Source organism: Streptomyces sp. NPDC007856 (assembly GCF_042868225.1).
Classification (GTDB): Bacteria; Actinomycetota; Actinomycetes; order Streptomycetales; family Streptomycetaceae; genus Streptomyces.
Genome location: NZ_JBIAEC010000029.1, coordinates 1 through 57671 on the forward strand (window position 1 = coordinate 1; position 57671 = coordinate 57671).

At 73.5% G+C, this 57671-nt stretch carries 5 protein-coding genes and 1 pseudogene (1 of these 6 running past the window's edge); all 6 read left to right on the plus strand.

Going from position 1 to position 57671, the window contains the following annotated elements:
• A partial coding sequence (locus ACFYOH_RS40275) for an SDR family NAD(P)-dependent oxidoreductase (protein WP_388636222.1) occupies window positions 1–6380 on the plus strand: 6380 nt, incomplete at its 5' end.
• Window positions 6381–6454: 74 nt separating this feature from the next.
• Window positions 6455–11392, plus strand: a pseudogene (locus ACFYOH_RS40280) (type I polyketide synthase); the annotation flags it as partial.
• A 310-nt stretch (window positions 11393–11702) separates the two neighbouring features.
• Window positions 11703–27185, plus strand: coding sequence for a type I polyketide synthase (locus tag ACFYOH_RS40285; protein WP_388636224.1), 15483 nt, complete (start codon window positions 11703–11705; stop codon window positions 27183–27185).
• 73 nt (window positions 27186–27258) lie between these two features.
• The gene (locus ACFYOH_RS40290) at window positions 27259–43353 is read left to right on the plus strand and encodes an SDR family NAD(P)-dependent oxidoreductase (protein ID WP_388636230.1); all 16095 of its coding nucleotides are present in this window, start codon (window positions 27259–27261) and stop codon (window positions 43351–43353) included.
• A gap of 16 nt (window positions 43354–43369) precedes the next feature.
• Window positions 43370–52927, plus strand: a complete 9558-nt coding sequence (locus tag ACFYOH_RS40295) for a type I polyketide synthase (protein WP_388636226.1) — start codon at window positions 43370–43372, stop codon at window positions 52925–52927.
• 65 nt (window positions 52928–52992) lie between these two features.
• The coding region annotated (locus ACFYOH_RS40300; RefSeq protein ID WP_388636228.1) for an SDR family NAD(P)-dependent oxidoreductase crosses the window boundary (this coding region is incomplete at its 3' end): on the plus strand, window positions 52993–57671 show 4679 of its 15848 nt. The annotated region continues 11169 nt past the right edge of the window.

Sequence of the window (57671 nt, forward strand, 5' to 3'; positions counted from 1 at the left end):
TCGACGCGCTCGCCGAGCAGCGGCGCGCCGACGGACTGCCCGCCACCTCGATCGCCTGGGGCCCCTGGGCCGAAGGCGGCATGGCCGCCGACGAGACCCTCGCGCAGCGGATGCGGGCCGGCGGCGTACCGCCGATGACCACCTCGGCCGCGATCGACGCGCTGCAGCACGCACTGGACTCGCACGACACGGTGGTGGCCGTTGCGGACGTCGACTGGCAGCGGTTCGCACCAGGCTTCACCGCCGTGCGCCGAAGCCCCCTGCTGGCGGAACTCCCCGAAGTACGCGGGGCCCTGGCACCCGCCGAATCCGCCGCCGATTCCGGCACGGACAAGGTCCCCGCGTCCTCCCTCGCACAGCGCATGTCCCGTCTCCCCGAGACGGAGCAGCGGCGCCTGCTGCTGGATCTGGTACGTGAGACCGTCGCGGCCGTGCTCGGCCACGCCGGTCCCGAGACCGTCGGCGCCAACCGCGCGTTCAAGGAGCTCGGCTTCGACTCGCTGACGGCGGTCGAGCTTCGCAACCGCCTGGGGGCCGCAGGAGAGCTGCCGCTGCCCGCCACGCTGATCTACGACTACCCGACTCCGTCCGCGCTGGCCGATCACCTGTGGACCGAACTGCTCGGCACGCAGGCGGTGTCCGGCGGCCCGGTGTCGCGGTCGGCGGAGGCGACGGACGACCCGATCGCGATCGTCGGCATGAGCTGCCGCTTCCCTGGTGGCGTACGGTCGCCGGAAGACCTCTGGCAGCTCCTCGCCTCCGGGCGGGACGCGATCTCCGGCTTCCCCACCGACCGCGGCTGGGACCTCGACTCGCTGTACGGCTCCCGGTCGGACGCGCTGCCCACCACCGGCTCTCCCGCTTCCGGTACGACGAACACGTCGTACGCGCATGAGGGCGGCTTCCTCTACGACGCGGCCGAGTTCGACCCGGCGTTCTTCGGGATCAGCCCGCGCGAGGCGCTCGCCATGGACCCGCAGCAGCGGCTGCTGCTGGAGACGTCGTGGGAGGCGTTCGAGCGCGCCGGAATCGATCCGTCGTCCGTACGCGGCAGCCAGGCGGGCGTGTTCATCGGGACCAACGGTCAGGACTACCTGTCCCTGGTCCTCAACTCGCCCGAGGCCACCGACGGCTTCATGAGCACCGGCAACTCGGCCAGCGTCGTCTCCGGGCGTCTCGCCTACACCTTCGGTGTCGAAGGGCCTGCCGTGACGGTGGACACGGCCTGCTCCTCGTCGCTGGTCGCCCTGCACCTCGCCGCCCAGGCGCTGCGCAGTGGTGAGTGCGATCTGGCGCTGGCCGGCGGTGTGACCGTGATGTCGACACCCGGCGCGTTCATCGAGTTCAGCCGGCAGCGTGGTCTTGCTGCCGACGGCCGGGTGAAGGCGTTCGCGGCGGGTGCGGACGGCACCGGCTGGGGTGAGGGCGTGGGCATGCTGCTGGTCGAGCGGCTGTCCGATGCCCGCCGTAACGGTCACCCGGTGCTGGCGGTGGTCCGCGGCTCGGCGGTGAACCAGGATGGTGCGAGCAATGGTCTGACGGCGCCGAACGGTCCGTCGCAGCAGCGGGTGATCCGGCAGGCGCTGGCGAGTGCCGGGCTGTCCGCCGCCGATGTCGACGCGGTGGAGGCGCACGGTACGGGTACGACGCTGGGTGACCCGATCGAGGCGCAGGCACTGCTGGCCACCTACGGCAAGGAGCGGGCCGAGGACACGCCGTTGTGGCTGGGCTCGATCAAGTCGAACATCGGTCACACGCAGGCCGCGGCCGGTGTGGCCGGTGTGATCAAGATGGTGCTGGCGATGCGGCACGGTGTGCTGCCGCGGACCCTGCACGTGGACGAGCCGACCCCGCACGTGGACTGGTCGGCGGGCGCGGTGGAGTTGCTGACGGAGGCGCGGGAGTGGCCGGAGACCGGCCGCCCTCGCCGGGCGGGCGTGTCGTCCTTCGGTGTGAGTGGCACCAACGCCCACACCGTGCTCGAGCAGCCACCGGCAGAAGATGCGGACCGGACGGAGACCCTTCCGTACCAGGCCGCACCGTTGAGCACCATGTGGGTTCTCTCCGCCAAGTCCGACGGGGCGCTGCGGGCTCAGGCCGAGCGCCTGTGGGCGCGGATCGCCTCAGACGGCGATGCGAGGCCGGCAGATGTCGCCTATTCGCTGGCCACCTCGCGGGCCGCGCTGGAGCGACGGGCGGCGGTGGTCGGTGGGGACCGCGACGTCCTGCTGGCCGGGCTCGCCGCACTGGCGGCGGGGGAGCCGGGGTCGCAGGTGGTCCGGGGAACGGTCGGTGAGGGCCGCACGGCGTTCCTGTTCACCGGGCAGGGCAGCCAGCGGCTGGGGATGGGCCGGGAGCTGTACGACGCCTATCCCGTGTTCGCCCGGACGCTGGACGAGGTCTTCGCTCGGTTCGAACTGCCGTTGCGTGAGGCGGTGTTCGGCGATGAGTCCGGAGTTCTGGACCGGACGGCTTATACGCAGCCCGCGTTGTTCGCGGTGGAGGTGGCGCTGTTCCGGCTCCTCGAATCATGGGGTATCAAGGCGGACTTCGTCTCCGGTCACTCGATCGGTGAGATCGCGGCGGCGCATTGTGCGGGTGTGCTGTCGCTGGAGGACGCGTGCACGCTGGTCGCCGCGCGTGGCCGGCTGATGCAGGAGCTGCCGTCCGGTGGTGCGATGGTGGCGGTGCAGGCGACCGAGGACGAGGTCACCCCGTATCTGACCGACCGGGTGAGCATCGCCGCCGTCAACGGCCCGGCCTCCGTGGTCGTGGCCGGTGACGAGGACGTCGTACTGGAGATCGCGGCCCGCTTCGAGGAGCAGGGGCGCAAGACCCGTCGCCTGACGGTCAGTCACGCGTTCCACTCGCCGCACATGGACGGCATGCTGGACGCCTTCCGCAAGGTCGCCGAGGGCTTGTCGTACGAGGCCCCTGGCATCCCGGTCGTCTCCAATCTCACCGGCACGATCGCAATCCCGGAGGAGATCACCAACCCTGACTTCTGGGTCCGTCACGTCCGTGCAGCGGTCCGCTTCCACGACGGCATCCGCGCCCTGGAAGCCCAGGACGTCACCACGTTCATCGAGCTCGGCCCGGACGGTGTGCTCTCGGCGATGGGCCAGGACTGCGTCACCGGCGAGGACCATGCGTTCGTACCGGTGCTCCGCGCGGGCCGTCCGGAGCCGGAAACCCTGACCACGGCCCTCGCGCACGCCCACACCCGGGGCATCGCGGTGGACTGGCAGGCCTACTACGCCGGCACCGGCGCCCGACGCGTCGACCTGCCCACCTACGCCTTCCAGCGTCGGCACTACTGGGTCGACGTCTTCACCGGCTCCGACGACGTGACGTCCGTCGGCATCGGCTCGGCGGACCATCCGTTGCTGGGTGCCGCCGTGGAGCTGCCCGACTCGGACGGTTGCCTGTTCACGGGGCGGCTGTCGTTGCAGACACATCCCTGGCTGGCCGATCACACGGTCATGGGGCAAGTGGTGTTGCCCGCCTCGGCGTTCGTGGAGCTGGCGATCCACGCCGGCGACCAGGTCGGCTGCCCGGTGCCGGTCGAGCTGGACGTGCACACGCCGCTGGTGCTGCCGGAGCACGGCGGCGTCCAACTGCGGGTGCAGGTCGGCGAGTCCGGACCTGACGACGGCACGAGGGACCGGTCGGACCGCCGCACCTTGACGGTGTACTCGCGGCCCGAGCGGGCGACTTCCGGTGCCGGTGCCGGTGACGGCATTCGGCCGGACCTCCCGTGGACCCGCAACGCGAGCGCCACGCTCACCGCTGCCCCGGGTGCCGGAGACAGCCTCCCCGGCGCGGCCGACTTGGCGGTCTGGCCGCCGGCCGGTGCCGAAGCGGTGCCGGTCGACACGCTGTACGAGGCGTCGGCTGCCGCGGGGGTCGTGCACGGCGCATCCTTCCGGACGCTGCAGCAGGTGTGGGTGCGCGACGGAGTGGTCTTCGCCGAGGTGCGACTCGCTCCGGACCACGAGGAGGGCGACCGGGGGGAAGGCGGCCAGCGAGGAATCGCTGAGCGGTTCACCCTGCCTCCCGCGCTGCTCGACGCGGCGCTCCTGGCGGCTCACCGGTGTGCTCCGGGCGGTGTCAGGGCGGGTGATCTGGCCCTCGCCTGGCGGGAGGTGGTGCTGCACGCCCCGGCTCCCTCCGTGCTGCGGGTGCGGGTCGGTTCCGCGGGCGACGGTTCCGTGGCCTTGACCGCGACGGATTCCGCCGGTGCCCCGGTGGTGACGGCACAGTCCGTGGTCCTGCGCTCCTTCACCGCCGAGCAGGTGGCCGCCACCGTAGCGGCGATGGGCGACCGCAGTGCCCACCACGACTCGCTGTTCCGCCTCGAGTGGCTGCGCATGCCCGTCGCATCCGTCGCCGGATCCGAGAGCGGCGGCTACGCCGTCATCGGCGCACTGGACGACGCAGGAGTGACGGCGTCGCTCATGTCGGCGGGCATCCGGGCCGAGGTCTTCGACGACGTGTCGTCGCTGGAGACGGCCGTCGGCGCGGGCCGTGCTGTTCCGGACGTGATCCTGCTGCCGTGCGTATCCGGACCGCGCGCCGCTCACGGCGAGCACGGCGGGCACGGCGACGGCGGTGACGGCCACCACGGCGACAGGTCCCGCTTGGCCGCGCAGGTCGGTGCTTCCGTCACCCGGGTACTCGGCGCCCTGCAGTCCTGGCTGGCCGGTGACCGCTTCGCCGGCACTCGGCTGGTGGTCCTCACCGCCGGCGCGGTCGTCACCGGCCCGGGAGAGGACGTCGCGGACCTGGCGCACGCGGCGGTGTGGGGCCTGGTGCGGTCCGCGCAGTCGGAGAACCCCGACCGGATCGTCCTGCTCGACACCGACGGGACCGATGCCTCCTACGGCGCTCTTGCGGGGGCCGTCATGTCCGGGGAGCCGGAACTCGTCCTGCGGTCCGGTTCCGCGTACGTGCCGCGCCTTGCCCGTACGGCGCGGGTCGTCGAGCGGACGGCTCCGGCGTTCGATCCTGAGGGGACCGTCCTGATCACCGGGGCCACCGGTGGGCTGGGGCGGCTGCTCGCACGGCATCTGGCGGCGGAGCACGGGGCCCGCCGTCTGCTGCTGGTCAGCCGGAGCGGACCCGCCGCGGAGGGCATGGCCGAACTCCGGGAGGAACTCGGCCGGTGGGGGACACAGGTCACGGTGGCGGCCTGCGACGTGGCCGACCGCGCGGCGCTCGCCGAACTCCTCGCGACGGTGCCGGCGGAGCATCCGCTGACGGCCGTCGTGCACACCGCGGCCGTACTGGACGACGGTGTCGTCGACAAGCTCACGCCCGAGCGTGTCGCCCGGGTGCTGCGGGCGAAGGTCGACGCGGCGCTCAATCTGCACGACCTGACCCAGGACCTGGATCTGTCGGCGTTCGTGTTGTTCTCGGCGGCGGCCGGCACGCTCGGCGCCGCCGGGCAGGCCAACTACGCGGCGGCCAACGTATTCCTCGACGCGCTGGCCCGCCACCGCCGCGCCCGCGGACTGACCGCTCTGTCCCTGGTGTGGGGCATGTGGGCCGAGGAACGCGGCATGGCGGGCAGGCTGGCCGCCGCCGACCGCTCCCGTGCGGCACTCGGAGGCGTACTGCCGCTGTCGGCGGACCAGGGACTCGCCCTGTTCGACGCCGCCTGCCAGGCGAGCACCGCGTCCGGCGAGGCCGTCCTGGTGCCGCTCGGGCTCGACTTCGGTACCTTGCGCGCCGCCGCGGTGAGCGGCGACCTCCTGCCGATGTTCCGCGGCCTGGTGCGCACGACGGTCCGCCGCCGCTCCGGCGCCGGCCACACCGGCGGCGGAGACGGCGCCGAGGGACTCGCGCAGCGGCTGGCGCGGCTGTCGGCGGCCGAGCGGGAACAGACGGTGCTCGATCTGGTACGCGGGCAAGTGGCCGCCGTCCTGGGGCACACCTCGCACGACGAGGTGGGCGCCGGACAGGCGTTCCGCGAACTGGGCTTCGACTCCCTGACCGCGGTCGAACTGCGCAACCGGCTCGCCACGGCGACGGGGCTGCGCCTGCAGGCCACGCTCGTCTACGACTATCCGACACCGGCCGCACTCGCGCAGCACCTGCTCGGGCAGGTCGCGCCCGAGGCGGCCGAGCCGGAGGTGTCCGTGCTGGACGAGCTGAACCGGCTGGAGAACGCGTTCTCTTCGCCGGCGACCGACGGCCTGGCGGCGCTGATGGCGGACGACGCGGCACACGCCCGGGTCGCGGTACGCCTGCAGTCGCTTCTGGCGCAGTGGAACGACGCACGCCGTGGCCAGGGCGGCGGTGAGACCACGGCGGTCCTCGAAGACGCCAGCGACGACGAGCTGTTCGACTTCATCGACAAGCGGTTCGGCGCGAGCTGAAGCCATGAGCCGGCCATCGCATCGCACCCACCACCGCCACGATCTCGACGACCATCCGAATAGGTGAAGCGCCCATGGCGAACGAAGCAAAGCTCCGCGAATACCTCAAGAAAGTCACGACGGATCTCGACGAGGCGTACGGGCGGCTGCGGGACATCGAGGACCGGGCCCGGGAGCCCATCGCCATTGTGGCGATGAGCTGTCGTTTCCCGGGTGATGTGCGGTCGCCGGAGGATCTGTGGCGGTTGCTGGTCTCGGGTGGGGATGCGTTGTCCGGGTTCCCGGTGGACCGGGGTTGGGACGTGGAGGGGCTGTACGATCCGGATCCGGACGCGCAGGGGACGTCGTACACGCGTGAGGGTGGTTTCCTGCGGGAGGCGACGCGTTTCGATCCGGGGTTCTTCGGGATCTCGCCGCGTGAGGCGCTGGCGATGGATCCGCAGCAGCGGCTGCTGCTGGAGACGTCGTGGGAGGCGTTCGAGCGGGCGGGGATCGACCCGGGGACCCTGCGCGGCAGCCAGGCCGGTGTCTTCGTCGGCGTCAACGGCTCCGACTACCTCTCCGCCCTGCTGGAAGCCGACGACGACTTCGCCGGCCACCTGGGGACCGGCAACGCCGCCAGTGTGATGTCCGGACGTATCTCCTACACGTTCGGGCTGGAGGGTCCGGCGGTGACGGTGGACACCGCGTGCTCGGCCTCGCTCGTCGCCCTCCACCTGGCGGTGCAGGCGCTGCGCAACGGCGAGTGCTCGCTCGCGCTCGCCGGCGGCGCCCATGTGATGGCCACGCCCGGCCTGTTCGTGGAGTTCAGCCGGCAGCGCGGACTGTCCGCGGACGGCCGCTGCAAGGCGTTCTCCGCCGACGCCGACGGCTTTGGTCCGGCTGAGGGCGTGGGCATGCTGCTGGTGGAGCGGCTGTCGGACGCCCGGCGCAACGGCCACCCGGTGCTGGCGGTGGTGCGCGGCAGCGCCGTCAACCAGGACGGTGCGAGCAACGGCCTGACGGCGCCGAACGGTCCGTCGCAGCAGCGGGTGATCCGGCAGGCGCTGGCCAACGCTCGGCTGTCGGCCGACCAGGTCGACGCGGTGGAGGCGCACGGCACGGGTACGAGCCTGGGCGACCCGATCGAGGCGCAGGCGCTGCTGGCCACCTACGGCCAGGGGCGGGCGGAGGACCGTCCGCTGCTGCTGGGCTCGGTGAAGTCCAACATCGGGCATACGCAGGCCGCCGCGGGTGTGGCGGGTGTGATGAAGATGGTGCTGGCGATGCGGCACGGTGTGCTCCCGCCGAGCCTGCACATCAGCGAGCCGACCCCGCACGTCGACTGGTCCACCGGAGCCGTCGAGCTGCTCACCCGGCCCACCGACTGGCCGCAGACCGGTCACGCTCGGCGGGCCGGTGTGTCCGCGTTCGGTTTCAGTGGGACGAATGCGCATGTGGTGGTGGAGCAGGCGCCGGTGGAGGAGGGGTTGGAGCCGGGGTCGGGGTCGGTGGGGGAGCCGGGTCTGGTGGCTGGTGGGTGTGTGGTGTGGGCGTTGTCGGGCAGGAGTGCGGCGGCGTTGCGGGAGCAGGCGGGGCGGTTGCTGGCGTGGGTGGATGCGCATGAGGGTGTGCGTCCGGTGGATGTGGGTGTGTCGCTGGCGGTGGGCCGTGCGGGTCTGGAGCATCGTGCGGTGGTGGTGGGTGGTGAGGCTTCGCGGTTGCGTGCGGGGCTTGCTGCCGTGCAGGCGGGTTCGGTGGCGCCGGGTGTGGTGCAGGGGGTGAGTGCGGGGGGCAAGACGGTGTTCGTCTTCCCCGGACAGGGTTCGCAGTGGGCGGGCATGGCTGCGCAGCTTCTGGACGCTTCACCCGTGTTCGCTGCCCGGATCGGTGAGTGCGCGGCGGCGCTGGAGTCGTTCACGGACTGGTCGTTGGTGGATGTGTTGCGGCAGGTGCCGGGTGCGCCGTCGCTGGAGCGGGTGGATGTGGTCCAGCCCGCCCTGTTCGCGGTGATGGTGTCGCTGGCGGAGGTGTGGCGGTCGGCGGGTGTGGAGCCCGCTGCCGTGCTTGGCCATTCGCAGGGGGAGATCGCCGCCGCGTGTGTGGCGGGCGTCTTGAGTCTTGAGGATGCGGCGCGGGTGGTGGCGTTGCGCAGTCAGGCGATCGGCCGGGTTTTGGCCGGGCGTGGCGGGATGGTGTCGGTGGCGCTGCCGGTGGCGGTGGTGCGGGAGAGGATCGCCGTCTGGGGTGAGGAGCGGGTGTCGGTGGCGGCGGTGAACGGGCCGTCGTCGGTGGTGGTCTCGGGTGAGCCGCGGGCGCTGGAGGAGTTGCTGGCCGCCTGTGAGGCGGAAGGGGTGCGGGCCCGCAGGGTGCCGGTGGACTACGCGTCGCATTCCGCGCAGGTGGATTTGCTGCGTGAGGAGTTGCTGCGGCTGTTGGGCGGGATTGAGCCGCGGCCCGCGCGGGTGCCGTTCCTTTCCACGGTCTCCGGCCGGTGGGTGGAGGGTCCCGAGCTCGCGGCGGAGTACTGGTTCGACAACTTGCGTCGCACGGTGGAACTCGACGGTGCCGTAAGGGTGCTGGTGGAGCAGGGTTTCGGTGCGTTCGTGGAGTGCAGTGCGCATCCGGTGCTGGCGATGGGTGTGCAGGAGAGCGTCGAGGACGCGGGCCGGCAGGCCGCCGTGGTGGGGACGCTGCGCCGGGACGAGGGGGGAGTGGAGCGTTTCCTGGTGTCGTTGGGTGAGGCGTTCGTGCAGGGTGTGTCGGTGGACTGGAAGGCGGTGTTCGCCGGGACCGGTGCCCGCCGGGTCGACCTGCCCACCTACGCCTTCCAACACCAGAACTACTGGCCCGAGCCCGCTGCCCGTGCGGCACTGCCCGCATCGCCGACGGACCGTACGGACGCCTTGTTCTGGGAGGCGGTGGAGCGGGAGGACTGGGAGACGCTGGCCGCCGAGCTGGCGGTCGACGGGGACCAGCGGCTGAGCGAGGTGCTGCCCGCGCTGTCGTCCTGGCGGCGGCAGAGCCGTGAGACGTCGACCCTCGACGGATGGCGGTACCGCGTCGTCTGGAAACCACTGCCCGACAGCTCGACGGCCCCACGCCTCTCCGGAACCTGGCTGCTGCTGACGTCCCCGGACAGCCAGGGATCACTGGCGACCGGCATGACCCAGGCCCTCACCGAACGAGGCGCTGAAGTACAGCAGTTGGTGGTCAAGTCCGCCGACCGGGAAACGCTGGCCGCCCTGCTGCGCGAGGAGCTCGGCGAGGGGGAGCCCGTCAGCGGGGTGCTGTCGCTGCTCGCCCTGGACGCCGGGCAGCCCCTGCACAGCTCCCTCGCCCTGGTCCAGGCCCTCGGCGACGCGGAGGTCACGGCACCCCTGTGGTGCGCCACCCGCGGCGCGGTCTCCGTCAGCCCCTCCGAGCGGCTGGAGAACCCGGAGCAGGCGCTGGTCTGGGGCCTGGGCCGGGTGGCATCGATGGAGCACGGTGAGCGGTGGGGCGGTCTGCTCGACCTGCCGTCCGCGGCCGGTGACGAGGCCGACGAACGGTCGCTGAAGCGTCTGGCGGACGTGCTCGCGGCGGCCGGTGACGAGGACCAGCTCGCGCTGCGGCCCGCGGGAGTGTTCGTACGACGGCTGGTGCGGGCTCCGCTGGACCGCACCCCGGCGGTCCGTGACTGGCGGCCCGGGGGGACGGTGCTGGTCACCGGTGGTACCGGCGCGCTGGGCGCGCATGTGGCCCGGTGGCTGGCCCGCAAGGGTGCCGGGCATCTGCTGCTCACCAGCCGCAGTGGCCCCGACGCCCCCGGCGCCGGCGAACTGCGTGAGGAACTCACCGCCCTGGGCACGGAAGTGACCGTCGCGGCCTGCGACGTCGCCGACCGCACCGCCCTCGGTGAACTGCTCGCCGCGATACCGGAGGACCGGCCGCTGACGGCCGTGGTGCACACCGCGGCCGTACTGGACGACGGTGTCATCGAGGCGCTCACGCCGGACCAGCTGGACCGGGTGCTGCGGGTCAAGGGGGAGGCGACCCGGCATCTGCACGAACTGACCAGGGACCTGGACCTGTCGGCGTTCGTGCTGTTCTCCTCCTTCGCCGCCACCTTCGGCGCCCCCGGCCAGGGCAACCAGGCACCGGGCAACGCCTTCCTGGAGGCACTGGCCGAGCAGCGGCGGGCGGAGGGACTGACGGCCACCACGCTTGCCTGGGGACCCTGGGGCGACGGCAGTGCGGTCGCCGGCCCGGTGGGCGACCGTATGCGCCGGCACGGCATCCTGGAGATGGCGCCCGACCTCGCCGTCACGGCCCTGGGCCACGCCCTCGATCGGGACGAGACGGCACTGACCGTCATCGACATGGAGTGGAAGCGCTTCGCGCTCGCCTTCACCGCGGACCGGTCGCGTCCCCTGCTGGACGACCTGCCGGAGGCCCGGGAAGTCATCGAGAACGCACAACCCGACCACGCGGACGACCCCACGGGTGCGGTACCGCTCACCAAGCAGCTCGCGGGCCTGTCGGCCACCGAGCAGGAACGCCTGCTGCTGGACCTGGTGCGCGGCGCCGTCGCCGCCGTACTGGGGCATGCCGGCATCGACGCGGTGGAGGCCAACCGGGCCTTCAAGGAACTCGGCTTCGACTCGCTCACCGCAGTCGAACTGCGCAACCGGCTCGGCGCCGCGACCGGGCTGAAACTGCCGCCCACCCTGATCTTCGACCACCCGACGCCGTCCGCGGTGGCCGGATACCTGCGCGGCGGGGTGGTGCCGGAGGCGGACGGCGGCGCACCGGTGCTGGAAGAGCTCGACCGGCTTGAGTCGCTGCTCGCCGGCGCCAGCCCGGACAGCGTGACCAGGGCCCGTATCACCATGCGTCTGCAGTCGCTGCTGGGGAAGTGGAACGGCACCGACGCGCCGGCCGCCGAGGCCCCGTCCGCGCAGGGCGGTGGCATCAATGACGTGTCACAGCTTGAGGCGGCGAGCGACGAAGAACTCATCGCGTTCATCAACGAGGGCCTCGGCAGGGCCTGACTCGCCTTTCACCAAGTATGGCCCGTGAGCATTGACGGATTTCCTCGGTGTCCGTCAGACTTCTCGGTCGAGAACCGCGGTGAAATTGATCCCGCGGTTCTTTTCCCGACCCTTCCGCGGGCCGGGACCTCATGCCCTCCCCCCTGTTCACCCCCGGTCGCTCAGGGGTGGGTAGGGGGCGGTCAGGGGTTGTCGAGGACATTTGGGCGACCATAGCCTGCCCACGAGAAGCGGGTTGAATCACTTCTCGGTCCGATTTATTTCTGGTTCCTTTTTCCGATGCCGTCTGCCGTAAATGGGTTGCGTTTAAATGGCGAATGAAGAGACGCTGCGGGACTACCTCAAGCTGGTGACGGCGGATCTGCATCAGACCCGTCAGCGCCTGCGTGAGGCCGAGGCGAAGAACCAGGACCCCATCGCCGTCGTGGCGATGAGCTGCCGCTACCCCGGCGGGGTCACCTCTCCCGAGGACCTGTGGCAGCTGGTGACCGACGAAGTGGACGTCGTCACGGAGTTTCCCGCCGACCGCGGCTGGGACCTCGACACCGTCTACCACCCCGACCCCGAGCACCCGGGCACCAGCTACGTCAAGCAGGGCGGGTTCGTCCGCGACATCGCCGGGTTCGACCCCAGCCCCTTCGGCATCAGTCCGCGTGAGGCGCTGTCCATGGACCCCCAGCAGCGGCTGCTGCTGGAGACGTCGTGGGAGGCGTTCGAACGCGCCGGCATCGACCCGACGACCCTGCGCGGCAAGCAGGTCGGCGTGTTCGTCGGCACCAGCAGCCACGACTACCTGACCGCGCTGCTGAGCTCGTCCGAGGATCTCGAGGGCTACCTGGGCACCGGCAACGCCGCCAGCGTCGCCTCCGGCCGGCTGTCGTACGCCTTCGGGCTCGAGGGGCCCGCCCTCACCGTCGACACCGCCTGCTCCTCGTCGCTGGTCGCCCTGCACCTGGCCGTCCAGGCGCTGCGCAACGGCGAGTGCTCGATGGCGCTGGCCGGCGGCGCGACCCTGATGTCGGCGCCGGGCACCTTCATCGACTACAGCAAGCAGCGCGGCCTGGCCATGGACGGCCGCTGCAAGGCCTTCTCCTCCGCGGCCGACGGCTTCTGCCTCGCCGAGGGCGTGGGCATCCTGCTGGTCGAACGGCTCTCCGACGCCCGTCGCAAGGGGCATCCGGTGCTGGCCGTGGTTCGCGGCACCGCTGTCAACCAGGACGGTGCCAGCAACGGACTCACGGCACCCAACGGCCCGTCCCAGCAGCGGGTCATCCTGCAGGCCCTGGCCAACGCACGGCTCACCCCGCAGGAGGTCGACGCCGTCGAGGCGCACGGCACCGGCACCGCACTCGGCGACCCGATCGAGGCCCAGGCCCTGATTGCCACCTACGGCCAGGACCGGCCGCAGGACCAGCCACTCTGGCTCGGCTCGCTGAAGACCAACATCGGGCACGCGCAGGCCGCCGCCGGCGTCGCCGGCGTCATCAAGTCGGTCATGGCACTGCGCAACGGTGTGCTGCCCAGGACGCTCCACCTGAACGAGCCGACGCCGCATGTCGACTGGTCCGCGGGCGAGGTGTCGCTGCTGTCCGAGGCGCGGGAGTGGCCGCGCACCGACCGCCCGCGGCGCATCGGCGTGTCGTCGTTCGGCATGAGCGGCACCAACGCCCACACCATTCTGGAAGAGGCCGAGGAGACCACCGGGACCGCGGCGCCGGCCGCCGATGGGGCGGGGCGCCTGCCGCACGTACCGGTGGTGCTGTCCGGCAAGGACGAGGCGGCGCTGCGCGCTCAGGCCGGCCGGCTCCGCGCTCACCTGGCAACCCGGCCGGAAGTGCCTCTCACCGACATCGCCTACTCCCAGGCCGTCAGCCGCCCCGCGCTCGACCGCCGGGCCGTGCTCGTCGCGAGCGACCGCGAGGAACTGCTGACCGGCCTCACCGCGCTGGCCGCCGGAGAGATGACGAGCGCATCGGAAGCGGCCACCGAGGGCAAGGTGGCGTTCCTGTTCTCGGGTCAGGGCAGCCAGCGCGCGGGCATGGGCCGTGAGCTGTACGAGACGTATCCGGCGTTCGCCGAGGCCCTGGACCAGGTCTTCGCGCGGTTCGAACTTCCCCTGCGCGACGCGACGTTCGGCGACGGCACCCAGCTGCTCGACCGGACGGCGTACACGCAGCCCGCGTTGTTCGCTGTGGAGGTGGCGCTGTTCCGGCTCCTCGAATCGTGGGGTATCAGGCCGGACTTCGTCTCCGGTCACTCGATCGGTGAGATCGCGGCGGCGCATTGCGCGGGTGTGCTGTCGCTGGAGGACGCGTGCACGCTGGTCGCTGCGCGTGGCCGTTTGATGCAGGAGCTGCCGTCCGGTGGTGCGATGGTGGCGGTGCAGGCGAGCGAGGACGAGGTCACCCCGTACCTGACGGACGCCGTGAGCATCGCGGCCGTCAACGGCCCCGCCTCCGTGGTGGTCGCCGGTGACGAGGACGCCGTACTGGACATAGCCGCCGCCTTCGAGGCGCAGGGCCGGAAGACGAAGCGCCTGACGGTCAGTCACGCGTTCCACTCGCCGCACATGGACGGCATGCTGGAGGCCTTCCGCCGGGTTGCCGAGGGCTTGTCGTACGAGGCCCCGCGCATCCCGCTCGTCTCCAACCTCACGGGCACGATCGTGGCCCGCGACGAGGTGTGCTCGCCGGAGTTCTGGGTGCGGCACGTGCGCGAGGCGGTCCGCTTCCTCGACGGCATGCGGTACCTGGAAGGGCAGGACGTCACCGTCTACCTGGAGCTCGGGCCGGGCGGTGTGCTGACCGCCATGGCACAGGACTGCGTGACGCGCGAGGGCGCCGCCTTCGCCCCCACCCTGCGCAAGGACCGCCCCGAGCCGCAGGCGCTGGCGACCGCCGCCGCACGGCTGCACGCCCGCGGTGTCGCGGTCGACTGGGAGGCCTTCTTCTCCGGCACCGGTGCCCGGCGCGTCGACCTGCCCACGTATGCCTTCCGGCGTCAGGTGTACTGGCCACGTGACCCGTTCTCCCAGCCGGAGGCCCTCTCGGCCGAGGCCCTCGACGCGGTGAGCGCGCGGTTCTGGGAGGTCGTGGACAGCGAGGACCTCGCGGCGCTCACGCAAACCCTCGGGGTCGACGCCGGCCAGCCGCTCAGCGACGTCCTGCCCGTGCTGTCCGCCTGGCACCGGCGCAATCGCGACCGCAACACGGTCGACAGCTGGCGCTACCGCGTGACCTGGCAGCCCTTGACACAGACCGTGCACCGGCCGCTGACCGGCACCTGGCTGCTGGTCACGCCCGCCGGGCTCGCCGACGACGCCTGGGTGAGCGCGGCCGGACGCATGCTCGCCGACAGCGGTGTGACCGTACGGCACTGCGCGCTCGACACCGCGGCCGACGACCGTTCGGCGGTCGCCGAGCGGATCCGCGCCGCACTCGACGGCGGCACCGCGGACGTCAGCGGCGTGCTGTCCCTGCTCGCTTTCGACGAGCGGCCGCACGCCACCCACGAGGCGGTGCCGACGGGCCTGGCGGCGACCACCGCGCTCGTACAGGCCCTCGGCGACGCGGGCGTCGAGGGGCCGCTGTGGTGCGTCACCCGGACAGCGGTCAGCGTGGGCCGCTCCGACCTGCTGCGCAGCCCGGGCCAGGCACACGTGTGGGGGCTGGGCCGGTCGGCCGCCCAGGAGTACCCGGAGCGGTGGGGCGGACTGATCGACCTGCCGGAGACGCCCGACGAGCGCGCGCTCGCCCGGCTCGCCGACATCCTCGGTGGCATGGGCACCCCGGCGAACCCGGGCGGCTTCGGCGACGAGGACCAGCTCGCCGTACGCTCTCAGGGCATCTTCGTACGCCGCCTCGCCCGCGCCGGGCAGACGGACCCGGCCGACACGACGGCGCACCCCTGGCCCCGCACCGGAACCACCCTGATCACCGGCGGAACCGGCGCGCTCGGCGCCCGGGTCGCCCGACGGCTGGCCCGCAACGGCGCCGCACACCTGTTGCTGGTCGGCCGCCGCGGCGCGAACGCTCCCGGTGCCGCCGAACTGCGTGCCGAACTCACCGCACTGGGTGCCGAGGTGACCGTCGCGGCCTGCGACGTCGCCGACCGCGCCGCCCTGGCACGGCTGCTGGCCACGGTTCCCGAGCGGCACCCGCTGACCGCCGTCGTACACGCCGCAGGTGTGCTCGACGACGGAGTGCTGGACGGCCAGAGCCCGCAGCGGCTCGCCACCGTCCTGCGGCCCAAGTCGGCCGCCGCGACGGTGCTGCACGAGCTGACCCGCGACCTCGACCTGTCCGCGTTCGTGCTCTTCTCCTCGTTCGCGGGCACCTTCGGCGGTGCCGGCCAGGGCAACTACGCCGCGGCCAACGCCTGCCTCGACGCGCTGGCGGAACACCGCAGGGCCCAGGGCCTGCCCGCCACCGTGCTCGCCTGGGGCGCCTGGGCCGAGGCCGGCATGGCCACCGACCAGGTGGTGTCCCAGCGGCTCCGCCAGGCCGGGCTGGCACCGATGGACCCCGAGCTGGCACTCACCGCACTCGACAAGGCGCTCGCGCTCGACGAGACGTTCTCGCTCGTCGCCGACATCGACTGGGCGCGGCTCGCACCCGGACTCACCGCCGTGCGCTCCAACCCGTTCATCACCGGCCTGCCCGAGGCACGGCGCGCCCTGGAAGGTGTCGCCGGCACCGACGGCGCCTCGGGTGACCCGTCGTCCTTCCGGCGCCGCCTCACGGACGCATCGGAAGGCGAACGGGAGCGGCTCGTCCTGGACTTCGTCCGCACCCAGGTCGCGGCCGTCCTCAACCACCCCGGGCCGGAAGCCGTCGAGCCCGGACGCGCCTTCCGCGACCTCGGCTTCGACTCGCTGACCGCCGTCGAGATCCGCAACCTGCTGGGGTCGCTCACCGGGCTGCGGCTGCCCGCGACCCTCGTGTTCGACCACCCCAACGCGCTCGCCCTGGCCGACTTCCTGCGCGGCGCCCTGCTCGGCGCGCCTGCCCCGGACACCACGGGACCGGCCCGCCGCACCTCCGCCGACGACGCCGACGACCCCATCGCCATCGTGGCGATGAGCTGCCGCTTCCCCGGCGGAGTGCGCGCCCCCGAAGACCTGTGGGAACTGCTGGCGGCCGGGCAGGACGCGATCACCGGCTTCCCGGCCGACCGCGGCTGGGACGTCGACGCCCTCCACGACCCGGAGGGCCGGGGCGAGAACACCACCTACGTACGCGACGGCGGATTCCTCGCCGGCGCCGCCGAGTTCGACCCGGCGTTCTTCGGTATCTCGCCGCGTGAGGCGCTGGCGATGGACCCGCAGCAGCGGCTGCTCCTGGAAACCTCCTGGGAAGCCTTTGAGCGGGCCGGGATCGACCCGACGACGCTGCGCCGAGAGCGCGTCGGCGTCTTCGCCGGCACCAACGGGCAGGACTACCTGTCCCTGATGCTGGCCGCCCCTGAGGGCGTCGAGGGCTTCCTCGGCACCGGCAACGCCGCCAGCGTCCTGTCCGGCCGCGTCTCCTACGTCCTCGGCCTCGAAGGCCCCGCGGTCACCGTCGACACTGCATGCTCCTCCTCGCTCGTCGCGCTGCACTGGGCGATCCAGGCGCTGCGCGCCGGGGAGTGCACCATGGCGCTGGCCGGCGGTGTCACGGTGATGTCCACTCCCGCGTCGTTCGTCGACTTCAGCCGGCAGCGCGGCCTGGCCGCCGACGGACGCATCAAGGCGTTCGCCGCCGCCGCGGACGGCACCGGCTGGGGCGAGGGCGTGGGCGTGCTGCTCGTCGAGCGGCTGTCCGACGCCCGCCGCAACGGCCACCCCGTCCTCGCCCTGGTCCGCGGCAGCGCCATCAACCAGGACGGCGCCAGCAACGGCCTGACCGCACCCAACGGCCCCTCCCAGCAGCGCGTCATCCGGCAGGCCCTGGCGAGTGCCGGGCTGTCCGCCGCCGACGTCGACGCGGTCGAGGCCCACGGCACCGGTACGACGCTCGGCGACCCGATCGAGGCCCAGGCGCTGCTCGCCACCTACGGGCAGGAGCGCCCGGACGGACGGCCGTTGTGGCTGGGCTCCGTCAAGTCCAACCTGGGCCACACCCAGGCCGCGGCCGGCGTGGCCGGGATCATCAAGATGGTCATGGCGATGCGGCACGGCGTCCTGCCGCCGACCCTGCACGTGGACGAGCCGACCCCGCACGTCGACTGGGCGAGCGGCGCGGTCGCCCTCCTCACGGACTCCCAGGAGTGGACGCCGGTCGAGGGCCGTCCCCGGCGGGCCGGTATCTCCTCGTTCGGCATCAGCGGCACCAACGCGCACACCATCCTCGAGCAGGCCCCCGAGGCAGCCGCGGACGAGAGCGCGGTCCGCCCGGCACGACCGGTCGCGGCGGCGCCGCTGCTGCTCTCCGCGAAGACCACGGACGGCCTGCGCGACCAGGCCGGACGCCTGCGCTCCCACCTGTCCCGCCACCCCTCGCTCGACCTCGCGGACGTGGCGTTCTCGCTCGCCACCGGACGCTCCCACTTCGAGCGCCGCGCCGCACTGATCACCGCTGACCGCGACAGGCTCCTGGCGGAGCTGGAGACCCTGGCCCAGGGACAGGCCACTGCCGCACTGGTCGAGGGCACCCCCGTCGCCGGGAAGCCGGCGTTCCTGTTCACCGGGCAGGGCAGCCAGCGGCCGGGCATGGGCCAGGAGCTGTACGAGGCGTACCCGGTCTTCGCGGAGGCACTGGACGGCGCCTGCGCCTACCTCGACCGGGACCTGCAACGGCCGCTCCTGGACGTCATGTTCGGCGACGGCACCGAGCTGCTCGACCGGACGGCGTACACGCAGCCCGCGTTGTTCGCGGTGGAGGTGGCGCTGTTCCGGCTGCTGGAATCGTGGGGTATCAGGCCGGACTTCGTCTCCGGTCACTCGATCGGTGAGATCGCGGCCGCTCACTGTGCGGGTGTGCTGTCGCTGGAGGACGCGTGCACGCTGGTGGCTGCGCGTGGCCGGCTGATGCAGGAGCTGCCGTCCGGTGGTGCGATGGTGGCGGTGCAGGCGACCGAGGACGAGGTCACCCCGTACCTGACCGACCGGGTGAGCATTGCCGCGGTCAACGGCCCCGCTTCGGTGGTTGTCGCGGGTGACGAGGACGCCGTACTGGACATTGCCGCTTCCTTCGAGGAGCAGGGGCGCAAGACGAAGCGCCTGACGGTCAGCCATGCGTTCCACTCCCCGCACATGGACGGCATGCTGGAGGCCTTCCGTCAGGTCGCCGAGGGCTTGTCGTACGAGGCCCCGCGGATCCCGGTCGTCTCGAACCTCACCGGCGCTCTCGCGACCGCCGAGGAGATCACCAGCCCCGAGTTCTGGGTCCGCCATGTCCGTGAGGCGGTCCGTTTCCACGACGGAGTCCGGGAGCTGGAGGCCCAGAACGTCAGCACGTTCATCGAGCTCGGCCCGGACGGTGTGCTCTCGGCGATGGGCCAGGACTGCGTCACCGGCGAGGACCATGCGTTCGTACCGGTGCTCCGCGCGGGCCGTCCGGAGCCGGAAACCCTGACCACGGCCCTCGCGCACGCCCACACCCGGGGCATCGCGGTGGACTGGCAGGCCTACTACGCCGGCACCGGCGCCCGACGCGTCGACCTGCCCACCTACGCCTTCCAGCACCAGCGCTACTGGCCCCAGTTGCCCGCCTACCTGGCGGGTGACGTCGCCGCCATCGGACTGGAGGAGACGGGACATCCCCTGCTGGGTGCCTGCGCGGAGCTGCCCGACTCGGACGGGCTGCTGCTCACCGGGCGGCTGTCGCTGCACAGCCACCCGTGGCTCGCGGACCACGCGGTCGGCGGTTCGGTCCTACTGCCCGGCACCGCCTTCCTGGAGCTGGCGCTGCACGCGGGCGACCAGGCCGGCTGCGCCTACCTGGAGGAGCTGACGCTGGAGGCGCCGCTGATCCTGCCGGAACACGGCGGGCTTCAGCTGCGGCTGGTGGTCGGCGCGGCCGACAGCGCGGGGCGCCGGCCGCTCGCCCTGCACTCACGGACCGAGGACGCGCCCGCCGAGGAGCCGTGGACCCGGCACGCCGGCGGTGTGCTGGCTTCGGGCGGCCGGCCGGCGGCCTCCTTCGACCTGGCTGTCTGGCCGCCCGCCGGTGCCACCGAGGTGGACGTCGCGGGCCGCTACGAGCAGCTCGGCGCCATCGGCTTCGCCTACGGGCCCGCTTTCCAGGGGCTGCGCAGGGTCTGGCGGCGGGACGGCGAGCTCTTCGCCGAGGTGAGTCTGGCGGGCGACGCCGAGGCGGAGGCGGGCCGGTTCGGCCTGCACCCCGCGCTGCTCGACTCCGCCCTGCACGCCATCGGACTCGACGGACTGGGCGCCTCCGACGGACGGGGCAGGCTGCCGTTCGCATGGACGGGAGTGTCGCTGCACGCCGGCGGCGCCGCCGCGGTCCGCGTCCGGCTCGTCGCGGCGGGCGCCGAGGCGGTCCGGCTGGAGATCGCCGACGTGACCGGCGTGCCCGTCGCCGCCGTCGAGGCACTCGGGCTCCGTCCGGTCTCGGACGATGCGCTCCGCCAGGCCCGCGGCACCTACCACGAGGCGCTGTTCCGGCACGAGTGGACCCCGCTGCCCGCCGCGCCGACGACCGCGGGCGACACCGCCGGACGGTGGGCGGTGCTCGGCACGGACGGCGAGGCGGCCGGACGAGTACCGGGCGGTCTCCGCGCCGATGCGTACCCGGACCTGGCCGCGCTGACGGCCGCCGTGGACGCCGGCGCCCAGGTCCCGGACGTGGTCCTGCTGCCCTGCTCGCCGGCCGGCGACCCGACCGAGGACGGGGTGCGCCGGGCCGCGGTCGCGGCCCTCGACGCCGCCCAGGCGTGGCTCGCGGACGAGCGGTTCGCCGCGTCCCGGCTCGTCTTCGTCACACGTGGGACGGTGGCCGCCGAGCCCGGCGAGACGGTGGACGACCCGGCGCACGCCGCGCTGTGGGGTCTGATCCGCTCCGCGCAGACCGAGAACCCGGACCGGTTCGTCCTGCTCGACACGGACGACGAAGACGGCTCGTGGCAGACCCTGCCGGCGGCGCTGGAGTGCGGTGAGCCGCAACTGGCGGTCCGCCGGGGCACCGTACGGGCGCTGCGGCTGGCCCGGGCCGCCGTCGGGGCCGAGCCGCAGACGCGGCCGTACGACCCCGCGGGCACCGTGCTGATCACCGGCGCCACCGGAGCCCTGGGACGGCTGATCGCCCGTCACCTGGTGGCCGAGGCGAGCGTACGGAGGCTGCTGCTGGTCGGCCGGCGCGGCGACGCGGCCGAGGGAGCGGCGGAACTCACCGCCGAACTCGGCGCGCTCGGTGCCCAGGTCACCTGGGCCGCCTGCGACGTCGCGGACCGCGAGGCACTCGAGGCGGTGCTCGCCGCCGTGCCCGCCGAGCATCCGCTGACCGCCGTCGTGCACGCCGCCGGTGTGCTCGACGACGGCGTCATCGGGTCCCTGACCGGGCAGCGGTTGGAGGAGGTGCTGCGTCCGAAGGCGTATGCGGCGCTGCATCTGCACGAGTTGACCCGCGACCTCGACCTGTCCGCCTTCGTTCTGTTCTCGTCGTCGTCCGGCGTCTTCGGCGGCCCGGGTCAGGGCAACTACGCGGCGGCCAACGCCTTCCTCGACGCACTCGCCCGGCACCGCGCGGACCAGGGACTGCCCGCCACCTCGCTGGCCTGGGGCCTGTGGGCGGTCGCGGACGGCATGGCAGGCGGCCTGGACGAGACCGACGTCGCCCGGATGCGGCGCGCGGGCCTGCCGCCGCTGACCGTCGAGGACGGGCTGGCGCTGTTCGACACCGCCCGGACGCTCGGCGAGCCGGCCCTGGTGCCGATGCGGGTGGACCCCGCTGCCCTGCGCGCCCAGGCGGCCACCGGCACCCTGGCGCCGCTGCTGCGCGGCCTGGTCCGCATCCCCGTGCGCCGGGTGGCCGAGGCGGCCGCCGCCGGTGCCGAAGAGGCCCTGGCCGAGCGGCTTTCCGGGCGCCCAGCCGAAGAGCAGGACCGGACGCTGCTCGCCCTGGTCCGCGCCCAGGTGGCCGCCGTACTCGGCCACGCCGGCCCGGAGGCCGTCGAGTCGGGCCGGGCCTTCAAGGAGCTCGGCTTCGACTCGCTCACCGCGGTCGAGCTGCGCAACCGGCTGAACGCGGCGACCGGGCTGCGCCTGCCCGCCACGCTGATCTTCGACTACCCCGATCCGACCGTACTCGCCCGCCATCTGCGCTCCGAGCTGACCGGCACCGCGAGCTCCGCCGTCGTCCCGGCGCCCGTTGCCGCGGCGGGCCACGACGAGCCCGTCGCCATCGTCGCGATGAGCTGCCGCTATCCGGGCGGTGTGCGCACCCCCGAGGACCTGTGGGGGCTGCTCGCCGCGGGCGCTGACGGCGTCTCGGCGTTCCCAGCCGACCGCGGCTGGGACCTCGACGCGCTCTACCACCCGGACCCGGACCACCAGGGCACCTCGTACGCCCGGGAAGGCGGGTTCCTCCACGACGCCGCGGAGTTCGACCCGGCGTTCTTCGGGATCAACCCGCGCGAGGCGCTGGCCATGGACCCGCAGCAGCGGCTGCTGCTGGAGACCTCCTGGGAGGCCTTCGAGCGGGCCGGGATCGACCCGCTGTCCCTGCGCGGCAGCAGGACCGGGGTGTTCGCCGGCGTGATGTACCACGACTACGGAGCCCGGCTGCACGCCGTCCCCGACGAGGTGGAGGGCTATCTGGGCACCGGCAGCTCCAGCAGCGTGGTGTCGGGCCGCGTGGCCTACACCTTCGGCCTGGAAGGGCCGGCGGTCACCGTCGACACGGCTTGTTCCTCGTCCCTGGTGGCCCTGCACCTGGCCGCGCAGGCGCTGCGCAACGGGGAGTGCTCGCTGGCCCTGGCCGGCGGTGTCACCGTGATGTTCACACCGGGCACGTTCATCGAGTTCAGCCGGCAGCGGGGGCTCGCCGCCGACGGCCGCTGCAAGTCCTTCGCGGCCGCCGCCGACGGCACGGGCTGGGGCGAGGGCGCCGGCATGCTGCTCCTGGAGCGGCTCTCCGACGCCCGCCGCAACGGCCACCGGGTGCTGGCGCTCGTCGCCGGCAGCGCCGTCAACCAGGACGGTGCGAGCAACGGCCTGACCGCCCCCAACGGCCCCTCGCAGCAGCGGGTCATCCGCCAGGCCCTCGCCAACGCGCGCGTATCCTCCTCGCAGGTCGACGTGGTCGAGGCCCACGGCACCGGAACGACGCTGGGCGACCCGATCGAGGCGCAGGCGGTCATCGCGACCTACGGCCAGGGACGGTCCGCGGACCGCCCGCTGTGGCTGGGGTCGATCAAGTCGAACATCGGCCACACCCAGGCCGCCGCAGGCGTCGCGGGCATCATCAAGATGGTGCTGGCGATGCGGCACGGCATGCTGCCGCCGACCCTGAACGTGGACGAGCCGACCCCGCACGTCGACTGGGCGGCGGGCTCGGTGGAACTGCTCACCGAGGGCCGCGCCTGGCCGGCCGGGTCCGGACCGCGCCGGGCGGGCGTGTCGTCCTTCGGGATCAGCGGCACCAACGCACACGTCATCCTCGAGCAGGCTCCCGCCACCACGGAGCCGACGGGCACCGCGCCGGACACCGGGTTGCCGGTCGTCCCGCTGCTGCTGTCCGCACGGGGCACGGACGCCCTGCAGGCCCAGGCGCACGGGCTGCGCTCCCACCTGCTCGCCCACCCCGACGGCAGCCTCACCGACCTCGGCTTCTCCCTGGCCACGACCCGTGCCGCCCTCGACGACCGGGCGGCCCTGCTCGCCGCCGACCGCGACCAGGCGCTGCGCGGCCTGGAGGCGCTGGCGCGCGGCGAGGCGCAGGGTACGGCGCTGCGCGGCACGGCCACGGACGGCACGACCGCCTTCCTCTTCACCGGGCAGGGCAGCCAGCGTGCCGGCATGGGCCGCGAACTGTACGCCGCGTACCCGGCGTTCGCGCAGGCCCTGGACGCGGTTTGCGCCGAGTTCGACCGCCACCTGGACGAACCGCTCAAGGACGTGCTCTTCGCGGCGGACGGCGAACTGCTGGACCGTACCGACTACACCCAGCCCGCCCTGTTCGCCCTCGAGGTCGCGCTGTTCCGGCTGGTCGAGGCATGGGGCGTACGTCCCGACGTGCTGTGCGGTCATTCCGTCGGCGAGCTGGCCGCCGCGCACTGTGCCGGTGTGCTGTCGCTCGCGGACGCCTGCACCCTGGTGGCCGCCCGCGGCCGGCTGATGCGGGACCTTCCGGAGCGTGGCGCGATGGTGGCGATCCAGGCCACGCAGGAGGAGATCACCCTTCCCGACGGTGTCGCCGTCGCGGCGGTCAACGGACCGCAGTCCGTGGTGGTTTCCGGCGACGAGGACGCGGTACTGGACATCGCGGCCGCCTTCGCGGTGCGGGGACGCAAGACGCGCCGGCTGACCGTCAGCCACGCCTTCCACTCCCCGCACATGGACGGCATGCTGGCCGACTTCAGGAAGGTCGCCGAGGGCCTCACCTGTCACGCGCCGCGCATCCCGGTCGTCTCCTGCCTCACCGGTGCCCCCCTGACCGAGACGGACGTGACGCTGCCCGACTTCTGGGTGCGGCACGTGCGCGACACCGTCCGCTTCGCCGACGGCGTACGCGCGCTCGAGGAGCAGGGCGTCACCACCTACGTGGAGCTCGGACCCGACGCGGTGCTCTCCGCGCTGGCACAGGAGAGCGTCACCGACGGCGCGTTCCTGCCCCTGCTGCGCGGCGGCCGGGCGGAAGCCGAGTCGGTGACGACGACGCTCGCCGGGCTGCACGTGCGCGGCACGGCGGTGGACTGGACGGCGTTCTTCGCGGCCACCGGCGCGCGCGGCGTCGAGCTGCCGACCTACCCCTTCCAGCGGCAGCGCTACTGGCTCGACGTCGGTTTCTCCGCCGAGGACGTGATGGCGGCCGGCCTCGACGCGGCGGACCACCCCCTGCTGGGCGCGACGGTCGAACTGCCCGAGTCCGGCGGCCTCGTCCTCACCGGCCGACTGTCTCTGCAGACCCAGCAGTGGCTCGCCGACCACACCGTCATGGACACCGTGCTGCTGCCCGGCACGGCCTTCGTCGAACTCGCGCTGCGCGCCGCCGCACAGAGCGGCTGCGACACCGTCGAGGAACTCACCCTCGAAACACCCCTGGTCCTGCCCGACCACGGCGGACTCCACCTGCGTCTGACCGTCGGACCGGCGGACGACTCGGGCCGGCGCACCCTCGCCGTGCACTCCCGCCCCGAGGACGCGGCCGACGCACAGCCGTGGCTGCGGCACGCGGCCGGCCTGCTGGCCACCGCGCCCGCAGCCGAACCCTTCGACCTGGCCGTCTGGCCGCCCGAGGGCGCCGTCGAGGTCCGCACCGACGGCCTGTACGAGGCCGCCGCCGCGTCCGGACTCGGCTACGGCCCCGTCTTCCAGGGCCTGCGAGCCGTATGGCGGCGCGGCGACGACCTGTTCGCCGAGATCGGGCCGCCCGACGGCCCCGGAACCGACGCGACCGCCTTCGGGCTGCACCCGGCACTGCTCGACTCCGCCCTGCACGGCATCGGACTGGGCGGACTCCTCCCGGACCAGGACGGCACCGCGGGCGGCCCCCGCCTGCCGTTCGCCTGGACCGGTGTCCGGCTGCACGCCGCCGGCGCCGACTCGCTGCGGGTGCGTCTCGCCCCGGGCGCCTCCGGCGGTGTCGCGCTGCAGGTCGCCGACGCGACCGGACTCCCGGTCGCCTCCGTCGACGAGCTGATCCTGCGCCCCGTGAACGCCGGACAGCTCGCCGCGTCCCGCGCCGCCGGCCACGACTCGCTGTTCCGGGTCGAGTGGACCCCGGTACCGGTGCCGGCCGAGGGCATTCCGGCCGGCGAACGATGGGCCGTGCTGGGCCGCCCCGAGGACGCGGACACCCTCTGCGGCGAACGACTCGTCCACTACCCCGACCTGCCCGCGCTCGCCGCCGCCGACGACGTACCCGATGTGGTGCTCGTCCCGCTGCCCGCCGGCGACGGGACCGGGAACGGGACCGGGAACGGGACCGGCGGCACCGCCGAGGCCGCAAGGGCCGCCACCCGCGAGGCCCTGCGGACGGTTCAGACCTGGCTGGCCGACGCCCGCCTCGGCCGGGCACACCTGGTGTTCGTCACCACCGGTGCGACCGGAACCCGGCCCACGGAGGACGTGACCGACCTCGTCCACGCACCGGTCTGGGGTCTGGTCCGCGCCGCGCAGTCGGAGAACCCCGGCCGGTTCACGCTGCTCGACACCGACGGCACCGACGCCTCACGCCGGGTGCTGGCCGCCGCCCTGGCCTCGGGCGAACCCCAACTCGCCCTGCGCTCCGGCACCGCACACGCCTGCCGCCTGGCCCGCGCCGCGGTGACCGCGGAGACTGCCGCCGCCGAACTCGACCCGTCCGGCACCGTCCTCATCACCGGGGCCGGCACCCTCGGCCGGCTGGTCGCCCGCCACCTGGTGGCCGAACGCGGCGTACGACACCTGCTGCTGGCCAGCCGTCGCGGCGAGGCCACCGAAGGCGCCGCGGAACTCACCTCCGAACTGGCGGCGTCGGGCGCCCGCGTCTCGTGGGCCGCGTGCGACGCCGCGGACCGGGAGGCGCTGGTCGGGCTGCTCGCGGCGATACCGGGGGAACACCCGCTGACCGCGGTGGTCCACACCGCCGGTGTCCTCGACGACGGTGTCCTCGACTCCCTCACCGAGGACCGCATCGACCGGGTACTGCGTCCCAAGACCGACGCGGCATGGAACCTGCACGAACTCACCCGCGACCTGGGCCTGACCGCGTTCGTCCTCTTCTCCTCCGTCGCCGGCCTGTTCGGCGCCGCCGGGCAGGGCAACTACGCGGCGGCGAACACCTTCCTCGACGCGCTCGCCCAGCACCGTGCGGCCCAGGGCCTGCCGGCCACCTCGCTCGCCTGGGGCGTGTGGGCCACCGACGACGGCATGGCGGGCGCCCTGACGGAGGCCGACCTGACCAGGATGGCTCGCGCCGGCGTCGCGCCACTGGCCGTGGCCGAGGGCCTCGCCCTGTTCGACGCGGCCGGCACGCGCCCGGACCCGCTGCTCGTGCCGATGCGCACCGACGCCGCCGGACTGCGCGCCCAGGCCGCCGCCGGCACCCTGTCCCCGCTGCTGCGCGGACTCGTCCGCACCCCGGCGGCGCGCGCCGCCGCCGGGCCGGGCACGGTCGGCGCACCCACGGCGGCCTCCCTGGAGCAGCGCCTGGCCGGACTGACGGGCACCGACCGCGAACGCCTGCTGCTCGACGTGGTACGCACCCAGGTCGCCGCCGTGCTCGGTCACGCCGGGCCGGACGCGGTCGACCCGGGCCGCGGCTTCCTCGACCTGGGCTTCGACTCGCTCACCGCCGTCGACCTGCGCAACCGACTCGGCGCGGCCGCCGGCATCCGCCTGCCCGTCACGCTGATCTTCGACTATCCGACCCCCACGGCGCTCGCCGGTCACCTCAGCGCAGAGCTGGGCGACGGCGCCGCCCCGGCCGCCCACGGCGTGCACGCCGAACTCGACAGGCTCGAGGCGATCCTCTCCGCGGTCGGCCCCGACGACGTCGAACGACCCGGCATCGACGCCCGCCTGCGAGAGCTCCTGTCCAAGTGGAACGACACGCACAGTGCAACCGACGGCACCCGAAGCGGCGACATCGACTCCGCCACCGCGGACGAGATCTTCGACCTGCTCGACGACGAGCTCGGCCTTTCCTGACCCACGCGCACCGAGCCCGCGCTTTCCGGCTCGCACACATCCCACCACTCTCACCACGGGGACGGCGTACATGGTGAACGAGGAGAAGTACCTCGATTACCTCAAGCGGGCGACGACCGATCTGCGCGAGGCCCGACGACGGCTTCGCGAGGTGGAGGAGCGGGACGCCGAGCCGATCGCCATCGTGGCGATGAGCTGCCGATACCCCGGAGGGGTGCACACCCCCGAGGACCTGTGGGAGCTCGTCGCCCACGGCGGCGACGCGGTCTCCGCCTACCCCGCCGACCGCGGCTGGGACACCGACGTCCTCTTCGACCCGGACCCGGACACCGACGGCCGGCCCAGGGAGTACGTCCGCGAGGGCGGCTTCCTGCACGACGCGGCCGAGTTCGACCCGGCGTTCTTCGGCATCTCGCCGCGCGAGGCGCTTGCGATGGACCCGCAGCAGCGGCTGCTGCTGGAGACCTCCTGGGAGGCGTTCGAACGGGCCGGGATCGACCCGACGACACTGCGCGGCAGCCGCACCGGCGTGTTCGCCGGCGTGATGTACCACGACTACGGAGCCCGCCTGTTCGCCGTGCCGGAGGAGGTCGAGGGCTTCCTGGGCAACGGCAGCTCCGGCAGCATCGCGTCGGGCCGGGTGGCCTACACCTTCGGCCTCGAGGGCCCCGCCGTCACCATCGACACGGCCTGCTCCTCCTCGCTCGTCGCCGTCCACCTGGCCGCGCAGGCGCTGCGCTCCGGCGAGTGCACGCTCGCCCTGGCCGGCGGTGTCACCGTCATGTCGACGCCCGGCACCTTCACCGAGTTCAGCCGTCAGCGCGGCCTCGCCCTCGACGGCCGCTGCAAGTCCTTCGCGGACGCCGCCGACGGCACCGGCTGGGGCGAGGGCGCCGGCATGCTGCTCCTGGAGCGCCTGTCCGACGCCGAGCGCAACGGCCACCGGGTGCTCGCCCTCGTCCGGGGCAGCGCGGTCAACCAGGACGGCGCGAGCAGCGGCCTTACCGCGCCCAACGGCCCCTCGCAGCAGCGCGTCATCCGCCAGGCCCTGGCCGCCGCCCGGCTGTCGCCCACCCACATCGACGCCGTGGAGGCGCACGGCACCGGTACGACGCTCGGCGACCCGATCGAGGCGCAGGCGCTGCTCGCCACCTACGGGCAGGGCCGGGAGGACGGCCGCCCGCTGTGGCTGGGTTCCGTCAAGTCCAACATCGGCCACACCCAGGCCGCCGCGGGCGTCGCCGGGATCATCAAGATGGTCATGGCGATGCGGCACGGAGTGCTGCCCCGGACCCTCCACGTCGACGAGCCGACCCGCAACGTCGACTGGTCGGCGGGCGCGGTCTCCCTGCTCACCGAACGGCGCACCTGGCCGGAGACCGGCCGTCCGCGCAGGGCCGCGGTCTCCTCGTTCGGCATCAGCGGCACCAACGCCCACACGGTGCTCGAACAGGCTCCCGAGGACCGGCCCGACGACAGCGCCGTACAGGACCGGCCGGACGGCGGTTCCGTACCGCACCTGTGGCCGCTGTCGGCCAGGACGCCCGAGGCACTGCGGGCCCAGGCCGAACGGCTCCGCGCGCACCTGACCGCCCACCACGGCACGACCGCCGCCGACATCGGCCGCACCCTCGCGACCGGCCGCGCGGCCTTCGACCATCGCGCGGTCGTTGTCGGCCGCGACCTCGACACACTTCTCGCCGGACTCGACGCACTGGTGGCCGGCCACCCCCTCCCGAACGTGGCCCACGGCCGGGCCAGGGCAGGGAAGACGGCGTTCCTGTTCACCGGGCAGGGCAGTCAGCGGCTGGGGATGGGCCGGGAGCTGTACGACGCCCATCCCGTGTTCGCCCGGGTGCTGGACGAGGTCTTCGAGCGGTTCGAACTGCCGCTGCGCGAAGCGGTGTTCGGCGATGAGCCCGGAGTTCTGGATCAGACGGCTTACGCGCAGCCCGCGTTGTTCGCGGTGGAGGTGGCGCTGTTCCGGCTCCTCGAATCATGGGGTATCAAGGCGGACTTCGTCTCCGGTCACTCGATCGGCGAGATCGCGGCGGCGCATTGTGCGGGTGTGCTGTCGCTGGCCGACGCGTGCACGCTGGTCGCCGCGCGTGGCCGTTTGATGCAGGAGCTGCCGTCCGGTGGTGCGATGGTGGCGGTGCAGGCGACCGAGGACGAGGTCACGCCGTACCTGACGGACGCCGTGAGCATCGCGGCGGTCAACGGCCCCGCCTCCGTGGTCGTGGCCGGTGACGAGGACGCCGTACTGCAGATCGCCGCCCGCTTCGAGGCGCAGGGCCGCAAGACCAAGCGCCTGACGGTCAGTCACGCGTTCCACTCGCCGCACATGGACGGCATGCTGGAGGCCTTCCGTGAGGTCGTCGAGGGCCTGACCTACGAGACCCCGCGCATCCCGGTCGTCTCCAACCTCACCGGCACCCTCGCGACCCCGGACGAGCTCACCAGCCCCGACTTCTGGGTCCGCCATGTGCGTGAGGCGGTCCGTTTCCACGACGGCATCCGCACGCTCGAAGCCCAGAACGTCAGCACGTTCATCGAGCTCGGCCCGGACGGTGTGCTCTCGGCGATGGCGCAGGACTGCGTCAGCGGTGACGGCCACGCCTTCGTCCCCGTGCTGCGCCAGGGACGGGCGGAGGCCGAGAGTGCGGCCGCCGCTCTGGCCCAGGCCCACGTACGAGGTGTGCCGATCGCGTGGAGCGAGGTGTACGCCGGGGCCGGGAGGCACCAGGTCGAGCTGCCGACCTACGCCTTCCAGCGCGAGAGGTACTGGCTGGACAGCGGCTACCCGCTCGGGGACGTGACCTCGGCCGGGCTCGGCGCGGCCGACCACCCGCTGCTGGGGGCGGCCGTCGCCCTCGCCGACACCGACGGCTTCCTCTACACCGGCCGGCTGGCGCTCGACACCCACCCGTGGCTCGCCGACCACACGGTCATGGGCTCGGTGCTGCTGCCCGGCTCTGCCTTCGTGGAACTGGCATTCCGCGCCGGTGACCAGGTCGGCTGCGACCACCTGGAGGAGATCACCCTCGAGGCGCCGCTGGTCCTGCCCGCGACGGCCGGGGTCCAGATCCAGCTGTGGGTCGGCCCGCCGGACGGGTCGGGCCGGCGCTCGCTGTCCGTGTACTCGCGGTCCGAGGAGGCGCCCGCCGACGCGCCGTGGACCCGGCATGCCGCGGGTGTGCTGACCACGGGGACCGTGCCGGCCGGGACCGCCGACCTGACGGTCTGGCCCCCCGAAGGCGCGGTCGCGCTGCCCCTCGACGGTCTGTACGACGGGCTGAGCGACGCGGGCCTCGTGTACGGACCCGACTTCCAGGGCGTGCGGGCCGCCTGGCGGCGCGGCGAGGAGATCTTCGCCGAGGTCGAACTGGGCGACGGCCAGCGGCCGCAGGCCGGCTCCTACGGGCTGCACCCGGCCCTGCTGGACTCGGCGCTGCACGCCCTCGGGCTCGGTGGAGTGGTGGCCGACGACGGCCCGGGCCGGCTGCCGTTCTCCTGGAGCGGAGTGTCGCTGCAGGCCGTCGGCGCGTCGGCCGCACGCGTGCGGCTGGCGGGCACCGGGCGGCCGGACGCGGTGTCCGTGACCGTCGCCGACGCCGTCGGCCGGCCGGTCGCCCGCGTCGACGAGCTGACGCTGCGCACGGTGTCGCCGGATCAGGTCCGCACCGGCCACCACGAGTCGCTCTTCCGGATCGAGTGGGCGGCCGTCCCGGTGCCCCCGGTGATCCCCGCCGGCCGGTGGGCCGTACTGGGTGACGGAGAGGCCGGACCGGTCGCCGACGCGGATCGGTACGCGGACCTGGACGGCCTGCGAGCCGCCCTCGACGCGGGTTCGGCCACCGTGCCCGACACGGTCCTGGCCACGTTCACGTCCCCGGACGCGGACACCGGCGCCGAGGCGGTGACCGAGGCGACCCGGCGCGCCCTGGGCCTGCTGCGGTCCTGGCTGGCCGACGAACGGTTCGCCGACGCCCGGCTGGTCTTCGTCACCCGTGGCGCGGTGGCCGCAGGCAGCGGCGAGACGGCCGGCGACCTGACGCACGCCGCCCTGTGGGGGCTGGTGCGTTCGGCGCAGTCGGAGCACCCGGAGCGCTTCGTCCTCGTCGACCTGGACGGTTCCTCCACCGCGCTTCCGGCCGCCCTGGCCTGCGGCGAGCCGGAGATCGCCGTGCGCGGGGGAGGGCTGCGGGCACCGCGGCTGGCCCGCGCGGCCGTCACCGACCCGAGCACGCGGCCCTACGACCCCGACGGCACGGTCCTCGTCACCGGCGCCACCGGCACACTGGGCGGCCTCGTCGCCCGCCACCTGGTGGCCCAGCACGGGGTACGCCACCTGCTGCTCGTCAGCCGCCGCGGCGGCGCCGGCGCGACCGGGCTGACCGCCGCACTGGAACAGGCGGGCGCCCAGGTCACCTGGGCCGCCTGCGACGTCGCCGACCGCGCCGCGCTTGCGGCCGTACTGGCCGGCGTTCCCCAGGCACATCCGCTGACCGCCGTCCTGCACACCGCCGGGGTGCTGGACGACGGTGTCGTCGGCTCGCTGACCACCGAGCGGCTCGGGCGCGTGTTGCGCCCCAAGGTGCACGCGGCACTCCATCTGCACGAGCTGACACAGGAGATGGACCTGTCGTCGTTCGTGCTGTTCTCCTCGGCCGCGGGCGTCTTCGGCAGCCCCGGCCAGGCCAACTACGCCGCCGCCAACACCTTCCTGGACGCCCTCGCCCACCACCGGCGCGCCCTGGGCCTGCCCGCGGTGTCGCTCGCCTGGGGGCTGTGGGACGCCGACGGCGGCATGGCGGGCGGCCTGGACGCCTCGGACGTCGAGCGGATGAACCGCGGCGGGGTGCGCGGCCTGCCCGCGGCCGAGGGCCTGCGGCTCCTGGACGCGGCCGCCTCGTCCTCCGAAGCCCTGCTGGTTCCCGCCCGGCTCGACCTGACCGCGCTGCGCGCCGACGCGGCCGCCGGCCCCGTTCCGCCGTTGCTGCGCGGCCTGGTCCGGGTCCCCGCCCGCCGGACCGCCGAGCCCCACGGCACCGGCACCGGTGCCTCCTCGCTCGCGCAGGACCTGGCCGGCCTCGGCGAGGCCGAGCAGGAACGCCTTCTGCTGGACCTGGTGCGCACGCATGTCTCGGCGACCCTCGGCCACCACAGCCCGCGCGCGGTCGATCCCGACGCGGCCTTCAAGGAACTCGGCTTCGACTCGCTGACCGCGGTGGAACTGCGCAACCGCCTGAGCGAGGCCACCGGACTGCGGCTCGCCGCCACCCTGGTCTTCGACCACCCCACCTCCGCCGTCCTCGCCCGGCACCTGCACGCCGAGATCATCGGCACGCGCACGGCCGAGACGGCCGCCGCGGTGGTCGCCGACGACCACGAGCCCATCGCGATCGTCGCGATGAGCTGCCGTTACCCGGGCGGGGTCCGTACCCCCGAGGACCTGTGGCAGGCGGTCGCCGCCGGCCTCGACGGGATCACCCCCTTCCCGGCCGACCGGGGCTGGGACGTCGACGGTCTCTACCACCCCGACCCCGACCACCCCGGCACCAGTTACACCCGCGAGGGCGGCTTCCTGCACGACGCGGGCGACTTCGACCCCGCGCTCTTCGGCATCAGCCCGCGCGAGGCTCTCGCCACCGACCCGCAGCAGCGACTGCTGCTGGAGACCGCCTGGGAGGCTTTCGAACGCGCGGGCATCGACCCGGCGTCCCTGCGCGGCAGCCGGACCGGCGTCTTCGCCGGCGTGATGTACCACGACTACGCCTCGCTGCTGGAGCAGGCTCCCGGCGTCGCCGAAGGCTCGCTCGGCTCGGGCGCCACCGGCAGCATCGCCTCCGGCCGGGTGTCCTACACCTTCGGCCTGGAGGGCCCCGCGGTCACCATCGACACGGCCTGCTCGTCGTCGCTGGTCGCCCTGCACCTGGCCGTCCAGGCCCTGCGCTCCGGCGAGTGCACGCTCGCCCTGGCCGGCGGCGTCACCGTCATGGCGACGCCCGGCACCTTCGTCGGCTTCAGCCGTCAGCGCGGCCTCGCCGCGGACGGCCGCTGCAAGGCGTTCGCTGCGGGCGCGGACGGCACCGGCTGGTCCGAGGGCGTGGGCCTGCTACTGGTGGAGCGACTGTCGGACGCCCGGAAGAACAGCCATCCCGTGCTGGCGGTGGTCCGCGGTACGGCGGTGAATCAGGACGGTGCGAGCAACGGCCTGACCGCGCCGAACGGGCCGTCGCAGCAGCGGGTGATCCGGCAGGCGCTGGCCAACGCCCGGCTGTCGGCCGCGGAGGTCGACGCGGTGGAGGCGCACGGCACGGGTACGACCCTGGGCGACCCGATCGAGGCGCAGGCGCTGCTGGCCACCTACGGGCAGGAGCGGGCCGAGGACCGGCCGCTGTGGCTGGGCTCCGTCAAGTCCAACTTCGGTCACACGCAGGCCGCCGCGGGTGTCGCCGGGATCATCAAGATGGTCATGGCGATGCGGCACGGCGTCCTGCCGCGGACCCTGCACGTCGACGAACCCTCGCCGCACGTGGACTGGCGGGCGGGCGCGGTGGAACTGCTGACCGAGGCCCGCCCGTGGCCCGAGACCGGCCGGCCCCGCCGCGCCGCGGTCTCGTCCTTCGGCATCAGCGGTACCAACGCCCACACCATCATCGAGCAGGCCCCGGTGGCCGTCGCGCGCGCACACCCCCAGCCGGAGCCCGTCCGGGCACCGGACCTGATCTGGCCGCTGTCGGCCGGGACCGAGGACGCCCTGCGCGCCCAGGCCGACCGGCTGCGCGGCCACCTGGCCGCCCATCCCGGACTGCGGCCGGCCGACGTCGGATACACGCTGGCCGCCGGGCGCGCCGCACTGGCACACCGTGCCGCCGTCGTCGGCCACGACCGGGACACCCTGCTCGCGGGCCTGACCGCGCTGGCCGACGGCACACCGGCGGCGGGCCTGCTGCGCGGCCGCGCAGCCTCGGGCGGCCGTACCGCGTTCCTGTTCACCGGCCAGGGAAGCCAGCGCCCCGGTATGGGCCGCGAGCTGCACGCCGCCCACCCCGCCTTCGCGGCAGCCCTGGACGCGGTCTGCGCGGAGCTGGACCGGCACCTGGAACACCCGCTGAAGGACGTCCTGTTCGGCACCGAACGCGAACCCCTGGACCAGACGGCGTACAGCCAGGCCGGACTCTTCGCGCTGGAGGTGGCACTGTTCCGCCAGCTCCAGGAGTGGGGGCTCACCCCCGACTTCCTCGCCGGGCACTCCATCGGCGAGCTGGCGGCCGCCCACTGTGCGGGGGTGCTGTCGCTGGAGGACGCCTGCGCGCTGGTCGCCGCCCGTGGCCGGCTGATGCAGGAACTGCCGTCCGGCGGCGCGATGGTGGCCGTCCAGGCCACCGAGGACGAGATCACCCCGTACCTGACCGACGCCGCGAGCATCGCCGCGGTCAACGGCCCCGCGTCCGTGGTCGTCTCCGGCGACGAGGGCGCCGTGCTCGGCATCGCCGCGGCCTTCGAGGAGCGGGACCGCAAGACCAAGCGGCTGACGGTCAGTCACGCCTTCCACTCCCCGCACATGGACGGCATGCTGGACGCCTTCCGCGAGGTCGCCGAAGGCCTGACGTTCCATGCCCCGCGCATCCCCGTCGTGTCCACCCGCACCGGCGCCCTCGTCACCGCGGAGGAGATCCGCACCCCGGGCCACTGGGTGCGGCACGTGCGCGAGACGGTCCGCTTCTGCGCCGCCGTCCGGGCCCTCGAGGACGAGGGCGTCACCACCTTCGTCGAACTCGGGCCCGACGGTGTACTGTCCGCGCTGGCGCAGGAGTGCGTCACCGGCGAGGGCACCGCCTGCGCCCCCACCCTGCGCGGCGACCGGCCGGAGACCGGCACCCTGACGGCCGCACTCGCCTTCGCCCAGACGCACGGCGCACAGCCGGACTGGGAGGCGGTGTTCGCGGGCACCGGAGCCGACCGCGTCGATCTGCCCACCTACGCCTTCCAGCACCGCAGGTACTGGCCGTCGCCGGCCGGCCGTGCCGGGGGCGACCCGGCCGTGCTCGGACTGGCGGCGGCCGGGCACCCGCTGCTCGGCGCGGCGGTGGAACTCGCCGACGACGACGGGACGGTGTTCACCGGCCGGCTGTCGCCGCGCACCCACCCGTGGCTCGCCGACCACGTCGTGTCGGGCTCGGTGCTGCTGCCGGGCACGGCGTTCGTCGAACTCGTCACCCACGCCGGCGGCCAGGTAGGCTGCGACCGGCTGGAGGAACTCGTCCTCGAAGCACCGCTGATCCTGCCGGAGCACGGCGCGGTGCACGTGCAGCTCGTGCTGGGCGCCCCGGACGACACCGGCCGGCGCCGGGTCACCGTTCACTCGCGCCCGGAGAGCGCGGGCGCCGAGGAGCCGTGGACCCGGCACGCCGACGGCACCCTGGCCACCGGCGCCGACGCGGCCTCCTTCGACCTGGCGGCGTGGCCGCCGCCGCACGCCACCCCCGTCGCGCTGGAGGGACGGTACGCGGACCTGGCCGCCGCCGGTCTGCACTACGGCCCGGCGTTCCAGGGGCTGCGGGCCGCGTGGGTGCGGGGTGAAGACGTCTTCGCCGAGGTCGAACTGCCGCAGGACGAACGGCCACAGGCGGGCGACTACGGTGTCCACCCGGCGCTGCTGGACGCGGTGCTGCACGCCGTCGGACTGGGCGGCTCCCTCGCCGCCGACGACGCGGACGGCACGGCACGGCTGCCGTTCTCCTGGAGCGGTGTGACCCTGCACGCGGGGGGTGCCTCCACGCTTCGGGTGCGGCTGACGAAGGCCGGCCCGGACGGCGTCGCCCTGGACGTGGCCGACGGCACCGGACGGCCGGTCGCGTCCGTCGGCTCCCTGGTGCTCCGGACGCTCCCGGCCGAGGGCATCCGCGCCGGTCACCGCCGGTCGCTGTTCCGCCTGGACTGGACACCCGTCGCCGTGCCGGCGGCCTCGTCCACCGGGGACCGGGCCGTCGTCGGTACCGACGACGACCTGCGGAGCCTCGGCATCCACGCCTCCGTACACGCCGATCTCGCGTCCCTGGCGGCCGACATCGCCTCCGGCGCACCCGCGCCGGAGACCGTGATCCTCCCCCTGACCCCTCCCGCCCCCGCCGGTACCGACCGCGCCGAGGCCGTGCGCGGCGCCGCCGTCGCGGCCCTCGCCGCCGTCCACGTCTGGCTGGCGGACGAGCGGTTCGCCGCGTCCCGCCTCGCCTTCGTCACCCGGGGCGCGGTGGCCACAGGGCCCGGCGAGGACGTCACCGACCTGACGCACGCCGCCGTATGGGGCCTGGTGCGATCGGCCCAGTCGGAGCACCCCGGCCGTTTCCTGCTGATCGACTCCGATGGCCTCGCCCACCCCGCACTGCCCGCCGCCCTCACCACGGACGAACCGCAACTGGCCCTGCGCAAGGGCCGATTGCTGGCACCCCGGCTGGCCCGCGCCACCGCGACGACCGACACCTCCCGCCTCGACCCGGACGGCACCGTCCTGCTCACCGGGGCCACCGGCACCCTGGGCCGCCTGGTGGCCCGGCACCTGGTGGCCGAGCACGGCGTACGGCACCTGCTGCTGACCAGCCGCCGCGGCACCGACGCCGAGGGGGCGACAGACCTCCTGGCCGACCTGCACGACTCGGGCGCAGCCACCGTCCGGCTCGTCGCCTGCGACGCCGCCGACCGGGACGCGCTGGCCGCCCTGCTGCACACCGTCCCCGCGGCGCATCCGCTCAACGCGGTGATCCACTGCGCGGGGGTGCTCGACGACGGGACCATAGGATCGCTGACCCCGGAACGCGTCGAACGGCTCCTGCGCCCCAAGGCCGACGCCGCCCTCAACCTGCACGAACTCACCCGCGGCCACGACCTGTCGGCGTTCGTGCTGTTCTCCTCGGCCGCCGGCCTGTTCGGCAGCCCGGGCCAGGCGAACTACGCCGCCGCCAACACGTTCCTCGACGCCCTCGCCCACCACCGCCGCGCCCAGGGTCTCCCGGCCGTCTCCCTCGCCTGGGGGCTGTGGGCCGAACCCGGCGCGATGACTGGCGAGTTGGACCGGGCCGACCTGGACCGGATGAGCCGCGGCGGTGTCACCGCCCTCACCACCGAGGAGGGACTCGACCTCCTCGACGCCGCGCTCGCACCGGGCGAGCAGCCGCTGCTCGTTCCGATACGGCTGGACACCGCCGCACTGGGCGCACACGCGGACGACGTACCGCCGCTGCTGCGCGGCCTGGTCCCGGCCCGCCCGCGTCGCAGCACGGAGAGCACCGGACAGCCCGGCGCAGGCTCGCTCGCCCAGCGGCTCACCGGACTGCCAGACGAGGAACGGCACAGCGTGCTGCTGGACCTCGTCCGAGCCCAGGTCGCCGCCGTGCTGGCCTACGACGCCGCACACCTGATCGAGACGGACAGCTCCTTCCGCGAGCTGGGCTTCGACTCGCTGACGGCGGTCGAACTGCGCAACCGGATCGGCAGCGCCACCGGTCTGCGGCTGCCCGCCACCCTGGTGTTCGACCACCCGACGCCCGTGGTCCTCGCCGAGTTCCTGTACGGAGAGCTGCTCGGCACCGACCCCCGCGCGACGGCCACGCCGGACACCGCGACGGCCGCGTCCGGCGACGGCGACCCCATCGCCATCGTCGGACTCGCCTGCCGGTACCCGGGCGGAGTACGCACCCCCGAGGACCTGTGGCGCCTGGTGGCGGAGGGCCATGACGCCATCGGGGAGTTCCCGGACGACCGCGGCTGGGACCTCGACGCGCTCTACCACACCGATCCCGACCGCACCGGCACCAGCTACACCCTCCGTGGTGGCTTCGTCGACGACGCCGCGCACTTCGACGCCGCGTTCTTCGGGATCAGCCCGCGCGAGGCCGTGGCGATGGACCCGCAGCAGCGGCTGCTCCTGGAAACCTCCTGGGAAGCCTTTGAGCGGGCCGGGATCGACCCGGCCTCGCTGCGCGGCAGCCGGACCGGTGTGTTCGCCGGTGTGATGTACCACGACTACGCGTCCCGGCTGTCGGCCCTGCCCGAGGGAGTCGAGGGCTTCCTGGGCACGGGCAACGCCGCCAGCGTGGTCTCCGGACGGCTCGCCTACACCTTCGGCCTGGAGGGCCCGGCCGTCACGGTCGACACGGCCTGCTCCTCGTCGCTGGTCGCCCTGCACCTGGCGGTCCAGGCGCTGCGCAACGGTGAATGCTCGCTCGCACTGGCGGGCGGTGTCACGGTGATGGCGACACCGGCGCCCTTCGTGGAGTTCAGCCGGCAGCGCGGGCTCGCCGCGGACGGCCGCTGCAAGGCGTTCGGCGCGGACGCGGACGGCACCGGCTGGTCCGAAGGCGCGGGTGTGTTGCTGGTGGAGCGCCTGTCGGACGCCCGCCGCAACGGTCACCCGGTGCTGGCGGTCGTGCGGGGTTCGGCGATCAATCAGGATGGTGCGAGCAATGGTCTGACGGCGCCGAACGGTCCGTCGCAGCAGCGGGTGATCCGGCAGGCGCTGGCGAGTGCCGGGCTGTCCGCCGCCGATGTCGACGCGGTGGAGGCGCACGGTACGGGTACGACGCTGGGTGACCCGATCGAGGCGCAGGCACTGCTGGCCACCTACGGCAAGGAGCGGGCCGAGGACACGCCGTTGTGGCTGGGCTCGGTCAAGTCGAACATCGGTCACACGCAGGCCGCGGCCGGTGTGGCGGGCGTCATCAAGATGGTGATGGCGATGCGGCACGGTGTGCTGCCGCGGACCCTGCACGTCGACGAGCCGACGCCGCACGTGGACTGGGCGGCGGGCGCGGTGGAGTTGCTGACGGAGGCGCGGGACTGGCCGGAGACCGGCCGCCCGCGCCGGGCCGCCATCTCCTCGTTCGGCTTCAGCGGCACCAACGCCCACACGATCATCGAGCAGCCGCCCGCGGCCACGGACAAGCCCGTTCCCGAGGCGGCACCGCCGGTGGTGCCGTGGGTGCTCTCCGGCCGGACCGAGTACGCGCTCGGGGCCCAGGCGGAACGACTGCGCGCCCACCTGCTCGACGCCGGCGAGGAGTATGCCCCCGTGGACGTCGGCTACTCGCTCGCGGCCCACAGGGCCGCGTTCGACCGGCGTGCGGTGGTCGTGGCGGATGGCCGTGACGGTCTGCTGGCGGGGCTTGAGGCTCTGGCCGAGGGACGCGGCGCGGCGGCCGGCCTGGTGACCGGGTCGGTGGCGTCGGGCAAGTCGGCGTTCCTGTTCACCGGGCAGGGCAGCCAGCGGCTGGGGATGGGCCGGGAGCTGTACGACGCCTACCCCGTGTTCGCCGAGGCGCTGGACGAGGTCTTCGCTCGGTTCGAACTGCCGCTGCGGGAAGCGGTGTTCGGCGATGACGCTCAGCTGATCGACCAGACGGCGTATACACAGCCCGCGTTGTTCGCGGTGGAGGTGGCGCTGTTCCGGCTGCTGGAATCGTGGGGTATCAGGCCGGACTTCGTCTCCGGTCATTCGATCGGTGAGATCGCGGCCGCTCACTGTGCGGGTGTGCTGTCGCTGGAGGATGCCTGCACGCTGGTCGCCGCGCGTGGCCGGCTGATGCAGGAGCTGCCGTCCGGTGGTGCGATGGTGGCGGTGCAGGCGACCGAGGACGAAGTCACGCCGTACCTGACCGACGCCGTGAGCATCGCGGCCGTCAACGGCCCCACCTCCGTGGTGGTCGCCGGTGACGAGGACGCCGTACTGGACATTGCCGCTTCCTTCGAGGCGCAGGGCCGGAAGATCAAGCGTCTGACGGTCAGCCACGCGTTCCACTCGCCGCACATGGACGGCATGCTGGAGGCCTTCCGGGAGGTTGCCGACGGTCTGTCGTACGAGGCCCCGCGGATCCCGGTCGTCTCGAACCTCACCGGCGCTCTCGCGACCGCCGAGGAGATCACCAGCTCCGGCTTCTGGGTCCGCCATGTCCGTGAGGCGGTCCGTTTCCACGACGGAGTCCGGGAGCTGGAGGCCCAGAACGTCAGCACGTTCATCGAGCTCGGCCCGGACGGTGTGCTCTCGGCGATGGGCCAGGACTGCGTCACCGGCGAGGACCATGCGTTCGTACCGGTGCTCCGCGCGGGCCGTCCGGAGCCGGAAACCCTGACCACGGCCCTCGCGCACGCCCACACCCGGGGCATCCCGGTGGACTGGCAGGCGTACTACGCCGGCACCGGCGCCCGACGCGTCGACCTGCCCACCTACGCCTTCCAGCACCAGCGCTACTGGCTGGAGGCGCCCGCGGGCTGGGTGGGTGATGTGGTGTCGGCCGGGCTGGAGGCGGCCGGGCATCCGTTGCTCGGTGCCGCGGCGGAACTGCCGGACCGCGAAGGGTTCGTGTTCACCGGGCGGCTGTCCCTCGACACGCACCCCTGGCTCGCGGAGCACACGGTGTCGGGTGCCGTGCTGCTGCCGGGCGCCGCGATGGTCGAGCTGGCAGTGCGCGCCGGGGATCAGGTGGGCTGCGACCTGGTCGAACAGCTCGTCCTCGAAGCTCCCATGGTGCTGCCCGAACGGGGCGCGCTCCAGCTGCGGTTGACCGTAGGGGAGCCGGACCAGTCCGAACACCGCTCCCTCGGGCTGTATTCGCGCCCTCAGGACGCGTCCGCCGACGAGCCGTGGACACGGCACGCCGCTGGTGTCCTGGCCGGTGCCCCGCTGGAGCCTGCCATCGCGCAGTCGGTACCCGAGTGGCCGCCACCCGGTGCCGAGACCGTCGACGTCGACGGGCTGTACGACGATCTCGCCGCCCTGGGACTCGGCTACGGCCCGGCCTTCCAGGGTCTGCGCGCCGCCTGGCGGGCCGACGGCGAAGTCTTCGCCGAGGTGGCGCTCGCCGGGGAACAGCGGGACGAGGCCGGTGCCTACGGGCTCCATCCGGCGCTATTCGACGCGGCCCTGCACGCCATCGGGCTGGGCGACTTCTTCCCGGCGGACGAGGACACGGCCGAACCTCGCACGACCCGGCTGCCGTTCGCCTGGGAAGGCATACGGCTGCACGCCGAGGGCGCGACGGCGGTGCGCGTGAGGGTGTCGCCTGCCGGTACGGACGCCGTCTCCCTGACGTTGGCCGACGAGACCGGGGCACCGGTCGCCTCGGTGGACTCGCTCGTGCTGCGCCCGCTCGTCGCCGACCACGCCGGTCGGGGTCACCATGACGCCCTGTGGCGCCTCGACTGGACGCCGCTGCCCGCAGCCGGTGAGGCGTACGCGCCCGCCGCGGACGGCCTGCCGAGGTGGGCCGTCGTGGGCGGCGACGACCTGAAGCTGGGTGCCGCCCTGCAGCGAGCCGGCGGACAGGTCGCCGCGTACGACGACCTGCGGGCGCTCGCCGACGCCGTCGCCGACGGGGATCCGGCACCGGAGATCGTGTTCTCCTCCTGCGTACCCGACCTGGCCCGCACCGCCGGTGTCGCCGCCGCGGCCCGCGAGGCGACCGGCGCGGTGCTCGGGCTGGTCCATGAGTGGCTCGCCGACGACCGCTTCTCCTTCGGCCCGTTGGCGGGCACGCGGCTCGCCCTGGTGACGCGCGGCGCGGTCGCCGTCGGCCCGGACGAGGACGTCGACGACCTGGTCCACTCGGCCCTGTGGGGACTGGTGAGGTCGGCGCAGGCGGAACATCCGGGCCGGTTCCTGCTGCTCGACCTCGACGGCGAGGACGGCCCGCTCCAGGCGCTGGCCGGCGTCCTGACCGGAGCGTCCGACGAGGCACAGCTCGCCGTGCGCGCCGGTTCGGTCCACGTGCCGCGGCTCGCCAGGGTCCCGTCCACCGAGGTCCGGCCGCGACCGGACCTCGGCCCCGAGGGGACGGTGCTGATCACCGGCGCCACCGGAACGCTCGGCCGCCTGCTGGCCCGGCACCTCGTCACCGCGCACGGAGTGCGGCACCTGCTGCTGGTCAGCCGGCGCGGCGCGGCGGCCGACGGCGCCCGTGAACTGGCCGCCGAGCTGGGCGAGACGGGAGCCACGGTGACCTGGGCGGCCTGTGACACGGCGGACCGCGAGGCCCTGGCCGCCGTCCTGGACGCGATCCCGGAGGAGCATCCGCTCACCGCCGTCGTGCACTCCGCCGGCGTGCTGGACGACGGTGTCGTCGAAGCGCTCACCTCCGAGCGCGTCGAGCGTGTCATGCGGCCCAAGGTGGACGCGGCCTGGAACCTGCACGAGCTGACCCGCGGTCACGACCTGTCGGCGTTCGTGCTGTTCTCCTCCGCAGCGGGCGTCTTCGGCAACCCCGGGCAGGCCAACTACGCGGCGGCGAACACCTTCCTCGACGCGCTCGCCCTGCACCGCCGTGCCCAGGGACTTCCGGCGGTGTCCGTCGCCTGGGGGCTGTGGGGCGAGGGTGACGGCATGGCGGCCACGCTGGACGAGGTCGGCCGGCAGCGGATCAGCAGGGGCAGCATGTCCGCCCTCGGCACCGACGAAGGCCTGGCGCTGTTCGACCTGGCCGGTGCGCTGGAGGAGGGGCTGCTGGTGGCCGCCCGCCTCGACCTCGGCCGTCCGCCGGCCGCGGCCGGCGGGGGCGCCGGGACAGTGCCGTCGCTGATGCGCGGACTGGTCCGTGCCCCCCGGCGCCGTACGGCCGCGGGCACGAGCGACTCCGACACGCGGACCTTCGCCGAACGCCTCGCCGGACTGTCCGCGGCCGAACGGGACCGGATCCTGCTCGATCTGGTACGCACCCAGGTGGCCGCCGTGCTCGGACACCAGCAGGCGGCCGCGGTCGAGCCGGACGCAGCCTTCAAGGAACTCGGCTTCGACTCGCTGACCGCGGTGGAACTGCGCAACCGCCTGAGCGGGGCCACCGGAATGCGGCTCGCCGCCACCCTGGTCTTCGACTACCCCACGCCCGGCGCCCTGGCCGGTCACCTCCGCACGCGGCTCCCGCAGCCGGATGGTGCCCCGTCCGTGTTCGGCGACCTCGACCGTCTCGAAGCCGCACTGGCCGGACTGAGCTCCGGCGAGACGGCACCGGACAGCGTCACCCGTTCGCGGATCACCATGCGCCTGCAGGCCCTGATGGCCAGGTGGGACGACGCCCAGGGGCCGGCGGACGACGCCGCCGACCCAGACAACGATCTTGAAACAGCCACAGATGACGAGCTTTTCGACCTGCTCGACGACGAGCTCGGCTCGTCCTGAGAAAGGACCCGACGCGATGGCGAACGAGGACAAGCTCCGCGACTACCTCAAGCGGGCCACTGCCGACCTGCGTCAGGCCCGCCGGCGGCTGCGCGAGGTCGAGGAGCGCAACCAGGAACCCATCGCCGTCGTGGCGATGAGCTGCCGCTATCCGGGAGGTGTACGCACCCCGGAGGACCTGTGGCAGCTGGTCCTGAACGGCACCGATGCCATCGGGCCGTTCCCCACCGACCGGGGCTGGGACGTCGATTCCCTCTACGACGCCGACCCCGACAAGGCGGGCTCCAGCTACGTCGGCGAAGGCGGATTCCTCTACGACGCCGGCCACTTCGACCCCGCCCTCTTCGGGATCTCGCCGCGTGAGGCGCTGGCGATGGATCCGCAGCAGCGGCTGCTGCTGGAGACGTCGTGGGAGGCGTTCGAGCGGGCCGGTGTCGACCCCACATCGGTGCGTGGCAGCCGTACGGCCGTGTTCGCCGGAGTCATGTACCACGACTACACGGCCCGCCTGGACGAGATCCCCGAAGGCGTCGAGGGCTTCCTCGGCACCGGAAGCTCCGGCAGCATCGCCTCCGGCCGCGTCGCCTACACCTTCGGGCTGGAGGGTCCGGCGGTGACGGTGGACACCGCGTGCTCGTCGTCGCTGGTCACCCTGCACATGGCGGTGCAGGCGCTGCGCGCCGGCGAGTGCGATCTGGCGCTGGCCGGCGGTGTCACGGTCATGGCGAGCCCGGCCACCTTCACCGAGTTCAGCCGTCAGCGCGGCCTCGCCGCGGACGGCCGCTGCAAGCCGTTCGCGGCCGCCGCCGACGGCACCGGCTGGGGCGAGGGCGTGGGCATGCTGCTGGTGGAGCGGCTGTCGGACGCCCGGCGCAACGGCCACCCGGTGCTGGCGGTGGTGCGCGGCAGCGCCGTCAACCAGGACGGTGCGAGCAACGGCCTGACGGCGCCGAACGGGCCGTCGCAGCAGCGCGTCATCCACCAGGCACTCACCAACGCCCGGCTGTCGGCCGACCAGGTCGACGCGGTGGAGGCGCACGGCACGGGTACGACGCTGGGTGACCCGATCGAGGCGCAGGCGCTGCTGGCCACCTACGGCCAGGACCGGCCCGCGGACCGGCCGCTCCTGCTCGGCTCCATCAAGTCGAACATCGGCCACACGCAGGCCGCCGCGGGTGTCGCCGGAATCATCAAGATGATCCAGGCGATGCACCACGGCGTCCTCCCCAGGACCCTCCACATCGACGAGCCGACACCCCATGTCGACTGGTCGGCCGGCGCGGTCTCACTGTTGTCCGACACCGTTCCCTGGCCGGAGACCGGCGAACCCCGCCGAGCCGCCGTCTCCTCCTTCGGTTTCAGTGGGACGAATGCGCATGTGGTGGTGGAGCAGGCGCCGGTGGAGGAGGGGTTGGAGCCGGGGTCGGGGTCGGTGGGGGAGCCGGGTCTGGTGGCTGGTGGGTGTGTGGTGTGGGCGTTGTCGGGCAGGAGTGCGGCGGCGTTGCGGGAGCAGGCGGGGCGGTTGCTGGCGTGGGTGGATGCGCATGAGGGTGTGCGTGCGGTGGATGTGGGTGTGTCGCTGGCGGTGGGCCGTGCGGGTCTGGAGCATCGTGCGGTGGTGGTGGGTGGTGAGGCTTCGCGGTTGCGTGCGGGGCTTGCTGCCGTGCAGGCGGGTTCGGTGGCGCCGGGTGTGGTGCAGGGGGTGAGCGCGGGGGGCAAGACGGTGTTCGTCTTCCCCGGACAGGGTTCGCAGTGGGCGGGCATGGCTGCGCAGCTTCTGGACGCTTCACCCGTGTTCGCTGCCCGGATCGGTGAGTGCGCGGCGGCGCTGGACCCCCTCACGGACTGGTCGTTGGTGGATGTGCTGCGGCAGGTGCCGGGTGCGCCGTCGCTGGAGCGGGTGGATGTGGTCCAGCCCGCCCTGTTCGCGGTGATGGTCTCCCTGGCCGAGTTGTGGCGGTCGGCGGGTGTGCAGCCCGCTGCCGTGCTTGGCCATTCCCAGGGGGAGATCGCCGCCGCGTGTGTGGCGGGCGTCTTGAGTCTTGAGGATGCGGCGCGGGTGGTGGCGTTGCGCAGTCAGGCGATCGGCCGGGTTTTGGCCGGGCGTGGCGGGATGGTGTCGGTGGCGCTGCCGGTGGCGGTGGTGCGGGAGAGGATCGCCGTCTGGGGTGAGGAGCGGGTGTCGGTGGCGGCGGTGAACGGGCCGTCGTCGGTGGTGGTCTCGGGTGAGCCGCGGGCGCTGGAGGAGTTGCTGGCCGCCTGTGAGGCGGAAGGGGTGCGGGCCCGCAGGGTGCCGGTGGACTACGCGTCGCATTCCGCGCAGGTGGATTTGCTGCGTGAGGAGTTGCTGCGGCTGCTGGACGGGATTGAGCCGCGGCCCGCGCGGGTGCCGTTCCTTTCCACGGTCTCCGGCCGGTGGGTGGAGGGTCCCGAGCTCGCGGCGGAGTACTGGTTCGACAACTTGCGTCGCACGGTGGAACTCGACGGTGCCGTAAGGGTGCTGGTGGAGCAGGGTTTCGGTGCGTTCGTGGAGTGCAGTGCGCATCCGGTGCTGGCGATGGGTGTGCAGGAGAGCGTCGAGGACGCGGGCCGGCAGGCCGCCGTGGTGGGGACGCTGCGCCGGGACGAGGGGGGAGTGGAGCGTTTCCTGGTGTCGTTGGGTGAGGCGTTCGTGCAGGGTGTGTCGGTGGACTGGAAGGCGGTGTTCGCCGGGACCGGTGCCCGCCGGGTCGACCTGCCCACCTACGCCTTCCAACACCAGAACTACTGGCTTGAATCAGGAGCCGCCCCGGCCGCACAGGACACCATCCCCAGCGACTCCGTCGAAACCCGCTTCTGGGAGGCGGTGGAGCGGGAGGACTGGGAGACGCTGGCCGCCGAGCTGGCGGTCGACGGGGACCAGCGGCTGAGCGAGGTGCTGCCCGCGCTGTCGTCCTGGCGGCGGCAGAGCCGTGAGACGTCGACCCTCGACGGATGGCGGTACCGGGTCACCTGGAAACCACTGCCGGACAACTCGACGGCCCCACGCCTCTCCGGAACCTGGCTGCTGCTGACGTCCCCGGACAGCCAGGGATCACTGGCGACCGGCATGACCCAGGCCCTCACCGAACGAGGCGCTGAAGTACAGCAGTTGGTGGTCAAGTCCGCCGACCGGGAAACGCTGGCTGCCCTGCTGCGCGAGGAGCTCGGCGAGGGGGAGCCAGTCAGCGGGGTGCTGTCGCTGCTCGCCCTGGACGCCGGGCAGCCCCTGCACAGCTCCCTCGCCCTGGTCCAGGCCCTCGGCGACGCGGAGGTCACGGCACCGCTGTGGTGCGCCACCCGCGGCGCGGTCTCCGTCAGCCCCTCCGAGCGGCTGGAGAACCCGGAGCAGGCGCTGGTGTGGGGCCTGGGCCGGGTGGCCGCCCTGGAGCACGGTGAGCGGTGGGGCGGTCTGCTCGACCTGCCGTCCGCGGCCGGTGACGAGGCCGATGAACGGTCGCTGAAGCGTCTGGCGGACGTGCTCGCGGCGGCCGGTGACGAGGATCAGCTCGCGCTGCGGCCCGCGGGAGTGTTCGTACGACGGCTGGTGCGGGCCCCGCTGGACCGCACCCCGGCGGTCCGTGACTGGCGGCCCGGGGGAACGGTGCTGGTCACCGGCGGGACCGGCGCGCTGGGCGCGCACGTGGCCCGGTGGCTGGCCCGCAACGGTGCCGGGCACCTGCTGCTCACCAGCCGCAGTGGCCCCGACGCCCCCGGCGCCGGCGAACTGCGTGAGGAACTCACCGCCCTGGGCACGGAAGTGACCGTCGCGGCCTGCGACGTCGCCGACCGCACCGCCCTCGGTGAACTGCTCGCCGCGATACCGGAGGACCGGCCGCTGACGGCCGTGGTGCACACCGCGGCCGTACTCGACGACGGTGTCATCGAGGCACTCACGCCGGACCAGCTGGACCGGGTGCTGCGGGTCAAGGTGGAGGCGACCCGGCATCTGCACGAACTGACCAGGGACCTGGACCTGTCGGCGTTCGTGCTGTTCTCCTCCTTCGCCGCCACCTTCGGCGCCCCCGGCCAGGGCAACTACGCGCCCGGCAACGCCTTTCTCGACGCCTTCGCCCAGTACCGGCGCGACGCCGGGCTCACGGCGACGTCCGTGGCCTGGGGACCGTGGGGCGACGGCGGCATGGCCGAAGGCGCGGTGGGCGACCGTATGCGCCGCCACGGCGTGCTCGAGATGGCGCCCGAACTCGCGGTCACCGCCCTGGGCCAGGCCCTGGACCGGGACGAGACGGCACTGACCGTCGCCGACATGGAGTGGAAGCGCTTCGTCCTCGCCTTCACTTCCGGCCGGCCGCGCCCCCTGCTCGGCGACCTGCCCGAGGCACGCGCCGTGATGGACGGCATGCGTGCGGACACCGAGGCCGACGGGGCCGGCGGCAGCGCGCTGCTCCAGCAGCTCGCGGGCCGGCCGGAAGCCGAACAGGAGCGCGCGATCCTGGAGTTGGTGCGCACGGCCGTGGCGTCCGTCCTCGGCTACGCGGGTCCGGAGGCGGTCGAGTCGGGCCGGGCCTTCAAGGAGCTCGGCTTCGACTCGCTCACCGCCGTCGAACTGCGCAACCGCCTCGGGGCCGCCACCGCGCTGAAGCTCCCGCCGACCCTCGTCTTCGACTACCCCACCCCCACCGTTCTGGCCGGGCATCTGCGCCGCGAGCTGTCCGGTACGACCGGCGCGATCGCGGCCCCGCTGCCGGCCGTGGCCGGCGTCGCGGACGACGAGCCCGTCGCCATTGTGGCGATGAGCTGTCGTTTCCCGGGTGATGTGCGGTCGCCGGAGGATCTGTGGCGGTTGCTGGTCTCGGGTGGGGATGCGTTGTCCGGGTTCCCGGTGGACCGGGGTTGGGACGTGGAGGGGCTGTACGATCCGGATCCGGACGCGCAGGGGACGTCGTACACGCGTGAGGGTGGTTTCCTGCGGGAGGCGACGCGTTTCGATCCGGGGTTCTTCGGGATCTCGCCGCGTGAGGCGCTGGCGATGGATCCGCAGCAGCGGCTGCTGCTGGAGACGTCGTGGGAGGCGTTCGAGCGGGCGGGGATCGACCCGGTGACGCTGCGGGGCAGCCAGGCCGGTGTCTTCGTCGGCACCAACGGCTCCGACTACTCCATGGTCATGCAGGCCTCCGACACCGGATACGAGGGTCATCTGGCCACGGGCACGGCGGGCAGCGTCGTCTCCGGCCGCGTCGCCTACACGTTCGGGCTGGAGGGTCCGGCGGTGACGGTGGACACCGCGTGCTCGGCCTCGCTCGTCGCCCTCCACCTGGCGGTGCAGGCGCTGCGCAACGGCGAGTGCTCGCTCGCGCTCGCCGGCGGCGTCACGGTGATGTCGACACCCGGCACCTTCATCGAGTTCAGCCGGCAGCGCGGACTGTCCGCGGACGGCCGCTGCAAGGCGTTCTCCGCCGACGCCGACGGCTTCAGCCCGGCCGAGGGCGTCGGCCTGCTGGTCGTGGAGCGGCTGTCGGACGCCCGTAAGAACGGTCATCCCGTGCTGGCGGTGGTCCGCGGATCGGCGATCAACCAGGACGGTGCGAGCAACGGACTGACCGCGCCGAACGGTCCGTCGCAGCAGCGGGTGATCCGGCAGGCGCTGGCCAACGCCCGGTTGTCGGCCGCGGACGTCGACGCGGTGGAGGCGCACGGCACGGGTACGAGCCTGGGCGACCCGATCGAGGCGCAGGCGCTGCTGGCCACCTACGGCCAGGGGCGGGCGGAGGACCGTCCGCTGCTGCTGGGCTCGGTGAAGTCCAACATCGGGCATACGCAGGCCGCCGCGGGTGTGGCGGGTGTGATGAAGATGGTGCTGGCGATGCGGCACGGTGTGCTCCCGCCGAGTCTGCACATCAGCGAGCCGACCCCGCACGTCGACTGGCCCACCGGAGCCGTAGAGCTGCTCACCCGGCCCACCGACTGGCCGCAGACCGGCCGGCCGCGCCGAGCCGCCGTCTCCTCCTTCGGCTTCAGTGGCACCAACGCCCACGCCGTTCTCGAAGAAGCTCCGCAGGACCAGGCGGAGCACTCCGACGACCCGCACGGCGACACCACCCTGCCCCTCACGGATGGCACGGTGCTGCCGTGGGTGCTGTCGGGCAGGACCGAGACGGCGCTGCGCGACCAGGCGCAGCGGCTCCTTGACCATCTGGAGGAGCACACCGACCTGGAACCCGCCGACGTCGGTTCCTCCCTGGCGCTCACCCGTTCCGTGCTCGACCACAGGGCCGTGGTGATCGGCCGCGACCGAGCCGGCTTCGTCAGCGGACTGCAGGCACTGACCCAGGAGCGAGCACTGCCCGGGCTCGTGCAGGGGTCGGGCACGGGGAGCAAGGGGGTGTTCGTGTTCCCCGGACAGGGGTCGCAATGGGTAGGCATGGCCTCCGCGTTGTTGGACGCTTCACCCGTGTTCGCTGCCCGGATCGATGAGTGCGCGGCGGCGCTGGACCCCCTCACGGACTGGTCGTTGGTGGATGTGCTGCGGCAGGTGCCGGGTGCGCCGTCGCTAGAGCGGGTGGATGTGGTCCAGCCCGCCCTGTTCGCGGTGATGGTCTCCCTGGCCGAGCTGTGGCGGTCGGCGGGTGTGGAGCCCGCCGCCGTGCTCGGCCATTCCCAGGGGGAGATCGCCGCCGCCTGTGTCGCAGGCGTCTTGAGTCTTGAGGATGCGGCGCGGGTGGTGGCGTTGCGCAGTCAGGCGATCGGCCGGGTTTTGGCCGGGCGTGGCGGGATGGTGTCGGTGGCGCTGCCGGTGGCGGTGGTGCGGGAGAGGATCGCCGTCTGGGGTGAGGAGCGGGTGTCGGTGGCGGCGGTGAACGGGCCGTCGTCGGTGGTGGTCTCGGGTGAGCCGCGGGCGCTGGAGGAGTTGCTGGCCGCCTGTGAGGCGGAAGGGATCCGGGCCCGCAGGGTACCCGTGGACTACGCCTCCCACTCCGCGCAGGTGGATTTGCTGCGTGAGGAGTTGCTGCGGCTGCTGGACGGGATCGAGCCGCGGCCCGCACAGGTGCCGTTCCTTTCCACGGTCTCCGGCCGGTGGGTGGAGGGTCCCGAGCTCGCGGCGGAGTACTGGTTCGACAACTTGCGTCGCACGGTCGAACTCGACGGTGCCGTAAGGGTGCTGGTGGAGCAGGGTTTCGGTGCGTTCGTGGAGTGCAGTGCGCATCCGGTGCTGGCGATGGGTGTGCAGGAGAGCGTCGAGGACGCGGGCCGGCAGGCCGCCGTGGTGGGGACGCTGCGCCGGGATGACGGGGGAGTGGACCGGTTCCTGGCGTCGTTGGGTGAGGCGTTCGTGCAGGGTGTGTCGGTGGACTGGAAGGCGGTGTTCGCCGGGACCGGTGCCCGCCGGGTCGACCTGCCCACCTACGCCTTCCAACACCAGAACTACTGGCCCCAGGCCTCCCCTCTGGAGACGGTTCCCGTGGCCTCGGTCGACCCGGCCGACGCTGCCTTCTGGGAAGCGGTCGAACGCGAAGACCTGCAGGCGCTGGCCGACACGCTGGAGCTCGCGGACACAGAGCCCCTCGGTCCCGTACTGCCCGCCCTCTCGTCCTGGCGGCGGCAGAGCCGCGACCGGTCGACGGTCGACAACTGGCGCTACCGGGTCACCTGGACACGGCTTGCCGACGAGCGTCCGGCACGACTGACCGGCACCTGGCTGCTGGTGGTGCCCGGGACAGCGGCCGACGGCCAGTGGGCCGCGGCGGCGGGCCGCGCGCTCGCCGAACGCGGAGCGACGGTACGCACCTTGGTCCTGACCGAGTCCCACCCCGAACGCAAGGTGCTCGCCGACCGGCTCGGCGAAGAGACCGTCGACGGCGTCTCGGGCGTCCTCTCCCTGCTGGCCTCCGCTCCCCACCCGCAGGCTCTGCACGGCTCCCTCGCCCTGCTGCAGGCGCTGGGCGACATCGGCGTCGACGCCCCGCTGTGGTGCGCCACGCACGGCGCGGTCGGCGTGGGCGGCACCGACACGGTGACGGACCCGGAACAGGCCCTGCTGTGGGGATTCGGCCGCACCGCGGCCCTGGAACACCCCGAGCGCTGGGGCGGCCTGGTCGACCTGCCCGAGACCCCCGACGAGCGATCGCTGACGCGGCTCACCGCCGTGCTGGCCGGCGACGGCGGGGAGGACCAGCTCGCGGTCCGCACCACCGGGGTGTTCGCCCGCCGCCTGGCCCGCGCCCCCTTGGCCGACTCCGCACCCGCCCGGAACTGGCGGCCCGGTGGGACGGTGCTGGTCACCGGCGGGACCGGCGCGCTGGGCGCGCACGTGGCCCGGTGGCTGGCCCGCAACGGTGCCGGGCATCTGCTGCTCACCAGCCGCAGTGGCCCCGACGCCCCCGGCGCCGGCGAACTGCGTGAGGAACTCACCGCCCTGGGCACGGAAGTGACCGTCGCGGCCTGCGACGTCGCCGACCGCACCGCCCTCACCGGACTCCTCGCCGCAGTCCCCGCCGACCGGCCGCTCGCCGCCGTCGTCCACGCCGCCGGCGTCCTCGACGACGGTGTCCTCGAGGCCCTCACGCCGGACCGCTTCGCCACCGTCCTCGGACCGAAGGCGGACGCCGCACGCAACCTGCACGAGCTCACCCGCGATCTCGAGCTCTCCGCGTTCGTGCTGTTCTCCGGTGTGGCCGGCACCCTCGGCGACGCCGGGCAGGCCAACTACGCGGCGGCCAACGCCTACTTGGACGCCCTCGCCGAACACCGCAGCGCCGCGGGTCTGCCCGCCACCTCGATCGCCTGGGGACGCTGGGGCGACGGCGGCCTGGCCGCCGACGGCGCCATCGGCGACCGGCTCGACCGGGGCGGAGTGCCGGCCATGACCCCGCGGCTGGCGATCCGCGCGCTGCAGCAGGCGCTGGACCACGACGAGACCACGGTCGCCGTGGCCGACATCCAGTGGGACCGCTTCGCGCCCGGCTTCACCGCCGTACGCCGCAGCCCGTTCATCGGCGAGCTGCCCGAGGTACGCCTGCTCGAGCGGACCAGCGCCTCCGACGAGGCCACGGGAAGCGCGGCGTCGGCGGCCGAGGCACTCCGGCAGCGGCTCGCCGGAATGTCCCGGGCGGAGCAGTCCCTCGTGGTACTCGAACTGGTCCGGACGCAGGCCGCCGCGGCACTCGGCCACCCCTCGACCGCCGAGGTCGGTGCGTCACGCGCCTTCAAGGAACTCGGCTTCGACTCCCTGATCGCGCTCGAACTGCGCAACCGGCTCAACGCGGCGACCGGACTGCGCCTGCCGGCCACCCTGGTCTTCGACCACCCGACCCCCGCGGCGCTCGCCGACGTCCTGCGCGCCGAGATCACACAGGACGGCGGCGCGGCCGCGGCTCCCGGCATCACTGAACTGGAACGGCTGGAGTCCGCCCTGTCGGTGCTGGACCCGGACGCGGAGACACGGACCGACATCACGGCGCGGCTGCGGGCCCTGCTCACGAAGTGGGAGGAGACCGAGCCCGGGTCCGCACCGGACGGCGAAGCGGTGGCGGGCCGGCTCCAAGAGGCGACGCCCGACGAGGTCTTCGCCTTCATCGAGAACGAGCTCGGAATTTAGCACTACAGCGTGCGCGCACTGGCAGCGCGTCGTTCGTGACGAGAAGCATGGGTGAGGTTTTTCCAATGGCGGATGCGGATCAGGACAAGATCCTCGACTACCTCAAGCGGGTAACGGCCGATCTGCACCAGACACGGCAACGCCTTCGCGAGGTCGAGTCGCGGGAACCCGAGCCGATTGCGATCGTTGCCATGAGCTGCAGGTTCCCCGGAGGCGTCGAGTCTCCGGAGGACCTGTGGCAGCTCGTGGCCTCCGGCGGCGACGCGATATCCGGGTTCCCGACCGACCGCGGCTGGGACATCGAGTCGCTCTACGACGAGGACCCCGACCAGCAGGGCACCAGCTACACCCGTGAGGGCGGTTTCCTCACCGACGCCGGACGTTTCGACGCGGCGTTCTTCGGCATCAGCCCGCGCGAGACTCTGGGCATGGACCCGCAGCAGCGATTGCTGCTGGAGACCGCCTGGGAGGCGTTCGAGCGGGCCGGGATCGACCCGGGGACCCTGCGCGGCAGCCGGGCCGGCGTGTTCATCGGCACCAACGGCCAGACGTACCCGGAGATCCTGCAGCAGGTGCCCAAGGGCGTCGAGGGCTACCTGATGACGGGCAACGCGGCCAGCGTCGTCTCCGGCCGGCTGTCCTACACCTTCGGCCTGGAAGGCCCGGCGGTCACCGTCGACACCGCCTGCTCCGCCTCGCTCGTCGCCCTGCACCTGGCCGTCCAGGCGCTGCGCAACGGCGAGTGCACCCTCGCCGTGACCGGTGGCGTGACCGTCATGGCCAGCCCCCGCTCGTTCGTCCAGTTCAGCCGGCAGCGCGGCCTCGCCCCCGACGGACGCTGCAAGCCGTTCGCCGAGGGCGCCGACGGCACCGGCTGGGGCGAGGGCGTCGGCGTACTCCTGGTGGAGCGGCTCTCGGACGCCCGGAAGAACGGCCACCCCGTGCTGGCGGTGGTCCGCGGCTCGGCGATCAACCAGGACGGCGCGAGCAACGGACTGACCGCACCCAACGGTCCGTCCCAGCAGCGCGTCATCCGCCAGGCGCTGACCAACGCCGGGCTGACCCCCGCCCAGGTCGACGCGGTCGAGGCACACGGCACGGGCACCACCCTGGGCGACCCGATCGAGGCCCAGGCCCTGATCGCCACCTACGGACAGAACCGGCCCGAGGGCCGGCCGCTGTGGCTCGGCTCGATCAAGTCCAACATCGGCCACACCCAGGCCGCCGCCGGCGTCGCCGGAATCATCAAGATGGTGAAGGCGATCGAGCATGGAGTGCTCCCGCCGACCCTGCACGTCGACCAGCCGTCCGCCAACGTCGACTGGACGGCCGGACAGGTCGCGCTGCTGACCGAGGCACAGCCGTGGCCGCAGACCGGCCAGCCGCGCCGCGCGGGCGTCTCCTCCTTCGGCGTCAGCGGCACCAACGCGCACACCGTCATCGAGCAGGCACCCGCCGAGGACACCGCGGCCGGCGCCGTCGGGAACGCCTCCACGGACGCCGTCGAGGACACCGCCACGGCCGGGGCGCCGTCCGCGCCCGGCGCCCGCCGGCAGCCCCTGCCGCTGCTGCTGTCCGCCCGCAGTGCCGAGGCGCTGCCCGCCCAGGCCGAACGGCTCCACCGGCGCGCGGCGGACGACACCGGGCTGGACCTGCTGGACCTCGGCCACTCGCTCGCGACCACCCGCGCCGCCCTCGACCATCGCACGGTCCTCTTCAGCGAGAACCGCGAGGCCCTCCTGCACGACCTGAGCACCCTGGCCGCCGGTGACATGCCGCCTGGTGCTGTCCAGGGCGTCACAGACGAGGGCAAGGTGGCGTTCCTGTTCTCGGGTCAGGGCAGCCAGCGCGCGGGCATGGGCCGTGAGCTGTACGAGACGTATCCGGCGTTCGCCGAGGCCCTGGACCAGGTCTTCGCGCGGTTCGAACTTCCCCTGCGTGATGCGATGTTCGGCGACGGCACCGAGCTGCTCGACCGGACGGCGTACACGCAGCCCGCGTTGTTCGCTGTGGAGGTGGCGCTGTTCCGGCTCCTCGAATCGTGGGGCATCAGGCCGGACTTCGTCTCCGGTCACTCGATCGGCGAGATCGCGGCGGCGCATTGTGCGGGTGTGCTGTCGCTGGAGGACGCCTGCACCCTGGTCGCGGCGCGTGGCCGGCTGATGCAGGAGCTGCCGTCCGGTGGTGCGATGGTGGCGGTGCAGGCGAGCGAGGACGAGGTCACCGCGTACCTGACCGCCCGGGTGAGCATCGCCGCGGTCAACGGCCCCGCTTCGGTGGTTGTCGCCGGTGACGAGGACGCCGTACTGGAGATCGCCGCCCGCTTCGAGGAACAGGGCCGCAAGACCAAGCGCCTGACGGTCAGCCATGCGTTCCACTCGCCGCACATGGACGGCATGCTGGAAGCGTTCCGCGAGGTTGCGGAGCGTGTCACGTTCCATCCCCCGGTCATTCCGGTCGTCTCCAACCTCATCGGTGCCTCGCTGTCCGCCGAGGAGATGTGCGCGCCCGATTACTGGGTGCGGCACGTGCGCGAGGCGGTCCGCTTCCTCGACGGCGTGCGGTACCTGGAGGAGCAGGACGTCACCGTCTACCTGGAGCTCGGGCCGGGCGGTGTGCTGACCGCCATGGCACAGGACTGCGTGACGCGCGAGGGCGCCGCCTTCGCCCCCACCCTGCGCAAGGACCGCCCCGAGCCGCAGGCGCTGGCGACCGCCGTGGCCGAGGCACACGTCCGGGGCACGCGCGTGGACTGGGCCGCGGTCTTCGCCGGTCGCGGCGCCCGCCGCGTCGAACTGCCCACGTACGCCTTCCAGCGCGAGCTGTACTGGCCGGAACCGCCGGCCTCCTGGGTGGGCGACGTCACCTCCGCCGGACTCGGCGCCGCCGACCATCCGCTGCTCGGCGCGACGGTCGCCCTCGCCGACGCCGACGGGCTGCTGTTCACCGGCCGCCTCTCGCTGCGCACCCACCCCTGGCTGGCCGACCACGCCGTCATGGACACCGTGCTGCTCCCGGGAACCGCCTTCGTGGAGCTCGCGCTGCGCGCCGGCGACCACGTGGGCTGCGACCTGCTGGAGGAACTCACCCTCGAAGCCCCCCTGGTGCTGCCGCCACACGGCGGCGTCCAGCTGCAGCTCGCGGTCGGGGCGCCGGACGAGACCGGCCGCCGCCGGCTGACCCTGCACTCGCGGCCGGAGGACGGCGACGACCCCTGGGCCGAGACCACCTGGACCCGGCACGCCACCGGTGTGCTCACCCAGGACACCACGGCCGCCCCCGACGACCTCGCCCAGTGGCCCCCGAGCGGCGCCACCGAGGTGCAGATCGACGGACTCTACGACCACCTCACCGACTCCGGATTCGCCTACGGGCCGGTCTTCCAGGGCCTGAAGGCCGCCTGGCAGAGCGGCGACGAGGTCTTCGCCGAGGTCCGTCTTCCCGAGCAGGCCCGGCAGGACGCCGCGCTGTTCGGTATCCACCCGGCCCTGCTGGACGCCGCCCTGCACGCCGTCGGCATCGGCAGCCTGCTGACGGAGACCGAACACGGCAGGCTGCCCTTCTCCTGGGGCGGCATCCGCCTTCATGCGGTGGGGGCTGCGTCCCTGCGCGTCCGCCTGTCGCCGGCCGGACGCGACACCGTCGCCGTCACCCTCGCCGACGACAGCGGCACTCCGGTGGCCTCCATCGACTCGCTGCTGCTGCGCCCCGTCTCGCCCGACCAGGTCCGCTCCCACGCCGCGCGCGGCACCTTCCACGACGCGCTGTTCCGCGCAGAGTGGAGCGACGCGCGGCTGCCCACCACGACAACCGTGGCAGCCGGCCAGTGGGCGCTGCTCCACACCGACGGCTCCGCGCCCGGCACGGACGCCGACACCGGCAACGGACTCCTCGCCGGGCTCGCCCAGGCGCTGCCGACCGCCGTCACCCACCCGGGCCTGACCGCGCTCGGCCGGGCCCTGGACGCCGGGGCGCCGCTGCCCGAGGCCGTCGTGGTGCCCTTCACGACCGGCACCACCGAACCGGTGCCCGCCGCCCCCGAGTCGCTGCCGGCCGCGGTCCGCGCCGCGCTGCACCGCGCCCTCGACCTGGTGCAGACGTGGCTCGCCGACGACCGCTTCACCGACTCCCGACTGGTCTTCGTCACCCGCGGCGCGATCGCCGCCCAGCCCGGCAGCGACGTGCCCGACCTCGCGCACGCACCGCTGTGGGGCCTGCTGCGCTCGGCCCAGTCCGAGCACCCGGACCGCTTCGTACTCGTCGACCTCGACGACACGGAAGCGTCCCGACTGGCCCTGCCCTCCGCCCTGGCCATGGAAGAACCCCAACTGGCCCTGAGGGACGGGTCCGTGACGGTGCCACGGCTCGCCCGGGTCGCCGCCGACCCCGCGCACATCGCCCCCGCCCTGGACCCGGACGGCACCGCACTGGTGACCGGCGCCACCGGCACCCTCGGCGCCCTCGTCGCCCGCCACCTCGTCACCGGACACGGCGTACGGCACCTGCTGCTGACCAGCCGCCGCGGCCCCGACGCCGAGGGTGCCGCGGACCTCGTGGCCGGGCTGCGGGAACTGGGCGCCGAGGTCACGCTGGCCGCCTGCGACGCGGCCGACCGCACCGCCCTGGCGGAGCTGCTGGCCGGCGTCCCCGCCGACCACCCGCTGACGGCCGTCGTGCACACCGCCGGCGTGCTCGACGACGGCGTCGTCGACTCCCTCACCCCGGACCGCATCGACCGGGTCCT

Bases quoted from the DNA above. Each gene is read 5' to 3' on its own strand.
- ACFYOH_RS40285 (WP_388636224.1), top strand. From the start codon at position 11,703: ATGGCGAATGAAGAGACGCTGCGGGACTACCTCAAGCTGGTGACGGCG.
- ACFYOH_RS40295 (WP_388636226.1), top strand. From the start codon at position 43,370: ATGGCGAACGAGGACAAGCTCCGCGACTACCTCAAGCGGGCCACTGCC.